General features: G+C 45.9%; 54 protein-coding genes (2 of these 54 running past the window's edge). 30 read left to right on the top strand and 24 right to left on the bottom strand.

What is annotated here, in order from left to right; all coding sequences use genetic code 11:
- The 14 genes from ACIGBN_RS09220 to ACIGBN_RS09155 form a co-directional block, all read left to right on the top strand.
- Positions 1-465 carry the 3' portion of an acyl-CoA dehydrogenase C-terminal domain-containing protein gene (locus tag ACIGBN_RS09220; protein ID WP_396664999.1) on the top strand. It extends 1,341 nt beyond the left edge of the window, so 465 of the gene's 1,806 nt are visible here — the last part of the coding sequence; its start codon lies off the left edge, out of view; the stop codon is at positions 463-465.
- A 94-nt stretch (positions 466-559) separates the two neighbouring features.
- Complete coding sequence (locus ACIGBN_RS09215; RefSeq protein WP_133001405.1) at positions 560-874, top strand: SCP2 sterol-binding domain-containing protein; 315 nt, start codon at positions 560-562, stop codon at positions 872-874.
- A 108-nt stretch (positions 875-982) separates the two neighbouring features.
- A complete protein-coding gene (locus tag ACIGBN_RS09210) occupies positions 983-2,665 on the top strand; it encodes an AMP-binding protein (RefSeq protein WP_396664997.1) in 1,683 nt (560 codons plus the stop codon).
- Positions 2,666-2,680: 15 nt separating this feature from the next.
- Complete coding sequence (locus ACIGBN_RS09205; RefSeq protein WP_133001403.1) at positions 2,681-3,235, top strand: DUF2889 domain-containing protein; 555 nt, start codon at positions 2,681-2,683, stop codon at positions 3,233-3,235.
- A 3-nt stretch (positions 3,236-3,238) separates the two neighbouring features.
- Positions 3,239-3,994 (top strand): enoyl-CoA hydratase-related protein, encoded by a 756-nt coding sequence (locus tag ACIGBN_RS09200; RefSeq protein ID WP_133001402.1) that lies wholly within the window; start codon positions 3,239-3,241, stop codon positions 3,992-3,994.
- A gap of 321 nt (positions 3,995-4,315) precedes the next feature.
- Positions 4,316-5,068, top strand: coding sequence for an electron transfer flavoprotein subunit beta/FixA family protein (locus tag ACIGBN_RS09195; protein ID WP_133001401.1), 753 nt, complete (start codon positions 4,316-4,318; stop codon positions 5,066-5,068).
- A complete protein-coding gene (locus tag ACIGBN_RS09190) occupies positions 5,065-5,994 on the top strand; it encodes an electron transfer flavoprotein subunit alpha/FixB family protein (RefSeq protein WP_396664994.1) in 930 nt (309 codons plus the stop codon). The genes ACIGBN_RS09195 and ACIGBN_RS09190 overlap by 4 nt, the downstream gene beginning before the upstream one ends.
- Before the next feature lie 98 nt (positions 5,995-6,092).
- The gene (gene fadB / locus ACIGBN_RS09185; RefSeq protein ID WP_396664992.1) at positions 6,093-8,243 is read left to right on the top strand and encodes a fatty acid oxidation complex subunit alpha FadB; all 2,151 of its coding nucleotides are present in this window, start codon (positions 6,093-6,095) and stop codon (positions 8,241-8,243) included.
- A gap of 36 nt (positions 8,244-8,279) precedes the next feature.
- Positions 8,280-9,455, top strand: a complete 1,176-nt coding sequence (gene fadA / locus ACIGBN_RS09180; RefSeq protein ID WP_133001398.1) for an acetyl-CoA C-acyltransferase FadA — start codon at positions 8,280-8,282, stop codon at positions 9,453-9,455.
- A gap of 300 nt (positions 9,456-9,755) precedes the next feature.
- The gene (gene katG, locus ACIGBN_RS09175; RefSeq protein WP_396664989.1) at positions 9,756-11,972 is read left to right on the top strand and encodes a catalase/peroxidase HPI; all 2,217 of its coding nucleotides are present in this window, start codon (positions 9,756-9,758) and stop codon (positions 11,970-11,972) included.
- Positions 11,973-12,194: 222 nt separating this feature from the next.
- Positions 12,195-12,686, top strand: a complete 492-nt coding sequence (locus tag ACIGBN_RS09170; protein ID WP_396664987.1) for a DUF2127 domain-containing protein — start codon at positions 12,195-12,197, stop codon at positions 12,684-12,686.
- A 322-nt stretch (positions 12,687-13,008) separates the two neighbouring features.
- A complete protein-coding gene (gene hpxO, locus ACIGBN_RS09165) occupies positions 13,009-14,163 on the top strand; it encodes an FAD-dependent urate hydroxylase HpxO (RefSeq protein ID WP_396664985.1) in 1,155 nt (384 codons plus the stop codon).
- Positions 14,164-14,314: 151 nt separating this feature from the next.
- Positions 14,315-14,581 carry a DksA/TraR family C4-type zinc finger protein gene (locus ACIGBN_RS09160; RefSeq protein WP_133001394.1) on the top strand — a complete coding sequence of 89 codons (267 nt, stop codon included), beginning with the start codon at positions 14,315-14,317 and terminating at the stop codon, positions 14,579-14,581.
- Positions 14,582-14,826: 245 nt separating this feature from the next.
- On the top strand, positions 14,827-15,399 hold the full coding sequence (locus tag ACIGBN_RS09155) for a hypothetical protein (protein WP_396664983.1): 573 nt from the start codon (positions 14,827-14,829) through the stop codon (positions 15,397-15,399).
- A 13-nt stretch (positions 15,400-15,412) separates the two neighbouring features.
- On the opposite strand, the gene ACIGBN_RS09150 is transcribed toward ACIGBN_RS09155, so the two are convergent.
- Both ACIGBN_RS09150 and ACIGBN_RS09145 read right to left on the bottom strand, forming a co-directional pair.
- Complete coding sequence (locus ACIGBN_RS09150) at positions 15,413-16,888, bottom strand: glycoside hydrolase (protein ID WP_396664981.1); 1,476 nt, start codon at positions 16,886-16,888, stop codon at positions 15,413-15,415.
- A 92-nt stretch (positions 16,889-16,980) separates the two neighbouring features.
- On the bottom strand, positions 16,981-17,553 hold the full coding sequence (locus ACIGBN_RS09145; protein WP_396664979.1) for a hypothetical protein: 573 nt from the start codon (positions 17,551-17,553) through the stop codon (positions 16,981-16,983).
- 367 nt (positions 17,554-17,920) lie between these two features.
- On the opposite strand from ACIGBN_RS09145, the gene ACIGBN_RS09140 reads away from it, so the two are divergent.
- Positions 17,921-19,231: a DUF3422 domain-containing protein gene (locus ACIGBN_RS09140; protein WP_133002081.1), complete on the top strand. Its 1,311-nt coding sequence runs from the start codon at positions 17,921-17,923 to the stop codon at positions 19,229-19,231.
- Positions 19,232-19,309: 78 nt separating this feature from the next.
- Positions 19,310-19,669, top strand: coding sequence for a hypothetical protein (locus ACIGBN_RS09135; RefSeq protein ID WP_396664977.1), 360 nt, complete (start codon positions 19,310-19,312; stop codon positions 19,667-19,669).
- A gap of 164 nt (positions 19,670-19,833) precedes the next feature.
- Here the strand turns inward: ACIGBN_RS09135 and ACIGBN_RS09130 are convergent, their stop codons facing one another.
- Positions 19,834-21,165 carry a YdgA family protein gene (locus tag ACIGBN_RS09130; protein WP_396664975.1) on the bottom strand — a complete coding sequence of 444 codons (1,332 nt, stop codon included), beginning with the start codon at positions 21,163-21,165 and terminating at the stop codon, positions 19,834-19,836.
- Positions 21,166-21,468: 303 nt separating this feature from the next.
- On the opposite strand from ACIGBN_RS09130, the gene ACIGBN_RS09125 reads away from it, so the two are divergent.
- Genes ACIGBN_RS09125 through ACIGBN_RS09115 form a run of 3 tightly spaced genes read left to right on the top strand, consistent with a single transcriptional unit; the run spans position 21,469 to position 24,584 of the window.
- A complete protein-coding gene (locus ACIGBN_RS09125) occupies positions 21,469-22,206 on the top strand; it encodes a glycosyltransferase family 2 protein (RefSeq protein WP_133001389.1) in 738 nt (245 codons plus the stop codon).
- Between the two features lie 3 nt (positions 22,207-22,209).
- A complete protein-coding gene (locus tag ACIGBN_RS09120; RefSeq protein WP_396664973.1) occupies positions 22,210-22,881 on the top strand; it encodes a TVP38/TMEM64 family protein in 672 nt (223 codons plus the stop codon).
- Positions 22,878-24,584 carry an ArnT family glycosyltransferase gene (locus tag ACIGBN_RS09115; protein ID WP_396664971.1) on the top strand — a complete coding sequence of 569 codons (1,707 nt, stop codon included), beginning with the start codon at positions 22,878-22,880 and terminating at the stop codon, positions 24,582-24,584. Before ACIGBN_RS09120 ends, ACIGBN_RS09115 begins: the two co-directional genes overlap by 4 nt.
- 88 nt (positions 24,585-24,672) lie before the next feature.
- On the opposite strand, the gene trpA is transcribed toward ACIGBN_RS09115, so the two are convergent.
- From trpA to ACIGBN_RS09100, 3 genes are all read right to left on the bottom strand, one after another.
- The gene (gene trpA / locus ACIGBN_RS09110) at positions 24,673-25,482 is read right to left on the bottom strand and encodes a tryptophan synthase subunit alpha (RefSeq protein ID WP_396664969.1); all 810 of its coding nucleotides are present in this window, start codon (positions 25,480-25,482) and stop codon (positions 24,673-24,675) included.
- Positions 25,479-26,738 carry a tryptophan synthase subunit beta gene (gene trpB / locus ACIGBN_RS09105; RefSeq protein ID WP_133001385.1) on the bottom strand — a complete coding sequence of 420 codons (1,260 nt, stop codon included), beginning with the start codon at positions 26,736-26,738 and terminating at the stop codon, positions 25,479-25,481. The genes trpA and trpB overlap by 4 nt, the downstream gene beginning before the upstream one ends.
- A 245-nt stretch (positions 26,739-26,983) precedes the next feature.
- The gene (locus ACIGBN_RS09100; protein WP_396664967.1) at positions 26,984-27,109 is read right to left on the bottom strand and encodes a hypothetical protein; all 126 of its coding nucleotides are present in this window, start codon (positions 27,107-27,109) and stop codon (positions 26,984-26,986) included.
- 249 nt (positions 27,110-27,358) lie between these two features.
- On the opposite strand from ACIGBN_RS09100, the gene ACIGBN_RS09095 reads away from it, so the two are divergent.
- Positions 27,359-27,907 carry a hypothetical protein gene (locus ACIGBN_RS09095; protein ID WP_396664965.1) on the top strand — a complete coding sequence of 183 codons (549 nt, stop codon included), beginning with the start codon at positions 27,359-27,361 and terminating at the stop codon, positions 27,905-27,907.
- Positions 27,908-28,359: 452 nt separating this feature from the next.
- Here ACIGBN_RS09095 and ACIGBN_RS09090 read toward each other — a convergent pair whose 3' ends face one another.
- From ACIGBN_RS09090 to msrA, 4 genes are all read right to left on the bottom strand, one after another.
- Positions 28,360-30,036 (bottom strand): DUF4105 domain-containing protein, encoded by a 1,677-nt coding sequence (locus ACIGBN_RS09090; protein ID WP_396664963.1) that lies wholly within the window; start codon positions 30,034-30,036, stop codon positions 28,360-28,362.
- A gap of 4 nt (positions 30,037-30,040) precedes the next feature.
- Positions 30,041-30,406 carry a PEGA domain-containing protein gene (locus ACIGBN_RS09085; protein WP_341567262.1) on the bottom strand — a complete coding sequence of 122 codons (366 nt, stop codon included), beginning with the start codon at positions 30,404-30,406 and terminating at the stop codon, positions 30,041-30,043.
- A gap of 495 nt (positions 30,407-30,901) precedes the next feature.
- Positions 30,902-31,279 carry a carboxymuconolactone decarboxylase family protein gene (locus ACIGBN_RS09080; protein ID WP_396665160.1) on the bottom strand — a complete coding sequence of 126 codons (378 nt, stop codon included), beginning with the start codon at positions 31,277-31,279 and terminating at the stop codon, positions 30,902-30,904.
- Positions 31,280-31,350: 71 nt separating this feature from the next.
- Positions 31,351-31,977: a peptide-methionine (S)-S-oxide reductase MsrA gene (gene msrA, locus ACIGBN_RS09075; RefSeq protein WP_396664961.1), complete on the bottom strand. Its 627-nt coding sequence runs from the start codon at positions 31,975-31,977 to the stop codon at positions 31,351-31,353.
- A gap of 340 nt (positions 31,978-32,317) precedes the next feature.
- Between msrA and ACIGBN_RS09070 the strand changes: the two genes are divergently transcribed.
- The 3 genes from ACIGBN_RS09070 (at position 32,318) to ACIGBN_RS09060 (ending at position 34,272) form a co-directional block, all read left to right on the top strand.
- On the top strand, positions 32,318-32,710 hold the full coding sequence (locus tag ACIGBN_RS09070; protein ID WP_396664959.1) for a VOC family protein: 393 nt from the start codon (positions 32,318-32,320) through the stop codon (positions 32,708-32,710).
- The gene (locus ACIGBN_RS09065) at positions 32,707-33,480 is read left to right on the top strand and encodes an oxidoreductase (protein WP_133001378.1); all 774 of its coding nucleotides are present in this window, start codon (positions 32,707-32,709) and stop codon (positions 33,478-33,480) included. The genes ACIGBN_RS09070 and ACIGBN_RS09065 overlap by 4 nt, the downstream gene beginning before the upstream one ends.
- A gap of 192 nt (positions 33,481-33,672) precedes the next feature.
- A complete protein-coding gene (locus ACIGBN_RS09060) occupies positions 33,673-34,272 on the top strand; it encodes a TetR/AcrR family transcriptional regulator (RefSeq protein WP_396664957.1) in 600 nt (199 codons plus the stop codon).
- A 68-nt stretch (positions 34,273-34,340) separates the two neighbouring features.
- On the opposite strand, the gene ACIGBN_RS09055 is transcribed toward ACIGBN_RS09060, so the two are convergent.
- A complete protein-coding gene (locus tag ACIGBN_RS09055; protein WP_396664955.1) occupies positions 34,341-35,588 on the bottom strand; it encodes a multidrug effflux MFS transporter in 1,248 nt (415 codons plus the stop codon).
- 249 nt (positions 35,589-35,837) lie between these two features.
- Here ACIGBN_RS09055 and ACIGBN_RS09050 point away from each other — a divergent pair, with 249 nt between their 5' ends.
- A complete protein-coding gene (locus tag ACIGBN_RS09050; protein ID WP_133001375.1) occupies positions 35,838-36,341 on the top strand; it encodes a hypothetical protein in 504 nt (167 codons plus the stop codon).
- Between the two features lie 266 nt (positions 36,342-36,607).
- Here the strand turns inward: ACIGBN_RS09050 and hemG are convergent, their stop codons facing one another.
- The 7 genes from hemG to dbpA all read right to left on the bottom strand — a co-directional run bounded on the left by hemG (position 36,608) and on the right by dbpA (position 44,575).
- Entirely contained in the window at positions 36,608-37,144 is a 537-nt protein-coding gene (hemG, locus tag ACIGBN_RS09045) for a menaquinone-dependent protoporphyrinogen IX dehydrogenase (RefSeq protein WP_396664953.1), read from the bottom strand.
- Between the two features lie 3 nt (positions 37,145-37,147).
- On the bottom strand, positions 37,148-37,291 hold the full coding sequence (locus tag ACIGBN_RS09040) for a hypothetical protein (RefSeq protein WP_396664951.1): 144 nt from the start codon (positions 37,289-37,291) through the stop codon (positions 37,148-37,150).
- 21 nt (positions 37,292-37,312) lie between these two features.
- Positions 37,313-38,614, bottom strand: a complete 1,302-nt coding sequence (gene guaD, locus ACIGBN_RS09035) for a guanine deaminase (RefSeq protein WP_396664949.1) — start codon at positions 38,612-38,614, stop codon at positions 37,313-37,315.
- A 10-nt stretch (positions 38,615-38,624) separates the two neighbouring features.
- Positions 38,625-41,006, bottom strand: a complete 2,382-nt coding sequence (gene xdhB, locus ACIGBN_RS09030) for a xanthine dehydrogenase molybdopterin binding subunit (protein WP_396664948.1) — start codon at positions 41,004-41,006, stop codon at positions 38,625-38,627.
- Positions 40,999-42,441: a xanthine dehydrogenase small subunit gene (gene xdhA, locus ACIGBN_RS09025; RefSeq protein ID WP_396664946.1), complete on the bottom strand. Its 1,443-nt coding sequence runs from the start codon at positions 42,439-42,441 to the stop codon at positions 40,999-41,001. The genes xdhB and xdhA overlap by 8 nt, the downstream gene beginning before the upstream one ends.
- 355 nt (positions 42,442-42,796) lie before the next feature.
- Positions 42,797-43,168, bottom strand: a complete 372-nt coding sequence (locus ACIGBN_RS09020; RefSeq protein WP_133001371.1) for a hypothetical protein — start codon at positions 43,166-43,168, stop codon at positions 42,797-42,799.
- Between the two features lie 24 nt (positions 43,169-43,192).
- On the bottom strand, positions 43,193-44,575 hold the full coding sequence (dbpA, locus tag ACIGBN_RS09015) for an ATP-dependent RNA helicase DbpA (RefSeq protein WP_133001370.1): 1,383 nt from the start codon (positions 44,573-44,575) through the stop codon (positions 43,193-43,195).
- Between the two features lie 156 nt (positions 44,576-44,731).
- On the opposite strand from dbpA, the gene ACIGBN_RS09010 reads away from it, so the two are divergent.
- Positions 44,732-47,143: an EAL domain-containing protein gene (locus ACIGBN_RS09010; protein WP_396664943.1), complete on the top strand. Its 2,412-nt coding sequence runs from the start codon at positions 44,732-44,734 to the stop codon at positions 47,141-47,143.
- Positions 47,144-47,199: 56 nt separating this feature from the next.
- Here ACIGBN_RS09010 and ACIGBN_RS09005 read toward each other — a convergent pair whose 3' ends face one another.
- The 6 genes from ACIGBN_RS09005 to ACIGBN_RS08980 all read right to left on the bottom strand — a co-directional run bounded on the left by ACIGBN_RS09005 (position 47,200) and on the right by ACIGBN_RS08980 (position 53,734).
- Complete coding sequence (locus tag ACIGBN_RS09005) at positions 47,200-48,120, bottom strand: LysR family transcriptional regulator (RefSeq protein WP_133001368.1); 921 nt, start codon at positions 48,118-48,120, stop codon at positions 47,200-47,202.
- Between the two features lie 28 nt (positions 48,121-48,148).
- Positions 48,149-49,159 carry an ABC transporter ATP-binding protein gene (locus tag ACIGBN_RS09000; RefSeq protein WP_396664940.1) on the bottom strand — a complete coding sequence of 337 codons (1,011 nt, stop codon included), beginning with the start codon at positions 49,157-49,159 and terminating at the stop codon, positions 48,149-48,151.
- The gene (locus tag ACIGBN_RS08995; RefSeq protein ID WP_396664936.1) at positions 49,160-50,161 is read right to left on the bottom strand and encodes an ABC transporter ATP-binding protein; all 1,002 of its coding nucleotides are present in this window, start codon (positions 50,159-50,161) and stop codon (positions 49,160-49,162) included.
- Position 50,162: 1 nt separating this feature from the next.
- Positions 50,163-51,101, bottom strand: coding sequence for an ABC transporter permease (locus ACIGBN_RS08990; RefSeq protein WP_133001365.1), 939 nt, complete (start codon positions 51,099-51,101; stop codon positions 50,163-50,165).
- Complete coding sequence (locus ACIGBN_RS08985; RefSeq protein ID WP_133001364.1) at positions 51,098-52,078, bottom strand: ABC transporter permease; 981 nt, start codon at positions 52,076-52,078, stop codon at positions 51,098-51,100. Before ACIGBN_RS08985 ends, ACIGBN_RS08990 begins: the two co-directional genes overlap by 4 nt.
- Positions 52,079-52,156: 78 nt before the next feature.
- Positions 52,157-53,734: an ABC transporter substrate-binding protein gene (locus ACIGBN_RS08980; protein WP_396664933.1), complete on the bottom strand. Its 1,578-nt coding sequence runs from the start codon at positions 53,732-53,734 to the stop codon at positions 52,157-52,159.
- Between the two features lie 197 nt (positions 53,735-53,931).
- Between ACIGBN_RS08980 and ACIGBN_RS08975 the strand changes: the two genes are divergently transcribed.
- From ACIGBN_RS08975 to ACIGBN_RS08955, 5 genes are all read left to right on the top strand, one after another.
- Positions 53,932-54,531 carry an ACP phosphodiesterase gene (locus ACIGBN_RS08975; RefSeq protein WP_133001362.1) on the top strand — a complete coding sequence of 200 codons (600 nt, stop codon included), beginning with the start codon at positions 53,932-53,934 and terminating at the stop codon, positions 54,529-54,531.
- A gap of 273 nt (positions 54,532-54,804) precedes the next feature.
- Positions 54,805-55,800: a ribosome biogenesis GTPase YlqF gene (gene ylqF / locus ACIGBN_RS08970; RefSeq protein ID WP_396664931.1), complete on the top strand. Its 996-nt coding sequence runs from the start codon at positions 54,805-54,807 to the stop codon at positions 55,798-55,800.
- A gap of 11 nt (positions 55,801-55,811) precedes the next feature.
- A complete protein-coding gene (locus ACIGBN_RS08965; protein ID WP_133001360.1) occupies positions 55,812-56,192 on the top strand; it encodes a YacL family protein in 381 nt (126 codons plus the stop codon).
- 68 nt (positions 56,193-56,260) lie between these two features.
- Complete coding sequence (locus ACIGBN_RS08960; protein ID WP_133001359.1) at positions 56,261-56,863, top strand: hypothetical protein; 603 nt, start codon at positions 56,261-56,263, stop codon at positions 56,861-56,863.
- 193 nt (positions 56,864-57,056) lie between these two features.
- Positions 57,057-57,671 carry the start of a fatty acid cis/trans isomerase gene (locus tag ACIGBN_RS08955; protein WP_133001358.1) on the top strand. Its footprint extends 1,734 nt past the window's final position, so the window shows 615 of its 2,349 coding nt (coding positions 1-615); the start codon lies at positions 57,057-57,059; its stop codon lies beyond the right edge, outside the window.

The following is a 57,671-nucleotide window of genomic DNA, read 5'->3' as shown; positions in this document are numbered from 1 at the left end:
TTGGATTTATTGGGTCGAAAAGTGCTGATGACCCAAGGGGCGACACTTCGCCGATTCACTAAAATTATTCACAAATTCTGCAAAGAGCACAAAGGCGACAAACGCTTCAAATCGTATATTTCCGCGCTAGACAAGGTCAATAGTGAGTGGGGCGATCTCACCATGAAAATTGGCATGAAAGCGATGCGTAATAAAGACGAAGTGGGGGCGGCATCGGTGGATTATTTGATGTTCTCTGGTTATGTCGTATTGGCGTATTTCTGGGCTCGTATGGCGATCACGGCGCAAACCAAATTAGACCAAGGTTCGGATGAAGTGGGTTTCTATACAGCGAAGCTGCAAACAGCGACCTTCTACTACGAGCGTTTATTGCCACGTACTCGAGCGCATGCCGAAGCCATGTTGTCTGGAGCGGATAACTTGTTGTCCATGGATGAAGATAACTTTCTCTTCCTGAACGCTTAAGCTAAACCTAATTAAAGACTAAAGCGCGTTCATTTTATCTAAGGTGAGCGCTCAACAAACGAATAAAAACAGACTAGACTAAGAGGGTGACATAATGAGTGAAGTTAAAGCTGTATTTGATGATATGGTAAGCCGCTTTGATGCTGATCAAGCAGACGGAATGGACGCTGTTTTTCAGTTTAATATGGAAGAAGGCACAAGTTATTATTTAGCCATCGATGATGGTGAATGCGCGTTAGGGGAAGGGGATCATGATGACCCTACTGTTACGCTAGAAATGGATTTAGATACGCTAAAAAGCGTGATGACAGGTGAATTAGACGGCATGGCTGCTTTTATGCAGGGCAAGATTCGTGCTGATGGGGACATAATGTTGGCCACTAAGCTGACGCAAATATTCCCTCAGTAGTAGTCTAAATTAGCGCTTCGAATAGTGATAACCCGAGAGCATATTCTGCGCTCGGGTATTTTAGATGATGCTTAATTCTCCTAACAAAAAAAATAACTGGAGTAATCAATGCAGACCGAAAATGTCTCTACTAGCTACAAAGAACCTGGAAGCTATATCCCAGAGTCTCTTAACCCCCACCATTACACGTCTTTATTAGATGTGTTGAATGCTTCTTGTCAAAAGTTCGGCAATAAACCTGCGTTTACGAGTGTTGGCTGTACGATTTCTTACGCCGATTTAGCGCAAAAATCTGACCAGTTTGCCGCGTATTTACAACATCATACCGACTTAAAACCGGGTGATCGTATTGCCGTGCAATTGCCGAATGTCGTGCAATACCCAGTGGTGGTATTTGGCGCCATGAAAGCGGGCATGATTGTGGTGAATACCAACCCACTTTATTCTCCGAAAGAGCTTGAGCATCAGTTTAATGATGCAGAGGTGAAAGCGCTGGTGGTGTTCGCCAACATGGCCAGCCATGTGGAAAAAATTCTTCATAAAACCTCCATCAAACATCTGATCATTACGCAGATTGCTGATTTTCACAGCGCGCCTAAGCGTATCTTGATTAACTCAGTTGTTAAGTACGTGAAAAAAATGGTGCCTGCGTATCACTTGCCAAACGCCATCACGTTAAATCAGGCGTTAGAAAAAGGCATGGGCAAAACGGTGACACCAGTGGAAACGCACGCTGGCGACATCGCCGTCTTACAGTACACAGGGGGAACAACCGGCGTCGCGAAAGGGGCGATGCTGACGCATGCTAACCTGTTGTCAAACATGCATCAGCTGAGTTTCAGGCTGCAGGATGTGCTAGAAGAGGGCCAAGAAACCTTTATTGCGCCTCTGCCTCTGTATCATATTTACGCCTTTTTGATTCATGGTTTGACCATGATCGAAGCGGGTGGCCATTCTGTATTGATCCCGAATCCAAGAGACATTCCAGGCTTTATTAAAGAACTTAAAAAGTGGAAGTTTACCGGTTTTGTGGGGTTGAACACCTTGTTTGTTGGGCTCTGCAATAAGCCAGAGTTTGCTGCGTTGGATTTTTCTGGGCTGAAAATCACCTGTTCTGGCGGTATGCCATTGACGCACTCGGCGGCAAATCACTGGAAAGAGATTACGGGTTGCACCGTTGTCGAGGGGTACGGTTTAACAGAGACATCGCCCGTTGTGTCATTTAACCCATGCGGACAAGAGCGTATTGGCACCATAGGGCTACCGGTCGATGAAACCGACATTAAGATACAAGATGAAGATGGCAATGTGGTTGCGCAAGGTGAGGCTGGCATGTTGTGTGTTCGAGGCCCACAAGTGATGAAAGGCTACTGGTTGCGTCCAGAGGCCACGGCTGAAGTCATGACGCCAGACGGTTTCTTGATGACCGGCGACATTGCGATAGAGCATCCTGATGGCTATTTGCAGATTGTTGATCGCGCGAAAGACATGATCATAGTGTCTGGTTTTAACGTCTACCCAACGGAAGTGGAAGAGTGCTTATCGAGTCATCCTGATATTCTAGAATCCGCCGCCATTGGTGTGCCAGATGATAAAACAGGTGAGGCAGTGAAAGCCTTTATTACCTTGAAAGGCGGCCTGACCTCGTTGGATATGCCGGAGCTACGAGCGTATTGCAAAGAAAATTTGGCGGCTTATAAAGTGCCAAAATACATTGAAATCCGTCAGGAGTTGCCGAAAACGAACGTCGGGAAAGTATTGCGTCGAGCGTTGCGTGATGAAAAAGCTTAACGGAAGGAGCGCACTATGTCGCAGCCTAAACGTGAGCGAATGCATCGACGTAACATAATATCAGAAGGGTATTTACGAGAAGACGGGCTGTGGGACATCGAAGCCCGTATGATCGACCTGAAAACATACGATGTGTATCGAGAGTTTGATGGCAGCCGAGTTCCACAAGGCTCGCCATTTCATGATATTAGCGTCAAGCTGACCCTAGATGATCAGTTTCTTATCCATGCGATAGAGGTGGATATGTCGGCGTTCCCTTTTCCTTCTTGCGGTGGCGCAGAGCCGAGCTTTGATCAAATAAAAGGCACGCGCATTGGCCCTGGCTGGAATCGCTGGTTAAAGAAAACCTTTGCCGGCAAGGTGGGTTGCACGCATGTTTTGGAGCTGTTGCCGGTGGCGGCCACCACAGCGTTTCAAACCATGTGGCAGCCATTAGCCAAAAAATACCCAGCTGCCGTGCCCAAGGCGTTAATCGGCTTAGTCAATACCTGCCATGGTTGGTCAGAAGATGGCCCTATGGTGCAAAAGCTAGTTGAAGAGCAAATTATTCAACTGCCTGATAAGGAGTAATCGGTGAGCGAATTTGTTAGAGAAAGTGTCGAATCAGGCGTGCAAATATTGTGTCTTAATCGACCTCACAAAAAAAACGCCGTGACCATCGATATGTATCAGGCGCTATCCGATGCATTGCATAAAGCAGAAGCGGACCCGTCCATTAAAGTGACTTTGATTCATGGCGAAGGCGCGGATTTCTCTTCGGGTAATGACATCAATGAGTTTGTGCAAATAGCCCAGACGCCAGAAAAAATGTCCCCAGTGATGGCTTTTTTACAAACGCTAACCATTTATAAAAAACCATTAATCGCTGGAGTAGAAGGGCGAGCCGTCGGTGTGGGTGCCACCATGTTGCTGCATTGCGACATGGTACTGGCCGCAAGAGACAGCCGTTTTCAGTTTCCTTTTGTGCAACTAGGGCTGGTGCCTGAAGCGGCATCGAGTCATTTATTGCCATTGCTGATAGGGCACCAAAAAGCGTTTGAAAAACTGATTTTGGGCGAAGTCTTTGGCAGTGAAGAAGCCTTAGACATGGGCATGTTAAACCATCTTTGTGAGTCTGGTGAGGCATTTGATATGGCGTTGGCTTATGCCAACAAAATTGCTGCATTACCGGTTGAGGCCGTGACCTTAAGCAAAGACTTATTAAAGTATCGCGCACAAGATGACATACAAATGGCGTTGATGCGTGAAGGGCGTATATTCAAAGATAGGCTAGCGTCAGCAGAGGCTCGGCAGGCTTTTATGGCGTTTCTTTCTCGGGGTAAAACCTAATTATTAGGTGCCTTTTGTAATGAGTAAGCCTTATCCAAGTGGATAGGGCTTTTTTGTTTGTGCTTGGTTTTCTGTCTATGCGCTTTAAAGATTGTGTCAGATACGTTCAAGAATTAACCATTTTTCTTTTGGGTGGTTTTTTTTGTTAGTTAACTGAGGCTTTTTTGTTATTGATGAAAATCGCCCGCAAACTAGTATTAGGGTATCAGCAATCAAGTGACGTACCGCGTGTGTTCATCCATGTAGGTAAACAGAATCAAACAAGTCATTAGAATCAGTTGAACTTAAATGACAGAGCTTAATGATAAATGTGAGGGACTTATGAAAATTTTAGTATCCGTTAAACGGGTCATTGACTACAACGTTAAAGTTCGCGTCAAAGCCGATCAGTCATCGGTTGATTTAACCAATGTCAAAATGTCCATGAACCCTTTCTGTGAAATCGCTGTAGAAGAAGCGATTCGATTAAAAGAAAAAGGCGTAGCGGATGAAATCGTCGTTGTGACGGTAGGCTCTAAAGCATGCCAAGAAACATTGCGTACCGCACTGGCGTTAGGCGCAGATCGCGCCATTCAAGTAGAAGCAGAAGATGGGCTGGATTCTTTGTCGGTTGCTAAATTGTTAGCGGCGGTGGCGAAAGAAGAAAGCGCCGATCTTATTATCATGGGCAAGCAGTCCATTGATTCAGACAATAACCAAACGGGTCAAATGGTTGCCGCTTTGTTGGATTATCCGCAAGCGACCTTTGCCTCTGAAGTGGTTATTGAAAATGGTGAAGCGCAAGTGACTCGTGAAACAGACGGTGGCTTACAAACTTTGTCGGTGACTTTGCCTGCGGTTATTACCACGGATCTACGTTTGAATGAGCCACGTTTCGCGTCTTTGCCAAATATTATGAAAGCGAAGAGAAAGCCATTGGATGTGAAAACAGTCAGTGATCTGGGCGTGACCGTAGGGTGCAATGTGAGTGTGGTTTCGGTAACCGCGCCACCAGAGCGTGCAGCAGGTATCAAAGTAGGTTCAGTAGCAGAATTGGTCGAAAAACTTAAAAACGAAGCGAAGGTGATCTCATGAGCGTTTTAGTCTTAGCGGAACATGATAACAAGTCTTTAAAGCCAGCGACGTTAAACACTGTGATGGCGGCGACGCAAATTGATGCGGATGTGCATCTGCTGATCGCAGGCTTTGAATGCCAAACCGTGGTTGAGCAAGCCTCGAAAGTAGCAGGCGTGACCAAAGTATTGGTCGCCGACAACGCGGCTTATGAGCATCAACTAGCAGAGAATATATCAAAATTGCTAGTCGAAATGGCTGGGGATTACAGCCATATAGCAGCGCCAGCAACCACCACGGGCAAGAACACCATGCCTCGTGTTGCCGCATTGTTGGATGTTTCTCAATTGTCTGATGTGATCAAGGTTGTGTCAGCAGATACCTTTGTACGTCCTATTTACGCAGGCAATGCCATCGCTACCGTGACCTCGACCGATACGATCAAAGTATTGACCGTGCGCATTACTGGTTTTGATGCAGTAGCCTCAGAAGGAGGAAACGCAGAGCGCCAAGTGCTTTCACAGGTTATTGCGGCTGATAAGAGTCGTTTTGTGAGTGAGCAATTGGCAGAGTCCGATCGACCTGAATTGACATCAGCAAGCGTTGTTGTTTCTGGTGGCCGAGGCATGGGCAATGGCGATAATTTCAAGATTCTTGAAGGCGTAGCCGACAAGCTGGGCGCTGCGATTGGTGCGTCACGCGCCGCAGTAGACGCAGGGTTCGTACCGAATGATTTGCAAGTTGGGCAAACGGGTAAGACGGTTGCGCCGGATTTGTACATCGCCGTAGGCATTTCTGGGGCGATTCAGCATTTGGCGGGCATGAAAGGTTCTAAGGTCATTGTCGCCATCAATAAAGACGAAGAGGCGCCAATTTTTCAAGTGGCAGACTATGGCTTGGTAGCGGATTTGTTCGATGCCATCCCTGAACTTGAAAAAAGTCTTTAATAGCTTGGCATAAAGCCAAGGAACAGATTCTTAATACTGGTTTGCAGTGGCGTTCAAAGGGCGCGCTGCAATCACAATAAAAACAAATGGAGACCAGCATGATATTCGAAGGGCAAGCCGTAAAAGTCGCAATGGACGACGCTGGGGTGGCAACTGTCACACTGGATTTGGTGGGCGAATCGGTCAATAAATTCAACAGTGTCACCTTGAATGAATTGGCTGAGGCCGTTTCTATTCTTAAGCACACTGATGATTTGCAAGGGGTAATCTTTGCCAGCGCAAAAGACGTTTTTGTGGTGGGCGCAGACATTACCGAATTTACTTCTTGGTTCAAACTAGAAGACGAAGAGTTAACCGACAAACTGCGTCACGCGCACAGTATTTTTAACGACATATCACACCTATGTTGCCCAACCGTAGCGGCGATTAATGGCATCGCATTGGGTGGTGGCATGGAGTTGTGTTTGGCGTGTGATTACCGAGTCATGGCAGAGACCGCTAAAATTGGTTTGCCAGAAACTCAGCTGGGTATTTACCCAGGTTGGGGCGGCACGGTTCGTCTTCCTCGTTTGATCGGGGCGGATAATGCGTGTGAATGGATTTGTGGTGGCGCGCAAAAACGCAGTGCTGATGCCTTAAAAGATGGCGCAGTAGATGCGGTTGTTGCCGCAGATAAAGTACAAGAATCAGCACGACACCTGATCCAGCAAGTGCTGGATGGTAAGTTGAATTACCGTTGTCGCCGTGATGAATTGCGCGCGCCAATGCAATTCTCTCCTATCGAAAAAATGATGGTGTTTGAATCGGTTCGTGGTGTGGTTGGTGCTAAAGCCGGTAAACATTACCCAGCGCCAATGGCGGCCATCAAAACCATCGAAAAAGGCATTAGCCAAGAGATGGAAAAAGCCCTTGAAACAGAGATTAAAGGCTTTGTTAAATTGGCCAAAGGCCCAGTGGCAGAATCTTTGGTTAACTTGTTCTTGAGCGACCAAGCGATTAAGAAAAGTGCTGCCAAGTATGCGAAAAACGCAACGCCAGTGAAGCAAGCCGCAGTATTGGGTGCGGGTATCATGGGGGGCGGTGTCGCGTATCAATCCGCGTCTAAAGGCACACCTATCATTATGAAAGACATTCGACCAGAAGCGTTAGAGCTTGGGTTGAGTGAAGCCAATAAACTCTTTAATGGGCAAATTGAACGTGGTCGTTTGACTGCCGCTAAAGCGCTTAAAGCAATGAATGGCATTACGCCTGCGTTGAGTTATGGCGAATTTGCGCATGTTGATCTTGTTGTTGAAGCCGTCGTAGAAAACGTCAATGTCAAAAAATCGGTATTAGCAGAAACAGAAAAATACCTTGCTGACGATGCGATTCTGGCCTCTAACACCTCAACCATTTCGATTACCGAATTGGCGAAGGATCTAAAACGCCCAGAAAACTTCTGTGGTATGCACTTCTTTAACCCTGTTCACCGTATGCCTCTGGTTGAAGTAATTCGCGGTGAAAAATCCAGTGACGAAGCGATTGCCAAAACCGTTGCTTACGCACAAGCCATGGGCAAAACGCCTATCGTGGTAAATGATTGCCCAGGTTTCTTGGTCAACCGTGTGTTGTTCCCTTATTTCGCGGGCTTCTCTTTGATGATGAAAGAAGGCGCCGATTTCCAACTCGTGGATAAAACCATGGAACGTTTTGGCTGGCCAATGGGGCCTGCTTATTTGTTGGATGTGGTTGGGGTTGATACGGCGTTTCATGCGGATCAAGTGATGGCAGAAGGCTTCCCTGATCGAATGAAGCACGAGGGTATTAATGCGGTCGATTGCTTGTTTAAACTAGAACGTTTTGGACAGAAAAATGGCAAAGGTTTTTATGCCTATGAGCCAGACCGTAAAGGCAAGCCGAAGAAAATCTTTGATGCCGACATTATTGAGATTTTAGCGCCAACGGTAGCGTCTCATACAGAGCTATCAGAAGAGGATATTATCGCTCGAATGATGATTCCATTGTGTATTGAAACGGCGCGTTGCTTGGAAGAAAACATAGTGGCGTCTGCGGCGGAAGCTGACATGGGATTGATCTACGGTATTGGTTTCCCTCCATACCTTGGTGGTGCCTTGCACTATCTAGACCAAATGGGACTGCAGGCATTTTGTGAGCTTGCAGACAAATACAGCCACTTAGGTAAGTTGTACGAGCCCACCGCGAGAATGCGTGAAATGGCAACCAACAACGAAACTTATTACGGCAATTAATTACCCTAGGTCAGAATAGGATAGAGGAGAATATCGATGAAATTGAATCCAAATGATGTCGTAATTATCGACGCAGTTCGTTCACCAATGGGTAAAACGAAAAATGGTGTGTTTCGCAATGTGCGCGCAGAAAACTTATCTGCCGAATTGGTCAAAGCCTTGTTTAAGCGAAACCCAGATGTAGACCCTAAAGACGTAGAAGATCTAATTTGGGGGTGCGTTAACCAAACCCTAGAACAAGGTTTTAACATGGCGCGTGCGGTATCGTTATTGGCTGGATTGCCGATCACAACGGCTGCGCAAACGGTAAACCGTTTATGTGGTTCGTCGATGTCGGCGATTCACACCGCGTCCCAAGCCATTATGACAGGTCAAGGTGATGTGTTCGTTGTGGGCGGCGTTGAGCACATGGGGCATGTGAACATGATGCACGGGGTCGATGTGAACCCTGCGTTGTCAAAACACATGGCTAAAGCCTCCATGATGATGGGTGTAACGGCAGAAATGCTGGGCAAAATGCACGGTGTAAGCCGAGAAGCACAAGACGCGTTCGCCGTGCGCTCTCATCGCTTAGCACATGAAGCCACCTTACAAGGTCGCTTTGACAATGAGCTGGTGGCCATTGAAGGGCACGATGCACTGGGCAATAAAATCCTAGTGGAAGTGGACGAAGTGATTCGCCCAGAAACCTCCATGGAATCGCTGGCCGGCTTGAAACCTGTGTTTATGCCTAAAGTTGGCACAGTAACGGCGGGTACGTCTTCGGCGTTATCCGATGGCGCGTCAGCCATGCTGATGATGTCAGCGAAGAAAGCCGAAGAGCTTGGGCTAACACCGATTGCCCGTGTGCGTAGTATGGCGGTAGCGGGTTGTGATCCAGCGATCATGGGTTATGGGCCTGTGCCGGCGACTAAGAAAGCGCTTAAACGTGCTGGTTTGACGATTGACGATATTGATATTGTTGAGTTGAACGAAGCCTTTGCCGCGCAATCTATTCCTGTTCTGAAAGACTTGAAACTGATTGATCTGGTTGATCAGAAAGTGAATTTGAATGGTGGTGCGATTGCCCTTGGTCATCCTCTAGGTTGTTCAGGAACGCGTATTTCTACTACCTTGCTGAACGTCATGCGTGACAAAGATGCCACGCTCGGGCTTGCGACCATGTGTATTGGCATGGGTCAGGGTATTGCCACAGTGTTTGAACGTATCTAGCTTTTTTGTAGAGTGCCCCCGCGCTCTAGGATTCTCTTTTTTTAGCCTCGCTTTTGCGGGGCTTTTTTTTGGACTGAACCTCGCCTTTTCACAATTTGTGATAGGCACTGATAGAGTGATTGGCTATGCTGGGAGAGCAGTTTTGAAAAGGCGTAAATTAGATGGCTATCGCTCTATTAGTTTTAATTTATTAGATGTGAAAAACAAATAGGGATATAACTATGGGTAAGAGATGCCAAACGTGATGATTAAACACGATCACACGAAAGAATATTAAAGAAAGCAAAGCAGGAGAGCAGTATGTCTAACGAAGGTAAGTGTCCATTTGGTCACACAGCACCGGTTTCTAATCAATCAGCGGGCCGTGGTACATCCAATAAAGATTGGTGGCCTAATCAATTAAATATCAACATTCTTCACCAGCATTCAGCGAAATCCAATCCAATGGGTGATGATTTTGATTACCCAAAAGCATTCAATAGTCTTGATTTAGCGGCCCTTAAAAAAGATTTAACCGATCTAATGACAGATTCTCAAGATTGGTGGCCAGCCGATTACGGCCATTATGGTCCTCAATTTATCCGTATGGCATGGCACAGTGCGGGTACTTACCGAACAGCCGATGGCCGTGGCGGCGCAACGTCTGGTTCACAGCGTTTTGCTCCTTTAAACAGCTGGCCTGACAATGTTAACATCGATAAATCGCGTCGTTTGCTTTGGCCAATTAAGCAAAAATACGGCAGCAAAATTTCGTGGGCCGATTTGTTGATCCTAGCAGGTAACGTTGCTCTAGAATCGATGGGCTTTAAAACATTGGGCTTTGCCGGTGGTCGTGTTGATGTATGGCAGCCAGAAGAAGACATTTACTGGGGCGCAGAAACAGAGTGGCTAGAAGAAAGCGGCGGTAAAGACAGTCGTTACTCTGGCGAACGTGAACTAGAAAATCCGCTTGCCGCAGTGCAAATGGGCTTGATCTACGTTAACCCTGAAGGCCCAGATGGCAAACCTGACCCATTAGCGTCAGCGTTGGATATTCGTGACACCTTTGGCCGTATGGCGATGAACGACGAAGAAACCGTTGCTTTGATTGCTGGTGGTCACACCTTTGGTAAAGCACACGGTGCTGGCGATGCCGCGCAAGTTGGACCAGACCCAGAAGCCGCTGACATTACTCAGCAAGGTCTAGGTTGGGCAAATAGCCAAGGCACAGGCAACGGCGCCGATACCATTAGTAGTGGTCTTGAAGGCGCATGGACGAAAAACCCAATCAAATGGGACAACGGCTTCTTTGAAAACTTGTTTGACTACGAGTGGGAACTGACCAAAAGCCCTGCAGGCGCTTGGCAATGGTCGCCAAAAGGGACCGCTGGCTCAAACAGCGTGCCAGACGCTCACGATGCAACAAAACGTCACGCACCAATGATGTTTACGTCTGACATGGCGTTGCGTTTAGACCCGATCTACGGGCCGATATCGAGACGTTTTTACGAGAACCCAGATCAATTAGCGGATGCTTTTGCTCGCGCTTGGTTCAAATTAACTCACCGCGACATGGGGCCTGTGTCTCGTTACTTGGGCGAAGAAGTGCCTTCTGAAGAGTTGATTTGGCAAGACCCGATTCCGGCTGTTACGCATGAATTGGTGAATGAGCAAGATGTGGCGGACTTGAAAGCGACGGTATTAGCGTCCGGTCTAACGGTTTCTCAACTTGTGTCTACCGCATGGGCATCGGCTTCTACTTACCGTGGTTCTGATATGCGCGGTGGGGCAAATGGCGCTCGAATTCGCTTAGCACCACAAAAAGATTGGGCAGTAAATGAGCCTAAGCAACTGGCTAGTGTATTAAGCGTACTAGAAACCATCCGCGCTGAGTTTAATGCGGAGCAGGCTGACGGTAAGCAAATTTCCTTGGCCGATTTGATTGTGTTAGCGGGCAGTGCCGCGGTTGAGAAAGCGGCAAAAGACGCAGGCAAAGATGTGATCGTGCCTTTCACTCCAGGTCGTGCTGATGCTTCTCAAGAGCAAACCGATGTTGAATCTTTTGATGTGCTTGAGCCAGAAGCAGACGGTTTCCGTAACTACAAAAAAGGCCAGTACACGGTATCAGCAGAAGAAATGTTGGTTGATAAAGCGCAATTATTGACCCTTTCCGCACCAGAAATGACGGTGTTGCTTGGTGGTATGCGTGCCTTGGATGCCAATTTTGAGCAGTCAAAACACGGTGTCTTTACCGATCGCCCTGGTGTGTTAACCAATGACTTCTTTGTGAAATTATTGGATATGGACATCAAATGGTTTGCTCAATCAGATGACCAAGAAGTGTTTGACGGTCGTGATCGTAGAACCGGCAAGATTAAGGCAACGGCAACACGCGTCGACTTAGTATTTGGCTCAAACTCGCAACTAAGAGCCCTTGCAGAAGTGTACGCAAGTTCAGATGCACAGGATCGTTTCGTCAATGAGTTCATTGCAGCTTGGACGAAGGTGATGGAGTTGGATCGTTTCGATCTAGCGTAACCAACATACGTAACTCCTCAAAACCCCGCTTTTAGACCTGAAAGCGGGGTTTTCTTTTTAATTCCTCTTTATTGACTTTATAGCCCCTTCCTCTGTCATCCTTTATGCCAATAATACCATTGACTCGTTAAACTGAATGGTTTGTCTACGAGTGTGTCTATGTGGGTGTGCAGGCAAAATTGCGTACTTCGTGGGTTGATCCTGTCTAAAAATGAGTCTGTTATGAATGTTTCTGGTTTGGGTGTCATTGCTGTATTGGAAGCCTGTAAAGGGGTGTTGGCTTTATTGGTCGCGGTCGGTGTGCACGCATTGGCAGGGGTGGACCTTCATCAAGAAGCGTTAAATGTATTTGCTTACCTGCACCTTGCTGCGAGCAATCATTATGTTGAGATGTCATTGCACAGCATTGATAAAATCACCAACTCTGGATTAACCATGGTGACGACCATCGCACTAGGCTATGCCTTGATTCGTTTTATCGAATCTTATGGTTTGTGGCATCAGATGCGCTGGACAGAATGGTTTGCTTTCTTGAGCGGGGCTGTGTATTTGCCGTTTGAAATTTACGAAGTGGTAAACGACCAAAATGCGATCACAATTGGTGTGTTAGTCATTAACCTTGTTGTCGTCAGCTATATGTATTACGTGTTAAAAAGCGGCTCAGGTAAGCACGCACCACAAGAGAGCGCATCTCGGGTATCTCATTCTCTTTAACCCTAATTTGGGTCATTTCTATTGCGCCGACTCAGGCGCGTTTACTCTGTTCCTGCATTGCTAGCGCCCTGTGCTCAGAAAACGGCATGGGCTTTCTTGTGTGTCACAAGCGAGTGACTAGACGCGCTTAAATTGAGTGAATTTGTGTCACCAAAAGGCGAATCATTGCCTCTTATATCTTTGCGTGTTTTCAGGTATCTTGAAAAAGACAGAGAAACATATGTTTCTTTTATGTGTATATGAAATTTTTGTGTCTTTCTTGCGATTCATGGAATGAATCGTGCTACACCAACTTACCGTGTAACAAAGAGGATATCGAACCATGAAAGCATTGATTATAGGGGCGGGGATTGGTGGCATGGCAGCCGCAGCCGCTTTAAGACAGCAAGGTATTGAGTGTGATGTCTTTGAAGCCGTGAAAGAAATTAAGCCAGTAGGGGCCGCTATTTCTGTTTGGTCTAATGGGGTGAAATGCATGAACCATCTTGGTATGGGACACATCATGGATGAGCTCGGTGGTCCGATGCGAAATATGGCGTATCAAGACGGTAAGACAGGTCAGGTGATGACGCAATTTAGCCTTAAACCTTTAATTGATGAGGTGGGTGAGCGACCTTGTCCTGTGTCGCGAGCTGGGTTGCAGTCGATGATGGTAGACAGTTGGGGGCGAGACAGCGTCCAATTTGATAAGCGCATCGAACGAGTCGAAGAGACGGAACAAGGGGTGAGTGCCTATTTTACCGACGGCACTGTGGCTCATGGGGATTTTATGATCGCGGCCGACGGCGCGCGTTCCGTAGTGCGCGGCTATGTGCTTGGTATGGAGCTTGAGCGTCGTTATGCAGGCTATGTGAATTGGAATGGCTTGGTGGCGGCCGATGCATTAATTGCCCCACTCGATCAATGGACAACCTTTGTCGGCGAAGGCAAGCGGGTGTCTGTGATGCCGATTTCAGAGCAGCGCTTTTATTTCTTTTTTGATGTGCCATTGCCTGTCGGCTTAGAGGAAAACAGAGCGACCCTAAAAGACGATTTGAAAGGGTATTTTGCCGGCTGGGCAGACCCTGTACAAAGGCTTATCGACGCTTTGGACCCAGAGACAACCAATCGAATTGAAATTCATGATGTAGAGCCATTTGATACCTTTGTAAAAGGACGAGTGGCTTTATTGGGCGATTCAGCCCATTCCACCACGCCAGATATTGGTCAGGGCGGCTGTTCTGCGATGGAAGACGCGGTTGTGCTTGGAATGTCGTTTGCGGACACGCAAGACATAGAATCTGCCTTACAAGCTTACCAATCGAAACGCCATGAGCGAGCAAAAGATTTAGTACTGAAAGCGCGTAAACGTTGCGATGTAACCCATGGGAAAAACATGAAAGTGACGCAGGCGTGGTACGACGAGCTAAAACAAGAGCAAGGCGATAATATCATGGCAGGATTAAAAGAAACCATTATTGGTGGGCCGTTAGGCTAGCATCGAAGAAGGTTATCATGCCCATCTAAGCCGTTTGCTAACCAGAATGCTTATTAGAGACATCACCATTGAATTCTGCTTTAAATGGGTGTTTGATGAGAGTGGGATGCAGCGCACTTGGTAAGCAGTGCACGAGAGCTTGGAGGGGATGATGGCCAGTGGATGGGCGCAAGATGGCGCCGTACAAGAACAAATTGATGCGACGGTCGATTCGGCCGTTGAGCAGGCCAAACGTCGACTTCCAAAGGGCGAGAGCCTTACCCATTGTGAAGAGTGCGATGCGCCTATTCCTGAGCGTCGTCGGCAAGCCATTCCTGGTGTGCACTTATGCATACATTGTCAGAGCGAGCTCGAAAAAAGCGACAAAGGGGCGGCGTTATACAATCGCAGTGGCAGTAAGGACAGCCAACTAAGGTAATGTCATGGGGTGTTATTATCGACAAAACAGTGCCTCGCTGTTTTTTTAACGTCCTGTTTTGCCTAAAAAAGATCCGTTGTTGAGTCGCATCACTTGGATTTAGTACAAAATAGAGGCGCTTTTTACTCACTAAAGGCAATCTAATGCATTGATGAGCGTAAAGATGCATCTAGTTCTTATTTACTACGTTTAATTTCTCTCTATTTTTTGTATGCTATGCGCTAAGTTTGGGCGATAGGGTAAGTATGAATTTTCGTTGTGTCATCATCTCGCTGTGTTTTATAACAGGTGCTGCTTGGGGGGCATCTAATTGTGAGTCGGAAAAGAGCAATCAGGCATTTAACGCGTGCTTGATTAAATCGTTAACATCCGATTTTCTACCTCCGAAGGCAGACAATGGTCAATGGGTTTACAGCCTGCATCCGAATACAGAAAAGCAGAAGCGTTCCACTTTCATCGCGACGTTACTTTCTTCTTCTAAAATACATTATCTTGATAATCCAGTGGCACTGACGGTGCGTTGTGATGATGCAAGAACAGAATTAGAGATTCACTGGGATGGCATCACCATCAAAGAAGGGCGAGTCAATATTACGTACCATTTTGATGACGAACTTCCACAGCCAGCTCAATGGCCTTTATCATTGGCTCAGCAATCGGTTTATGTGTCGAACCCGGGTAGCTTTATTCAAACATTGGCAACCAAGCGGGCTTTTCGTGTCCAGATCTCTTCGCAAGACGCGCCCACTGTCAGTGCGACCTTCTATTTGAAAGGGCTGAAAAATCTACTGCCTCATATGAAAGGTGTGTGTTTTTAATTTACGCGTGTCTTTATATCGAAAAACACCAAAAATTGATGCTATACGGGCTGACTAAATTTAACTTCGAGAGTGTTGGAAAGTCTTTGAGCTTCACTTTCCCGGCGTTAAATTTTGGTTTACTGCCATTGATGCGAATTTTCTTCGCCGTCAGCGAATCCGCCGTCATTTCAAAACGTTTCTTCTTGACTCCGAACCCTTGGCATTGAATACGCTTAGGGTAGGGCGTCATATTAATAATCAGTAAGGTGCATTTGCCTGCTTTTTTGGCGCTGTGGCAATAAACCAAGACCTCTGGGTCATTGCTATTGACGGCAAACACCGTATCTCCCATGAGTTTTTTCCATAGCCAGCTCAACCAATAATCTGGATTGGGTTTCATGCTTTCTTTATTGATTAACGCATAATCGCCGCCGATCAAGCTTTGTCTTACCATCACTTGTTGCCCTAAGCGCGCACCACGCCCTAACTGATCGGCCCACCAAAACGATGACGCAAAGCGATCGGATAAATGACGCTCGCCGCCGCATTGAGCCGAGCCGGTTTCCCCCGTCCAAATTTGAGCTTGGGGTTGAAAGCGGTCGCGGTATCTTGTCAGCTGAGATAAGTACTTCTCATAATCCAAAAACGACTTATAAGAGAGTAAGTTCTTGAGTGTTGCTGGGCGAGTTTTGACCGGCGAGCGGCTGCTTTGAAAGGGGTAATAATGCCAATCGACAATGTCTAATGGCTCTTTGATCGACGCCAAAAAAGTGGCTGTCAGATTACTAATGGGGCGGATTGTTTCGCCGATTCTTGGCCAGAAAGCACTGCCAGGGCCGGCTATTTTGCTGTCTGGGCTGTGGGTTCTTATGGTGCGAATAAAGCGGTCATAATCCTTGGCTAAGTTTTTCGCCAAGGGTTGCGAGCTAAGGCCATGAAACGCCCAATAGGCATTGAGTTCATTGCCGAGTTCACAAACCGCAATTTTTTGCTGGTGGTCGTTACTGTATTTGAGCAATGTTTGTATTTCATCCGGCTGCCAATGACCGTGTAATGACTGACGAAAAAGCCCGTATTTAAACGTAAACATCAGCGCTAATTGATGGCGTTGGCAAAAAAGGTGCAGCGCGTCCCACATGGCGTGGCTTAGTACTAGGGCATCGGGCTGCTCAGGTGGCGCGTTAAAATAATGAAGTTTGTCTGCTTCAGAGCCGCCAATACGCAAATAGGCTGGGCCTAAGTTTTTCACCAATTTATTGAATTTGCTTTGTTGTAAATCCAATGGCGTGGCTTTTTGAGTGCCTAGGCCTTTGCTGCTTTTTTGACTGCCGTCCCACCATAAACCACCGGCTAGTACGGAAATATCAATGGAAAACGACAAGTAGTTGGGGTCGATCGTATGTGGCGACTGGGCTGTGTTTAAGCTAACGGTGACCTGTCTTGGATTGCGAGTAAGTTTGGGTTTGTAGAAACGAAATCGAGTGCGATCTGAGGTCATCAAGGTCATGTTCTCCTGCTGTTACCTGCCTTAGCATGCAAGAAAAAGATGACACTTATATTATGGCGCGTAGTGGTGGAACGAACCGCGTTAAGAGATCATTAGAACAATGAGCAGGTTATAGACGCTTTATTGCGAGAGGTCGCGCATACTTGTTGATAGGCATTAGGGTCTTGAAGTAACTGATAATGGGCATCAGAGTCGCGACACATGGCAACGAATTGATCGTACACGTTGTCATAACGTTGTTGGCGGAAAAACAGATTTTGTGGCGAGTGGTCGTCTCTTTTTTCGAGATTACTCTCGAGACGGTCTTCGGCTCGGTCAGCCAGCTCTGTTAATCTGTTGTAGTGAATGCGCACCTCATGACAATAAGCGCTGTTTGGGTTGATCTTCTGACATTCGACCAGTTCAGATTCCAGTTCACCGAGTTGTCTATTGTAAGCTCTGAGGTTGGCTTTGGCGCCATTATTCAGACCTCTTGAGGTGTCGCGAGCGAAGTCCGCTTCATCGATTTTTTGCTTGAGTCGATTTAAATAGTTTTCTTGTTTTAAGCAGGCTTTGCCAAAGGTGACTAAATCCATCGCGTGAACCTGACTGCTCACAAAAGCTAACCAGCAGATGAATGCCGTATTAACGAGTTTTTCTGTCTGGTTAGAAAAATGACGCATCATAACGTATTTATATCCTACTCAAAGTAGCGCTAAGTCTATCTTAATATGGTTCATCTTTTATACCGTCATTTACAGGTATAAGACATATTGTCAAACATTCCCCGTAAACCTTTTATCAAACAGACGCTGGTGTTTTAGAATTTCGCCGATTGGCTGTTGATGAAATTAAGACAACGCCAGCAAATAGTTGAGTGATTTAAATTTAACAGCGTAAAAAATCATTTAAATTCAAATAACATTCCCTCATCGCGCTTCTGCGGTTGCAATTTATTGCTTTTCATCGAATGATTTACCTACCCCGAAAATACACTGTCTGGATGATAATGTGAATACAGAATCAAACGCCTATGGGCTGTCTATACATCCTATGCGAGAAGAGCTTTACGCCGAATTACACTCTCGGCCTTTTCAGGTACTGTCTAGCCCCGCCCGCATCAGTTATTTGGCGGTTATGCTTAGCCCTGACCATAAACAAAAAGAGTTTGAACATTTTTGTTGTCTCTATGAAAATTTCCAACAACAACCGCCGAGCCAAGAGGGCGTCTGTTATGAAGTGGATTTTGGCTCATTGCGTGTGCGTCGTGAAAAGCACTTAGAGTTCACCTCTTATATGTTTATTAACACCAAGACGAATGAACAAGTGAGCCCTTTTGATAGCAATGCTTTGTCGGCTTTACCTCAAGGTTGGTTGGCGGCGTTACCTGGGACGATTATTGCCGCCTTTCACATTGCCATTGAAGATGCTCGCACACAGCCAGAGCCTGATTTGCTGTCGGTAAAAAGTGGCTTTGAAAGCATGCGTTTAGTGGGAAGTCGTCCACAAAATGGTGACGCGCAAGTCTGGACAACGTTTCAGTTACACAGCGATGGCTGTGGCCGTTTTTTGATATACAACAAGAACATGAGTGATAGCCAGCTGGGTCGTATGGTGCAGCGTGTGGTGGAGATTGAAACCTATCGCTTAATGGCGCTATTGGGCTTGCCGATCGCCCGTAAATACAACTCGCAATTGGCGAAAATGGACGAACAACTCGCCACCACTACCGCGCGTTTGGCGGATTCTACTGAGCAGCTGGATGAGCAAGCCCTGTTGGCTGAGTTGATTGATATGGCCGCGTGGGTCGAAGCTGCCAGAGCGCAAACAACCTTCCGCTTTAGCGCCACCAATGCTTACCATGATTTGGTGCTTAAACGGTTAACGGAACTCAAAGAAGACGAAGTGTCGGGGCATTTGACCATCACTGAATTTATGACAAGACGCCTGACGCCAGCGGTACGAACCTGTAAAGCCACAGGGGATCATTTGGAAAACTTGTCACGTCGTATTGACCGTGTTTCGGACATGATGCGAACGCGAGTTGAAATGTCGATACAGTCACAGAACCAACACCTTCTTGCGTCTATGGATAGGCGTTCTAAAATCCAATTGGCGATGCAGCATACGGTCGAAGGTTTGTCGGTTGCCGCGATCAGTTATTATTCGGTTGGTTTGCTTAAATTTATCATCGAAGCTGTCTATGACAAGGGCGTGCATTTTGATAAAAGCCTTGTTATTGGCTTATCTGTGCCGCTTGTTGTTGGCGGTGTCTGGTTTACGACGCGTAAAATACACAAGCGTTTTTTATTGTTAGCCAAAGCACGAGAAGAGCAAGAAAAGCGTTCAGAAAGCAAAAAATAATCTGACTCGTTATGCCTTTTGAAAAGCTCGAGTGACGGTAGAAAGCACACTAAAGAGACCCACTAAGGTTGCTTGCTTATGTATGTGTTGCTGTTTTGTTTGGTCGTCGATATTGGGATTTACCTGTTCAGCCATCCGCCTTTGTTGGTGACCTCTATCATCAGAGGCTTGTTTGGTGTCACTGGCATGATCGCCTTTAGCGCAGGTATTTGGTGGGTACTCACCTTACTGGGCATTGGGGCTATGATTCGTCTAAAAACAAAAATAGGCGGTGCCATTGTCGTGACAGTGTCTGTGAGCTTGTGGATGCTGAATATTTTAAGCCCGCTTGGGTCGATGACGCTGGCGCTTGAATACCCTAATCTTATTTGGGGGATGCTAGAGCTATTTTATGTGCTGATGTTAGTGGCAATAGAATTGATGATATTCAAACGTTAGTGCCGGCGGATTAAATGCCATGCTGGCAAGAGGCTATTTAACATAGACCGCAAAACACTAAGAACAAGATGAATAAAAATACCGCTCAAATTGAGCGGTATTTTTGTTTTCAACGCGGTGTCTGTGTTTCTAATAAACGCAGGGAAGGCGAAACGCCAATGATTCTACATAAGAGGAAAGGCAAGATCGTAGATTTTACCTTGGCCTTTTTCTGCATGAAACTGCGTTGAATAGTTATTGTTTTCTAGCTTGATAATACCCTGCTGAACAAGGCTATCGATCAAGATGTCTGATTGCTGTTTCACTTCTGGCGCATTCAGAGGAGCGTACATTTTTTTCGCAACATAGTGTTGAACCGCACTGTGTAACAAGGTTTGGTCCATCTTCACATTGGCATTAACAATCGCGTTATACAGCCAAAATCTTGGGTCGTTCATTTCCGCGATAGAAGGGTTTTTAATGTCTGCTAAGTGGCTGGCTAAGTTCGCTGTAAATTTGCCGTCCTTTGTTTCGCCGCTGAACTCCACAATATTAAATTCAGGTTTGCCTGCCAGTAGGGTGTCCAAATGCTGTTGCAAAAAGGCAAATTGCTGATTGGGTGTTAAGCTGACCGATTCTTTGATGAGCTGACCGTAATCCAGAAACACTTGGTTGTCTAAATTGTTTAGCTCGGTAACAAGGTTAAGATCGTTGGCTTGAAACCCATCGACGTCTATTTTCTTAATGGCGTAGCCAATTTGCATGCTGCCTAGCTGGGTGCTGTCATCGAGTTTGGTTTTTAAGGTAACCGCAAGCTTGTCAAATTCACCCTGTGGTACTGTGGTGATTTGCTCTATGTTAAGACCCATGTTGCCATTGTAGAAGCCTTCGCTACGAATGGTTGCCCAATCGGCATCAAGATCTAGGTTCAAGGTGACGTTTTGCAAGGTGGTGGTGGTTTGTTCGCTGGCTGTTGCGGCTTTAAAACCGCCGTTATAAATGAGCTTGTCGTTGGCGAGTTTGCCATGACCGCTATATTCACTAACCGACAGTGTTTGCGCCTTGTTGCTAAAGGCTGGGATGTAATCTGCAAACTGTAAATCACCAAATACGTTGCTGATCAGAGATAACGTATAAAGCGGCGAGTCGGCGCCCCAGTTTAGATAATGGCGTTGTTCATCGCCTTTTAATTTAACGTCAGTGCTGAATAAGCCAATCACACCTTGTGGGGCGAACAGAAGAGGGCCGAACTGGGTGTCTAGTTCGAATTCAGCGCTCAATTTTTTACCTTGAAGAGTCGGGGCTATCGTCGTTGTATCAATATTCACCAAGACTTTGCTTGTTGATCCAAACCAGCTTGACTCAGTTGACTCAATTTTTGCACTGTAGCCTGCTTCACTGTTGATGTTGTCGATAAAGTCAGTGAGTTTGGTTTGGTATTCGTTGGCAATGAATTTGGGCGCAATAAGGCACGCTGCAACAAGAGTGAGTGCAGATACTCCGAGTATTTTTTTCACAGGAACTTCCTTTTCATGGATACAGTATTAAATTGCCAGCATCATACAAGGAAAGTTGGGGTCAGTGAAACGGTGAAGCGTCGATTAGTCAGTGAAAATACCGTCAAATCAGCGAGTCGTTAAGCAAATAAGTGTGTTTCGCAATAAAAATTCAACATTGTCACTAAGAAGTCACAATTCTAGGCTATATGTGTGCAATATTTTTTCTATTATTCGACATTTTTTTCGCGTTATATGTGGAATCATTGCCCGTTAGAATTCTAGGCCTAATTGTGGCAATCAATTAAAGTAATTGGAGTGTATATGGTACCTTTTTTATCTGTTGTTCTGCCTGCGAAAAATGAACAGGGCAACATTGGGGTATTGATTAGAGAGATTCATGCGAGTTTATCGCCGGAGTACGCTTTTGAAGTCGTGTTAACGGACGACGGTAGCGACGATAATACGGCGCAAGTGGCTATTAATACGGCCAATGAAATTGGTTGCCAGTTACAAGTTGTCTACCACGCTAAGAGCTGTGGGCAAAGTACGGCCTTGTCTTCCGGTGTGCGCCATGCCAAAGGCGAGTGGATCATCACCTCTGACGCCGACGGTCAGAATGACCCTATTGATTACCCAAAGCTGATTAGCGAAGCCGAAAAGCTCACCAGTCAGCATTTTTGTGTGGCAGGCTACCGTAAAAAACGCCTAGATACCGCTTGGGTGCGTTTTCAGTCTCGTGTCGCGAATAAGATCCGCCAAAGCTTGTTAGACGATGGTGTGCCAGACTCTGGTTGCGGTCTTAAATTGTTCCCTAAAGCAACGTTTTTGACATTGCCTTATTTTGATCACATGCACCGCTTCTTACCGGCTTTGATTAAACGCATTGATGGCGACATTGTGGTTTGCCAAGTTAATCATCGTGACCGTAACGCGGGTGTGTCGAATTACAATGCATGGAATCGTGCTTGGGTCGGTATTGTCGATATCATTGGTGTGATCTGGTTGAAGAAGCGAGCCAAACACCCAACCGTTGCGAATGTGTATTCTAATCAGGACTAATGAATGAAGTGGGTCAAACTGGCTTTAGTCTGTGTATTTGCAGTTTTGCTCTTTTCCGGCGTACTGAATCCTATTCTGGCGCATATATCTGACAAAAACTGGTTGTCTGGCTATTTGACAGACAAGGGTTATGTTGGCTATTCGTTGATTGTTTTGGCGTCGTTTGCTTTGGTCGCCGCAGGAGGGCCAAAACAAGTGGTCGCCTTCGTGTTTGGCTATGTATATGGGCCCATTGTTGGCACGATAGTGACCTTGCTGGTTTGCTTGGTGGCTGCGTTGGCAAACTACATGGTCGCAAGAGTCTTGTTAACCCATACCTTGGCGCGCTTTTTTCCGTTACGAATGAATAAATTTAACCAGTTTGCCAGCCGAGCGCCATTCATGAAGATACTCATGCTGCGCTTGCTTCCTGTTGGCAGCAATCTAGTCACCAATATATTGTCAGGCAGTGTTTGCGTGCCGTTGTGGGCGTTCATAACCGCCAGTGTCATTGGTTATTTACCACAAACGCTGATTTTTGCTTTGGTGGGTCATGGCATAAACGGAGCGGATCACGCGATGATTTATATCAGCATTGGCTTGTCGTTATTAAGTTTTATCCTGACAGCATTAATTTACCGAGATCATCTCAAATACAAACTCTCTACTTTACAGGTTGAAGGCAAGGCATCATGACGGTACCGAAAATGTTCGACAATGACGATTACTCAAAAACACTTTGGCTATTGTTATTGATCGCGGCTGTGATTATTTTGGCAGGCATTGGGTTGCGTGACCCTTGGCCAGCCGACGAACCTCGATTTGTAGAAGTCGCCAAAGAAATGGTGAACTCAGGCAATTGGTTTTTCCCTATGCGAGGCGGGGAGTTGTACCCAGATAAGCCGCCTGTTTTCATGTGGTCTATCGCCGCGCTTTACTGGCTGACTGGCAATTTATCTACCACCTTTTTGATTCCCAATGCCTTGGCCAGCTTATTGTCTGTTTTCTGCGTGTTTGATATCGCAGCGAAACTTTGGAATGTTAAAACCGCACGTAACGCTGTGTTGTTTTTACTGATTGCACCGCAGTTTATTATCCAAGCAAAAAGCGCTCAGATCGACGCCATGGTCGCTTGCTGGATTACGGTGGCCATGTATGGCTTATTGCGACATTTCTTTTATAAAGCAAGCTTGGCTTGGTACTTGGTCAGTTGGGCGTTTATGGGCTTAGGGATTATTACCAAGGGCGTGGGCTTTTTGCCATTGCTGTTACTGATCCCAATACTGATGTTGCATTTCACTGGTAAACACCGCTTTAGTAAGGAGCAGGTGAACTGGCGTTTGTTGCTCGGCCCGATTGCGATGTTGTTGGTGCTGGCTGCATGGTTATTGCCAATGTTACACATCGCCGACACAAGCAATAACCCTGACTTCACCGCTTATCGAGACAACATCTTGTTTAAGCAAACAGGCGAACGTTATGCCAACTCTTGGGGGCATATTAACCCTTGGTATTACTTTATTCTGAGCGTGATTCCGGCGTTCTGGTTTCCTATGTATGCCTTCTTGTTTAGCAAGCCTTTTTGGCGCGACTTGAAAGCGTCTCCTATCATGATCAGTCTGTTGGCTTGGGTTGTGTTGGTGGTTTTGTTCTTTAGTATTAGCCCTGGTAAACGCGGTCTTTATATTTTGCCTGCCTTGCCCATGATGGCTTTGCTCATGGGCGCACACATTACCAATGTGGGCATTCGACCTTGGTTTAGACGCGTGCTGGTCGCTGGCACCATAGTGTTTGGCTTAGTGTTTTTTGTTGCGGCTGGGTTGTGCTTTAGTCACTCTCATGTGGTGGCCAAAGAGCTGGGCGATGACACCACAAAATTTGCTTGGTTGTTTCTCGTCACTGGATTGATCTGGTTAGGTATTTTGGTCTGGAAGTGGAAGTCGATGGACTTGTACTCATTTGGCGCGGCTTTTGCCATTACATGGGTGCTTTATAGTACTTGGGGCTACACCTTATTAAACCCGATCAGAACGCCTGCAAAAGGCATTATGGACACAGTCCAGCAAGACATTGGCCCTGCGGGTGAGCTTGGCTTAACACGCTTCAAAGAGCAGTTTTTGCTGTTTAGTGATATTCCGTTGACGCACTTCAGTTATTTAACCGCGCCGCAAGAACAAGATAGAAATGCCTGGTTATGGATGAGTGAGAAACCAAATCGCTTTATCCTCTCGATACAAGACAATTCCATGACGTGTTTTGATACCAGCAAAGCGACACAGCTAGGCAAAGCCCATGGTCGCCATTGGATACTGTTGGGTGAGAACGCCATGGCAGCAAGCTGTAAGGCGCCAGACACCATCAAGCGCTATCACTTGCCAATGAAGAGAACCTATCAATAACAACCTGTTGTTTTATCAACACTAAAAAAACCGTTTGTACGCTGAGTACAAACGGTTTTTTATTGGTTTGAAAGGTCAGCGACGAATCTTAGTGTGTTGGAAACAGATCACGAAGCAGAGCAATACCGGCGTCTTGTCCGCCTTGGTTGTACGCGTCTAACAGGGCAGAGCCTAAAATCGCCACATCGGCTTTGCCAATAAGGTCTTCAATTTGGCGGCGTTCACGAAGGCCAAAACCAACGCCCATCGGTGCGTTAGCATGGGCTTTAATGTGTGCCAAATATTCGTCCATCGGGGTCAGGTTGCTGGTGCCTTCATGGCTCGAATGACCGGTTACACCTGAGCGCGCCACACAATACAGAAAGCCAGACGCTTTACTGGCGAGCATTTCGAGACGATCGCTCGGCGTGACAGGGGTCACTAACCAAATGGGATCGATGTTATTGGCTTTACAGGCGGCAATGTAGTCGGTTGATTGCTCAATCGGCAAATCCGGTAAGATTAACCCCAATATGTTCTCTTCGGCCGCACGTTTCGCCAGCTTGTCTAACCCAAAGCGATACATAGGGTTGAGGTAGCTCATCAGCACAATACGGCTCTCTGGAAAGCCTTTTGCCAGCTCGCCAAGTTGCGTTAAACAGGTGTCTACGTCGAGCGTTTGTTCTAATGCTTTATGGCAAGCCGCGACGATACTTGGGCCATCGGCCACTGGGTCAGAAAACGGAAATTGCACTTCAATAAAATCCACGCCTTCTTCCATCAAGCGAGCCATCCAGTCGAGACTTTCTTGCACACTCGGATACCCATAAACCACATGAGTCATCGACAAAATCGGCTTTTTTTGACCCGCTTGTTGGGCACTCTTTTTTTCGTGAATAAAAGCGGCTAACTGGCTCATGCGTTTTGCTCCTTGTTGTCGGTTGTCACAGGGTAAGTGGCCAGATAGTCGTTCAAGAACTGCGGAAACGCCTCGTCCTGAACGGCTTTTGCGACATTAAAAATATCTTTATCGCCACGACCGGAAAGGTTGATCACGATGCGCGATGTCTTAGGTAAATTGGGCGCGTCTTTAAAAGCACCCGCTAAGGCATGAGACGATTCCAGCGCAGGAATAATGCCTTCTTTTTTCAGTAGCAAAGTACAGGCCGCAATGACGTCATCGTCCATGGCATAGGTCATTTGGATACGACCCGTTTCAGCAAGGTGGGCAATGATGGGCGACACACCAACGTAATCTAAACCCGCGGCGATAGAATGAGTTTCTTGTAATTGCCCCGCTTGGTCTTGTAGGAACATGGTCGCAAAACCTTGTGCTATGCCCGGCTGGCCTAGGTTGTGAGAGAGGCGAATAGAGTGCTCGCCTAGCGCCAGACCTTTACCGCCAGCTTCTACGCCGACCATGGCAACGTCTTTTTCATCAAGGAAAGGCAAAAACAACCCACAAGCATTGGAGCCTCCGCCGACGCAGGCATAGAGGCGGTCGGGGAATTGCCCAAATTGTGCGACGCTTTGCTCACGCACTTCGTCGCCAATGACCGATTGGAAAAACGCCACCATTTCTGGGAAGGGCGCACAACCACAAGAGGTACCGATAAGGTAATGGCTGTCTTCGTGGCTAGAGGACCAGTCACGCAACGCTTCATCTAACGCGTCTCGTAAGGTTTGAGCGCCGGTGGTAACAGGCACCACTGTGGCACCTAATTGCTTCATCCAAAACACATTCGGGTATTGGCGTTCTATGTCTTTGGCGCCCATGTAAATAGTGCATTCAAGGCCTAAACGCGCTGCCACAAGCGCCGTGGCAATGCCGTGTTGGCCTGCGCCTGTTTCAGCGATTACGCGTTTTTTGCCCATGCGTTTGACCAATAAACCTTGGCCTATCACATTGTTCATCTTGTGGGCGCCGCTGTGGTTTAGGTCTTCGCGCTTAAGGTAAATCTGTGCGCCACCGAAGTGCTCTGTTAGATTCGCACAAAAAGTGAGTGGCGTAGGGCGGCCGGAAAACTGCTGCCATTGTTTGTGCAGCTCAGCAAGAAAAGCAGGGTCGTTTTTAGCGTCTTCGAAAGCGTGCAATATTTGCTGCTGACTCGAATAAAGGATCTCAGGAATGTAGCTTCCGCCGTACTGCCCGTAGAAACCGTTCTCGCTTTTCATGGTGTTCTCCATTTAATTATTTAACTATACCGTTTAGTTAATATAATGGAGGTTAACGGTTCACGTCAAGGTGGTTTCGTTAAATTACAAAAGGCTTATCACTCTCGTGAACGACACCTCCGCTCCCGCGCAGGGGAGAAGGATCGCTTTAGCGAGTATTTATCAGGACAGGCATGTTTAAATCCCAGTTATGGCGGGTGTTAGCGCTGTTGTTGATGGGGGTAGATTGGTCAGGACAGGCATGGTTAACGGTCGCTCTCATGAACATTAACCAGGACAGGCATGTTTAAATCCCAGTGTTGGCGGGCGTTGGGGCTGTTGTTGATGGAGGCAGATTGGTTAGGGCAGGCATTGTTAACGGTCGCTCTCATGAACAACACCTCCGCTCCCCGCGCAGGCGCGAAGAATCGCTCTGGCGTTATTCGTGAGAGCTTATGTTTTTTGCGGAGTAACTTACGGTAAAAAGAATTATAGCCGCTTCTGCAATTAACTTCTTCTATACACAGCGTTGCTGTGTTGCACTTATTATCTTAATTTAGGTTTATAAGAGGAAGCTTTTTTATTGTAAGATTTAAATTAATTGAATATCATTATCAATTAAACTTTACTAAGGAAGTGATATGAGTTTTGTAAGGATTTTGTTTGTTTTTTTGTCGGCTTTATACCTTTCCGGTTGTTCTTCAAATGCTAAAGTGGAAAATATGGCATATCAAGGTGCCGAAAAAGTATATGTAGAAGAGTTGAAAGATAATATTGAAGTGACCTCTGTTGCAGGAGGAAAAGAGAGCAATTCACTGTGGACATCACAAATTAGTAGTGAAGCCTTTTCAATTGCTTTAGAAAAAAGTCTAATTGATCAGAATTTGTTCTCTAAAAATGGTGACTATGAGCTTTCGGTAAATTTTATTAAAATCGATCAGCCTGTGTTTGGTATGGATTTTGAGGTTAAAACATACATCCAGTATAGGTTAAAAAACACTATAACTAACCATACAGTTTTCAATGAGACTGTTTTTGCTCCATATACTGCTGTTTTTGGTGATGCTCTTGTTGCTGCTGATCGATTGCGTTTGGCAAATGAAGGATCGGCAAATAAAAATATTGAAATGTTTTTAGAAGAACTATCTGATTTGAAAATACGCCCAAATCAAATCTCATTAAGAAATTAACAAGTTAGAAAATGGATTTTTTAATCTAAAAAATCAAATGTAGAGAACCTATAGTGTAGAATAATTTTATTCATTAATGCGAAATGGTTGGTCTATTGTGTTAGAGTGATTTACTAAGAGAGGCCTGATAGGCCTCTTTTTTTGATTATAAAAAATACTCTCATATTTTAGGTTGTCAAAAGAGGTGTAATGCTAACAAGCTGACAGAAATACATTCTCAAAAGCTCCTCTAGTTAAGTAGGTATGTATACCTTATACTGTTGTTCTATATTTTAATTAATAAATTACCTTCAAAATTTTTTAGATCAAGCTGGATTTGCTCTTAATTTTTCAAAGAATCTGTTTTTTAGATAGATTCTATCTTATTAAATATAATTAATATGAATGTTTGCTTATCACGAGGAGTGTTTTTAGTGAAATTTATTGGTCAATATAGATTTTTATTTTTAGACTTAAAAGTAGTAAGATAACCCTATTTGGTGTTCTGTTTTTAAGTTTTCATTTTTCGATATCTTATATTCATAACCAATGCTTTCGCTTCCTCTCTTGTAAATACTTAGAGAGTTTTCCTTTAGGTTTTTTGTTTTATAATTAATCACAATGGATCTATTTTTAAAGAAAACTCCAGAATAGATTGGAAAGGTTAAAGAGGATTTTGATTCTATGCTTGGTAAAGTATAGAATGTCAGATTGGACAAGGAGTACGATACTCCGATGCCAAAGCTAAAAAGTGATTTTAATCTATTCTTTTCATCTCGTTCAGCTCCTAACTTTAATCTCCAAGAAGGAGTCTTTGTTACAAAGTCAATCGGAGTTAATGCTTTAATATTTAAAAGATATACAGACTCCACTTGCGTGGTCTCATTTTTTTTTAAAAAATCAATAGTGCCCACTGAAAGTTCAGAAAATGTAAACTTTTTCGTGCGCTGTTCTAATTGATTGAAATCAATAGCAGAAAGTTTCAAATTTAAAGAGTTTTTTGATTTTTTAATTTTTATTGATGAGTTTTTTAAATTATCATGATTTTTTTCTGTTTTTTTATCGTAAGGTATTGAACGTAACAATGAATAATCTTCTCCGTATGTCTCTAAAGCATTTTCATATCCAGGATTGATATTCCCATAACTTTTAAAGCTTAATCTTGAGGCCAGTGCTGCAACTTTTCCAGACTTTTGGTTTTTTTCTGTGTTGAACTTAGTGTTTGAAAATATATCTTTAGCTATTTTTTTCTCACTCCTTTTTAGCTCTTCAAATTGAATGTTAAATTCATGATGTAATGAATCAATTTTAAATTCGACTGCTTCTCGGTCTAAATTTTGTATTTTCAATTCTAATAAGGAAGGGGTGATAATCATAGGTTTTTTTTTAAAACAATTACATGAATAGTTTAATGCTTCATAAAGATAGGTAGAACAGTTCTGGTAAAAAAAGTTATAGCTAAGATTTTCAGATGATTTGTTTTTAAAGTATTGTATTAATTTTTCTCTGTTGAAAAGGTGGTCAGATAAATTAATGAATTTTAATTTTCGTGATTCCTTGTGACCGTAATAATCAATTATTTGATGAAGTGGAGTTATATTTATTTTTGCTTCTATATGGGAAAAGCCACCTTTTGTTATTTGTTCAACTGCAGTTAGGTTGTCTGTAGGTGCTGAAATTGATACGACGGGAGAAAAATAAAAATCATCTTTATCTAAAAATAAAAGAAGTGAATGTCCAAAATATGACATTGGTGATTTTAGACTTTCTTCGGCAACTATTAAATAGACTTCTTTGTTCTTTAATGCTGATTCTATATCTATATTGCTATTATTATTTTTTTTACATTTGTCTATTTTTTTTGAGAAGTCTTTGCTAAATAAATAAGGGTTTTTTTTCTTTAAGAGGTTGTCGGAGAATACAGTTTTTGGGTTGCAGCCAGATAAAATTATTTGATTTTTTAGGCTGTTATACCCTAGGCCTTTTTTTTCTTTTATTTGATGTATTAGAGAGGATGTATTTTTTAAAATAAATTCAGTTGTTTTTGGGGTGAATGTAAGGTCGTTTGCCGCTGCGCTTGGGTTAGGTATTAAGGCGACCAATATAAAAATCCCGATGAAAATGTCTTTATATTGGTCTTTTTTAAGCATTATTTTATTCTTTTATAGGCATTTCTACATAAATAGCATTTGGTGCATATTCATATACTGCACCAGTAATGAAATCAGTGGTAGATAGATCCCAGAAGATATTAATCAAAGCGACAGGGTCAAATTTCTTTGTTATGTCTCTTGTAACTGTTTCGTAACCTTTTTTCTTGAACATAACTGTTTGGGCTTTATTCTTTTTAAATGAAACGCTGACAGGAGTCTTACCTATTAACGCACCATCAACATAGACATTTACGCCCTCAACATTAGAGGTGAAGGTCAATGTCTGATTTGTACCAGAGATAATTGATGCACAGCCAGATAAAAGTATAGTTACACAGGCAAGTGTCGTAAGAATGATTTTTTTCATATTAATTCCGTTTAAAGTTTAAGCAATAAGATTTTAAGGTCCTTATTCTACACGAAAACTCCTTATTTGTAAGCTTTTGTAAGTTTTTTGTTTAGTTTAAGTTGTGCTTTTTTATGACAGAGTGGTTAATGGCTGTTTTTTAGTAGGCTCAATGATAGGTCTTGCTGGCGGCGTCGCCCCAGAGGCTTTCTATTTTATTATCGCGGCCACAGCTGCTGTGGTAAAAGCGGTAACGGAAAGTATTTATCAGGACAGGCATGGTTAACGGTCGCTCTCATGAACAACACCTCCGCTCCCCGCGAAGAATCGCTCTGGCGTTATTCGTGAGAGCTTATGTTTTTTATCAGGGTCATTAACTAGGACAGGTAGGTTTAAATATTCGTAGAAGGGACCCCGAAACGTAGCGGCAATTTAGCGAAATATGGGTGAGGTCCAAGCTTAAATCGCCGCATAGTTTTGTGTCTCAGTGAGCTTGCGAGCGACTTGATGCGCTTGTTATGCCCCGTGTTCGTTGAGGACTTCTTTAAATGCAAACATGCCATTAAGTGCTGCTGGAAAGCCTGCATAAACAGACATTTGTAGGATTATTTCTTTGACCTCTTCTTCAGAGCAGCCGACATTAAGGGCTGCTTTAAGGTGGACTTTGAGCTGAGGCTGACAGTTACCAAGCGCGGTTAGTGCTGCTACCGTAGCGATTTCTCTCGATTTAAGGTCTAAGCCATTACGTGAATAGATGTCACCAAATGGATACTCTATTGTAAAACGAGCTAGATCAGGACAAATATCCTCCAAGCTATCAATAACCTTCTGTCTGCTCAGCAGAGCGGAATAAAGCTCAGGAATACAAATCGTTTGAATGGAAGGTACAAACATTGCCAACAGGACAGGCACCTTTAAATCCCTTTAATGTCGGTGCCTGAGGCGTTTTTTATTAAGCTTGGCTTTTAGTGGTAAGCCTTGCTAGCGACGTCGCCCCAGAGGCTTTCTATTTTGTTATCGCGGCCACAGCTGCTGCGGTAGAAGCGGTAGCGGTATGAGTTCTTTTTGTAATAATCCTGATGGTAATCTTCCGCTAAGTAGAAGGTTTTGGCAGGTAGGATTTCGGTGACTATTTTGGCGCTAAAGGGTTTGTTTGCTTCTACTTTTGCTAATGAAGCATCGAAAACGGCTTTTTGTTTTTCGTTTTGATAAAACATGGCCGTTTTGTAGGGAGCGCCTTTGTCACAAAATTGACCGTTAGGATCGGTTGGGTCGATGGTTTTCCAATAGTAGTCTGAGAGGGTGGCAAGGGAGACTTGAGTGTCGTCGTATTTGATTATAACGGCTTCAAAATGGCCTGTGTGTTTGCCTGATACTTGGCTGTAGGTTGGGTTTTTGGTGTGGCCGCCAATGTAGCCGGACTCTACGTCTAATACGCCTGGTACTTTTTCAAAGTCAGATTCGACACACCAAAAGCAGCCACCGGCGACTATCATGGTTTGTGTGTCAGCAGTGGCGGCGGTCATGTAAAAAGAAGCGCTGGCGAGAATTCCAAGCCCGATGGTTGTTTTAAGTCGTTTGGTCATGAACATAATAGGGGCCTTTTTCGTTTTAAGGTGATTGTCTCTTTTGCGTTCATAGTTTGACGTAGCAGACAGCCAATTTATTACACACAGCGCCAAGAAAAAGCGCGCCTCAAGATTCTCTAATTTAATTAGTAAGTGATTCAATCTTTACGCTGTGTTAAGTCCATGAACCGCACGATATCATGGCGCTCTTGGTTACGAACATCAGAGGTCGTTAGCCATACTGTTTGAATGTTTATCATGTTGTGATGTCTCGCCATTTTCCTTTCAAACAAAACCTTCATGCACGCCTCTTTCTAGTCTTTAGCGCACCGTGCCTAGCCATAATATACGTCAGGAGTTATTCATGAACATTCGATTTGACCATCTTTCATTAAGCGCTAAACAGCCAGAAGTGATGAGAGACTTTTTGGTTGAGTTGCTGGATTTGCACGTCGGTGATCGTCCTGGTCTGAATTTTAATGGCTATTTTTTATTTGCGGGCGACAAAGACGTTATTCATATCTTTGGCCAGTCAATGAGTCGTGGTAAAGAGGCGGCTCACGCATTTCATCGCGAACAAAACGTAGTGCATCATGTGTGTTTTTTCAGTGATGACTACTCTGAAACCATGGCGCGTATTGATCGTATGGGGCTGGATTATTCTATTTCGTCTGTCCCTAACTCTCCTGTTAAGCAGATTTTTGTACGTGCTCCTGAAAACCTTATTCTTGAAATAAAAGGCATTCCTACTCTATGAACCATACTCACCAAGAACGTTTTTTTGTCGCGGCTTATGAATCAGGCCGTACTTCTCACCGCTTGCCTCTTTGGGGGAGTGTGCATGAGAATCCTTTGGGCTTGTCGGATCAGCCAAGCAGTAATATTGAACGCCATGACATAGCAGGCGTTCCCGGTGCGTTTCAACTATTAAATGTACTTAGCCAAGAAGAGTGTTTGTCTTTTATTGAGGCAACAGAGGCCATGGGTTACACAGAAGACGCCGCTGTGTCTCTTGGTCGCAATGTTCGCCATAACATGAATCTTAATTGGGTGGTTGATGACGCCACAGAGCGAAAAATCTGGGGGCGAATCGGCTCGTTTTTTGCCAGTGAAGCCTCTCAATTAGGCAAAGCGGCATTGGGGCTTAATCAGCGCTGTCGTTTTTACCGTTATCAGGCGGGGGATTTTTTTAGTACGCATACGGATGGGGCTTGGCCTGGCAGTAAAATCATCAATGGTCGACCTGAGGTAGACGCTTTTGGGGATCGTTACAGTTTATACACGTGTTTGATCTTTTTAAGTGAAGACTTTGAGGGCGGAGAAACGCAGTTTCTAGTAGACCAAATGAACCCAGATAGACCAGCGAGAAAAGTAAAAGACGCTCAAGCGGTCAATGTTCGTACGCCAGCAGGCGGTCTATTGCTCTTCCCTCATGGGAGCCATCCGTTGCATTGTTTGCATGGCTCAGAGCTTATCACGCAAGGTGTAAAATACATTGTTCGCAGCGATGTGTTGTTTGAACTGTAAGAGAAAGGTAGGGCGCAATGGGCTTCTAGTACTCTGCTGTAAAGCATTGATAATCTAGGCTGGCTGGTGTTTTTATGGTGTCTTTTCTGGCATTTTTCTTAGTGAATATGTGCCCTAATCCTGAAAATGAAACTATTTTTGAATCAATGGGTTAGAATACTTCGTAAGACAAAGTCAGATTAGGAGAAGGGTGTGGCACGAGGAAGACCCAGCAAAAAAGGCGTGATTATTGAGGCGGCGGCAGAGCTGTTCACATTGAAGGGCTACCAAGGCACGAGCATTGACCAAGTTGTCATCACGGCGGCAGTGTCAAAACCCACGGTATACAGCAACTTTCCGACTAAACTGGTGCTCTGGGAATCGGTGCTTGAGTCCTTGATTGAGCAAGCCGATGCTGAAATGAATGAGACGTTAGTGACGCAGAAAACCTTTGCTCAAGCGTATCTTGAGCAGGGCGCCCTAGACCATAGCGGGATTATTGCGGGTTGGATTGCCCTGTGGAAGGCTTGGTCAAATAGTGCTAAACGCTTGGCGGTGTATCGTATTTTATTGGGTGAACAGCATAAAATGGCCGCGACGACGGTGGCGCTTTTTGCTCAGTTTGAAGCGGTATTGGAGCGTGTGTTGTTGGCTTGGTTAGACGCCTATAAAGTGCCTACTGAAAACTTTTTTGTGCTCAAAGCGGTCAGTAAAGAAGCGCTGTTAACACCAAGTTTGTTAAATCAAACGGCTTTACCTGTCGATGTGCTAGAGCGTCAATTAAGCCTGATTATCCATAAAAAAGCCGAGTAGCTATCCATAAAAAAGCTATGGGTCTCACCATTACTCGGCTTATTGCTCAGAGCGGTACTGGCTTAAGATTAGATTGAGCCAGCTTCAACCGCAGTGTCTTCGTCTTCTTCTATTCTGCCTTTTTCGGCCCAATACATGATGCCCAGTGCGATGCCGCCAAACAGGGTAAAACCACTGGCGATGGGGATGAGTGTGTTGTCGTACATTTGCCCAATAATGGTGCCGATGAGCATCGACATAATCGACGAAACCGACCCGATCACCGCAGAGGCAATGCCCGCAACATGCCCCATTGGCTCCATGGCTAAGGCGTTAATATTGCCAAACAGTAAGCCAAAGCAGAAGAAAAACACCGCAGCATAGAGTAAAAACATCCATAGGGTGATGGTGACAAAGGCGTGCAAGGTTAAAAAGATAGCCGACGCGATTACGACGCTGTAAATGCCACGAAAGGCGATGTGTTTGGCGCCATACTTTTCGACGATGCGCGAGTTAATCAAGGATGAAATGCCAAGTACAACCGCCAATAAGCCAAAGTAGAGAGAAAACAAGGTGCCGGTTTTAAACTGCACTTGGAAAATCTGTTGAGCGGAATTTAAATAACCGATAAAACTGCCAAAAAAGAGACCCATGCAGACGGTGTAACTGGCGGTAATACGGTTGGTCAGTACTTCTTTAAAGCCTTCATAAAAGCCTTTTCTCGTGAAGGGGATTCTGTTTTCTTTGGGTAGGGTTTCTTTTAAGCGAAATAGAATCCAAGCGATTAAAATAACCGCATACACCAAGTACATTTCAAAAATGCCACGCCAATCATCAAGCAGTAGAATGGCTTGTCCTAGGGTCGGAGCAATGGCGGGGACCAGCATAAAGATCATCATCACCAATGACATAATTCGCGCCATTTGCGAGCCGTGATACAAATCTCGAACGAGAGAAATGGCGGAAATATAAGGTCCAGCCACGCCTAATCCCTGAATAAAACGTCCAACCATCAAGGTTTCTAAGTCGTTGGCTTGGTAGCAAATAACCGTGCCCACCAAGTAAAGAGCAAAGCCACCAAACAGCACAGGGCGACGTCCTAGAGAGTCTGACAAGGGCCCGCAAATCAGTTGGCCAATGGCCATGCCTAAAAACAGCATACTAATCAGTAGTTGTGGCTGATTGGCCGAGGTGGCGTTTAGGTCCTTTCCTATAATGCCAAGCGCTGGCAATAGTGCGTCGATTGAAATAGCGACAATAGACATTAGTAGAGCGACAAGAATGGTAAACTCTTTTGATGACATGCCTGACGCCGCACTGTTTTGATGATTTTCCATAATGTATCCAAGTAGATGGCCATAAAGAGATTCCGCGAGAAAGCGGGCGCGATATTATAACCTAATATTACGCTCAGGCAGGAGCTTGTTATTAGGCATCGTAGGATTAAATGGGCTTGGGGTATTTTAGTGGTGCGCTCGGGATTTTCATGAAGTAATCTAATACTTAATAGATAGGGGCTGTTATGCCGCTTCTATTGAGGAAAGTATCAAGAGCAAACTCTCCATGTCGTATAAAAGGGAGGATTTATGTCTCACAGCGAAGAAGAAAAAATCGCCTTAGAGCATCAAGCGGCCAAGTTGTTTATGCGTTGGTATGAGCGCAATACCGGCAAAAGAATTCGTCATATTTGGCATAATAATCCCATTCGTCCCGACGTGTCTTGTCTGTTAGAGGGAGAGCCTTTGGATCTGGAAATTGCGCATTTGTACGGCGATGAGCCAGAAGCCATGGCCATTTTAGGACGCGATTTGACCGACAAAACCCGCGCCGCGCTTCATAAGCTTGAAAGCGAACCCGCAGACAGTCGGCTGTTACAAGCACTGAATCGAATTCTAGAAAACAAGTCCGGTAAAAAATACAAATCAAAACGGGTGTGGTTGGTGATCCGCAATGCGCATCCGGCGTGGAGCAAAGAAGGGATTAAGGCGTTAGAGCACTTGATTACCATGCCTGAGCCCCATGCCTTTGAGAAAGTCTGGATAGTGGGGGACATGGCGGGTGAAACCGGCATAGTGCGGCTCTACCCTTAACGTTTGAGAGTGGCTTTATTTAGCGGCTTTCAAGAGAAATACAATAGGCTCAAAAGAAATAAGACGTCATCAATCTGCGCGGTCGATGACGCCTAGCATGACGGTTACTTTTTATTTTTGTTCTTTTTTATCTGCAGCACGGCAATCGTTAAAGCAAGGCCAAGACAAAGCAGAACAAAAATAGCAAAAGAAAGAGGCGCGTAGTTCATGGTAAAGGGTCCTATTTGAGATCTTGCTATTGTAGCAGAAGGCGCCGCTGTGGAAAATTATAGCTGATGAATGCGTTGCGCAAAGGCGTCTACCGACGGCCAATCTGTGTAATCGATTGAGCTATCAAGTGCGGTGGGTCCCTTCGTCATCCACATGATGATACGAATCATTTGTCGATCAAAAAAACGGTATTTTTGATAATCTACTTTCCCCGCAAAAACCCCTTTTAGTTGAGGTTGCCAATCACACTGAGTGAGTAATTTCTGCAGGTAAGGATTGCTGTCTGGGGTGTTCTTTTCGGCTTTTCGAGCCACCAAATTGACGCTGAAAAAAGCGCTGGGTTTGTCGTTTAATAAGCGTTTATATTGACGAATAAACTGTTCGACATTGGGCCTGTGTTTGCCGTAGCGAATACTGGCCCCTAGGATGATTTTGTCAAATTGCAGTGGATTTGGGAGAGCCGCGTCATCAAGGGAATGCAAGGTAATGGCGTAGTTCGCGTTGAGTTGCTCAGCAAGTCGCAAGCAAATGGCATGCGTGTGCCCATCGACACTGGAATACAGCATCAATATTTTGCCCATAGAATGGCTCATGACTTAGCTTCCTCGCTCATCTTTTCCTTTTATTCTTAGCTGTTCTGCTTTGTATTTTTTGAGGATGACGAGTCCTGCAATAACCGCAAGGCCAACAAAAAAAATAGCGAAGCCGCCTAGGGCGATGGTAACGAGTGGGCTGGTCATTGTCTGTTTCCCTTTTTTGGATCAGCGCTGGTGAACACACTGTCCTGCTGAATACGTTGCTTTAATCGCTCGGTCGTCGCCTAAGGTCATAAAGACAAAGAGGCTTTCTTCGATGCTTTTCGAAAGGGCTAAGCGAGAAGAAATAAGCGGAGTGGCTTTCTTGTCCAGAATGACAAAGTCCGCCTCGGTGCCCACCATAAGGTTACCAATTTTCTCTTCTAAACGTAATGCTTTTGCACCACCTAGGGTCGCAAGATACAGCGATTTGATAGGGCTTAGGTTTTCATTTTGCAACTGAATGACCTTGTAGGCTTCATTCAATGTTTGCAGCATTGAGAAGCTGGTGCCGCCGCCCACATCGGTTCCCATACCAACATGGATGTTATGTTCTTCTGCTTTGCCAAGTTTGAATAAGCCACTGCCAATGAAAAGGTTAGAGGTTGGGCAAAAAGCAATCGCTGAGCCGGTTTCGTGCAGGCGATGATATTCGCTGTCACACAAGTGAATACCATGGGCAAAGACTGAGCGTTCACTGAGTAATTGGTGGTGATCGTATACGTCTAAATAGTGTTTACTCTCAGGAAACAAATCCTGAACCCAAGCGCACTCGTCTTTGTTTTCTGACAGGTGAGTGTGCATGTAAACATCGTCGTATTCGTTGAGTAGTTGGCCAGCAAGCGATAGCTGCTCGTCTGAGCTGGTTGGCGCGAAACGAGGCGTGATCGCATAGTGCAAACGGCCTTTGTTGTGCCAAGCCTCGATCAATTCTTTGCTTTCTTGGTAGCTGGTTTCTGGGGTGTCGGTTAAATACTCTGGCGCATTGCGGTCCATCATGACTTTGCCACAAATCATGCGTAGGTTATGAACTTCGCTGGCTTCAAAAAACGCCTCCACAGAGACTTTATGTACAGTGCCAAATACCAAGGCGGTGGTGGTGCCGTTACGCAATAATTCTTGCAAAAAGCGATCTGCGACCTCGCGGGCATGAGCTTTGTCGTGGAATTTGCCTTCTTCTGGAAAGGTGTAAGTGTTTAGCCAAGTGAGTAATTGTTCGCCGTAAGAGCCGATCATGTCGGTTTGCGGATAATGAATGTGCGTGTCGATAAATCCTGGGGTAATCAAACCCTCTGGATGATGTTCTATCAGAGTATCTGCAGGCAAGGTCGCTAAGAGGTCTTTGGCGTGACCAATGGCGCTGATTTTATCGTTGTCGACAATCAGCAAACCGTCTTCAAAATATTCATAGGCGTGTTCTACACCGACGTCTTTAGGGTCCGCAATACAATGTATGATGGCGGCACGCCAGGCTTTTAGTTGACTCATGGTGTCTCTCTTACGGGTTGTTCGTTTGTTTTCGGTTCGATTGCTTTCGAATGGATTCTATGGCCATCAGCACTCGTTCTGGTGTGGCTGGCGCGTCTATGTCTGGGTGGAAGCGATACTCGCCCACGGATGCAACTGCGTCTTTAATAGCACACCAAGCGGCAATGCCTAACATAAAGGGCGGTTCGCCTACGGCTTTTGAATGGTAAACCGTGTCTTCAGGGTTTTTACGGCTTTCTACCAAGGTGACTCGTAAATCATTCGGCATATCGCTAATGGCAGGGATTTTATAACTTGCTGGGCCGCTTGTCATGAGACGACCTTGATCATTCCAGACTAATTCTTCGCTGGTTAGCCAGCCCATACCTTGAATAAAACCTCCTTCAATTTGCCCGATGTCGATGGCAGGGTTTAAGGTGGCGCCCACATCATGAAGAATGTCGGTGCGGGTAAAGTGGTATTCACCAGTAAAGCTATCGACGATGACTTCACAACAGGCCAGACCGTAAGCAAAGTAATAAAACGGACGGCCACTGGCGGTGGCACGATCGTAGTGGATTTTGGGGGTTTTGTAGAAACCTGTGCTCGATAAAGAAATCTGATTTAGATAAGCCAATTCAATCAGGGATTCAAACGAGAGGAAAGTGTCGCGGACTTTAACCTGACCATTATTGAATTCAATGTCTTCTGGCGAAACGCGATAATGGCTTGCCAAAAAGTCGATCAAACGCTGCTTGATGGTTAAGGCGGCGTTTTGGGCTGCTTTGCCGTTTAAATCCGTACCGGAAGACGCCGCGGTTGGCGATGTATTCGGTACTTTTTCTGTGTTGGTGGCGGTGATTTGGATTTTGTCGGTTTCTACTTGAAACACTTGAGCGACGATTTGTTGAACCTTGGTGTTCAGACCTTGGCCCATTTCGGTGCCGCCATGGTTCAAATGAATCGTGCCATCGGTATAAATGTGTATCAAGGCGCCGGCTTGATTCAAAAAAGAATTGGTAAACGAAATACCAAATTTTACTGGAGTGAGTGCCAAGCCTTTTTTAAGAATCGGGCTGCTGGCATTGAAGGCTTTAATGGCGTCGCGGCGCGCGTAATAATCGCAGCTGGCGATTAACTCTTCGGTGATCTCCGGCAGAATATTGTGCTCAACCGTTTGGTGGTACGGAGTCATATTGCGCTCGTTGGTGCCGTAATAATTCAAGCGGCGAATGTCCAATGGGTCTTTGCCTAATTGACGGGCAATGGCATCGAGAATGTCTTCTGTCGGCACCATGCCTTGTGGGCCGCCAAAGCCACGATAAGCGGTGTTTGACGCTGTGTTGGTTTTGCAACGATAACCCGTAATGGTGGCGTGCTCGAAGAAATACGCGTTATCCGCGTGAAACATGGCGCGATCGACAATGGAGCCGGATAAATCCGGCGAATAGCCACAGTTGCCAGCGAGTTCCATGTTCAGCGCCGACACGCGTCCGTTGGCATCGTAACCAACGTCGTAGCGTGCATAAAACGGGTGACGTTTGCCGGTGATCGACATGTCTTCCATGCGCGGTAGGCGCATTTTTGTTGGGCGTCCGGTTAGGTGAGCAAACACCGCACACAAGCACGCGATCGGGGCGGCTTGAGTTTCTTTGCCACCAAAGCCGCCGCCCATTCTGCGCATGTCCACTAAGACTTTGTTCATGCTGATGCCAAGCACGCTGGCCACCAGTTTTTGTACTTCGGTCGGGTTTTGCGTGCTGGAATAGACAATCATGCCGCCGTCTTCAGCAGGCATCACAGAGGCCACTTGGGTTTCGAGGTAGAAGTGCTCTTGACCGCCAATATAGAGTTCACCCTGCAGGCGCAGAGGGGCTTTTTCGAGCGCGGTCGCGCTGTCGCCAATGACCAGCTGGTGGCTGTCTTGAACGAAGTGCTGTTTTTCTAGTGCCTCTTTAACATCAAGAATGGGCGTCAGGGGTTGGTAGTCTATCTTGACGGCTTTAGCGGCCTGCAAGGCGGCTTCGTGGCTGGTGGCGGCAATCGCAACAATCGGCTGGCCGTAATATTCAACCAGCCCATCGGCAAGCAAGGGGTCGCCTTTTAGTACTGGGCCAACGTCCAGTTCACCTGGCACATCTTGCGCGCTAATAATACGCACCACGCCTGGCATGGTTAAGCAGGCGCTGGTGTCTATATTAAGGATCTTGGCGTGAGCGTATTCGCTGGTATGCACATACACGTGGAGCTGATTAGGAAACTCTAATTTGTCGTCTATGTATTGCGCTTCGCCACTGACATGCTTGTCGCCACTTTCGTGTTTAATGCCGCGGCCCACCCCGGTTTTAAGGTTGGCTTTGAATAAACGTTCTAATTCTGCTTGGCTGAGCTCTGGGGCGGAATGATTAGACATGGGCCGTTACTCGCGTTATCAGGTGGTCTGGGTTAGACGTGGTCTCGATGAAGTATTTGCGCAATAGATTTTGTGCCACCAATTGGCGGTATTCTTTCGAGGCCCTAAAGTCACTCAATGGAGTGAAGTCACGCGCGAGGGCAGCGCACGCGGTTTCTATGGTGCTTTGTGACCATGCTTGTCCGACGAGGGCTTGCTCACAATGGCTGGCGCGTTTTGGGATCGCCGCCATACCACCAAACGCAAGCCTGGCGGTGGTGACTTTGCCGGCATGGATTGTTATGTTCATGGCCGCGCAAACGGCTGAAATGTCGTCGTCTATGCGCTTTGATACCTTATAAGCTTTGAATGTCGCGTGGGTTGGTTTTGGCACCAAAATTTTCTCAATAAACTCGCTCGATTGACGTACGGTTTTTTTGTAGTCCAAAAAGTAATCTTCAATCGCAATAAGGCGCGTGCTGTCGCCTTGTCTTAGTTGCACTTGAGCGTCGAGCGCGATCAGCAAAGGGGGAGAATCGCCAATGGGAGAGGCGTTTGCAATGTTGCCGCCAAAGGTGCCTTGGTTGCGGATTTGTAAGGAGGCAAAGCGGTGCAGCAACGCACCAAAATCAGGGTAATACTGAGCGAGTACGGCGTAACAGTCCGTGAGAGGCGTGGCAGCACCAATCTCTATCATGGTGTCTGTTTCTGTCACTTGCTTCATCTCTGTGACATTACCAAGGTAGATGACCTTATCGAGCGCGCGGTGGAACTGGGTGACTTCTAGGGCCAAATCGGTGCCGCCAGCTAATAAATGCGCATCTGGGTGTTGTTGATAAAGCTGCGCCAGTTCTTGGCTGTTGGTTGGCAAATAAGCTCGACGATTTTTACCTTGTAACTCTGTGTTGCTGATCGGTTTGATGGCGTCCAATCTTGATATGGTGTCGGCTTCTTGGGCGTCGAACTGATCCGCCTGTTTGTTTTCGCAACTCTGTTTTGCCGCGTCGTAAATAGGGCGATAGCCAGTACATCGGCACAAATTACCCGCTAACGCTTCACTGGTTTGTGCTGGATCATACTGTTCTGCGTTTTTCTGCAGAGCAAAAAGCGACATAACAAAGCCTGGGGTGCAGTAACCGCATTGAGAACCGTGGCAATCGGCCATGGCTTGTTGGGTGCTGTGTAAGGTTTGCTGGTGTTTTAGGTCTTCCACTGTGATGAGTTGTTTACCATGAAGGGCAGAAACAAAGGTTAAGCACGAATTCACACTGCGATAGCGTAAGCTGCCTGCCACAACCTCAGCCAACACCACACTACAGGCACCACAATCACCGGAAGCACAGCCTTCTTTGGTGCCGGTTTTGGTGAGCGTATTGCGCAGGTAATTTAATACCGTCAAATTTGGGTCTAGGTTGTCTTCTTGACGAAGCTCTTGATTCAGTAAAAATTGAATCACGGTTGTCTCTCCTGAAAGCAGTCTGCTTTTTTGCGATGCTGGTGACGAATGTAATCAGCCCATTACATCGTATTTACCGCGTTCCAGTTCGCGCTCTTTAGTGCTTATTTAAACTGTAGAACATGGGCATCATATTGGTATTTTGGGCAGGATCTGCCACGATAATTTGACGCTATAAGCAAAACCTTGACCGATCGGTTATGTTTTGTCAAACCTTTGTCTGGATTTTATGGCGTGTGCTTAAATAGTGGGCGGTCTGTTTATTTTGGTGCGTTCTTTGACGGTGTGGTTTGTGTCGCGCGGTGTGTTTCTGAGGGCTTATTTCTGGGCGTAATCGCGGCTAGATGAATCTGAGTTAGGGGGAGGCTTTGCTGCTTGCTCTAGACACAAAGAGTGCGCCCGTCACCACCAACAATACGCCAACGCCATCGGCGAAAAAATCTGCCCATTCACCATAACGATTAACGCTAGGTTGAATTAACTCAATGGCGCCGCCCCATAGAAAAATAAAAAGCGCCATGACAAAGAAGCGTTTTCGAGGCCCAAACACACACAACAATGACCACCCTGCAAACCCCAAAACATGATGAAGCTTGTCTGACCCCGCGACAGCAGGAAGCTGCTCCATCGGGGTGAGGGTGGTGTAGCTGATGAGTAACCAGCCGCCGACAAAGCCAAGTAATTGAGCGATTGACGATTGCCAAAATGGCGGCGCATGTTTCATCATGGTGCGTGTCGTTTCTCTAACCTATTAGCGCAAAATGCGTGCGCGAATGTGTCGGCCTTTGATTTTTTTGTCTTCTAGCTCTTTGACGACGCGTTTGGCTTCTTTGCCATCTACAGAGACATAAGCTTGATAGTCAAAAATATCGATTTTGCCCACTTGGGATTTGTCTAAACCAATGCCCGCGGTTAACGCACCCAAAATATCGCCTGGACGAAGTTTATTTTTACGGCCAGCATCAAAGGCGATCGTCGCTTTATTAGGAACAAGACGATAAGACGGGTCCAGTGCATCCAACTCGACGTAATTGGCTGTAATTCCGAAGCGAGTTTCTATGTCTCGGATCTTATAGTCATCTTTTGAGGTGACAAGGTTAACGGCGATACCAGAAGCACCAGCACGACCAGTTCGGCCAATACGGTGAGTGTGGACGTCAGTGTCGCGGGTGGTGTCATAGTTAACGACGAGGTCGACTTCTTTTACGTCAATGCCTCGAGCGGCCACATCGGTCGCGACCAAGACACAGCTGCTTTGGTTACTAAAACGCACTAAGACTTGATCGCGTTGCTTTTGTTCTAAATCACCGTGGATCGCTTGAGCGGCTACCTTGTGCTCACTTAACCAATCCGCTACATTTTGACATTCAATTTTAGTGTTACAGAAGACGATCACTTGGCGTGGGTCGAAGTGCTGCAATGTGGCTAATAAGGTTTCACATTTCGCCGCGTTTTCGCTGCGGATAAAAAATTGTTCGATATTAGGCTTGAGGTCTTCTTGAACTTCGATTTGGATCGAAATAGGCTTGTTCTGAAATTCACTGCTCAGTGCTTCAATTGTGTCGCCATAAGTGGCTGAGAACAATAATGTTTGTCGATTGCTTGGGGTCAGCTCAACCACTTCACGAATACTGTCAACAAAGCCCATGTCTAGCATACGATCGGCTTCATCTAACACCAAGGTGCTCAAGGCATTGAGTTTTAGTGTGCCTTTGCGCAAGTGCTCCATTAAGCGACCTGGTGTGCCAACCACAATGTGGGCGCCGTGTTCTAGTGAGCCAATTTGTGGCCCAAAGGGCATGCCGCCACACAAACTCAATACCTTGATGTTTTCTAAAAAGCGCGCCACTTTACGGATTTCTTTGGAAACCTGGTCTGCAAGTTCACGGGTTGGGCACATGACGAGCGCTTGTACGCCAAAGTAACGAGGGTTGATTTTAAGCAAAAGGCCGATCGCAAAAGCCAGCGTTTTTCCGCTCCCCGTTTGTGCTTGAGCGAGAATATCTTTGCCATTAATCATGGCAGGAAGACTTTGCTCTTGTATGGGAGTAAATGCCGTAAACCCCATGTCTGTTAACAGAGAGGTAAGTTTTGTTGGCAAGGCAATGTCTGAAGAGAGAGAAAACTGGGTCACGAAAGGCCTGTATATATCAAAATAAATAAGCCCTAAGAATAACAGAAAAGCGTTTTTGTTGTTGGTTTTTGTAAATAATGGGGTGTTTCATTCGTGCATTTTAAGTAAAGTTACCGATAATATAAAAAGATACCGTTTTAATAGGGAACACGCTTTTTGAATGAACCTGTAAATCACCGAGATAGTTGGTTAGTCGCTTCGACAAGACGCCATGTAAAACATGCGTATCTTATCGTTTTCTCGATTGTTTTCTTTTGCGGTATCACAACCTGCTTGGCTTTGTATCATGAAGAAAAGCAACACATCTTGTCCGACGAACAAATCGCAGGCGATGAGTTTGTTGCGCTATTAAAAGATGCGCTAGAAAATTACGGCAAAGAAGTGACGTCTTTTTCTGTCATGGTGCAATCCATCAATGAGGCGCTCACCTACGATATTTTTCAGCGTGCGAGTAAGCAATACGAATCCACTGAAAAAAACCAATCCTTACGGGTCTATTTTGCCAAATATGTCCCCCATGACCATCTGAATGCTTATCTAAAGCAACAGCGCAGCTTAATGGGGCAAATGGACTTTAATATCACCCCAAGAGGAGCGCGCGAAGGCTATTTGCCTCTGACCTATGGTTATCCCTTTACGAGTAACCCAGGCTTTGACTTATTAGAGCCTAGCTATGTAAACCATCAGGTAATTCAACGTATTAGAAGCGCTAAATCCTTAGTTATGTCGCAGATAATGTCGATAGCCTCAGGTTCTGAATCGGTGAAACCGGATAAGTTTGTATTAAGGCGCTCTATTTATCTTCCCCTAGATAACCTAAAGGGTAGAGTGACCGACGAGTTGGGTTTTTATGGCGTTATTGGGGTTATTTTTGATGTGAAAGGCCTCAAGCAGCAGCTAGAAAGTCACAGTGAGCGAGGTTTTTCTTATCGTATTTCTGATGTGAGCGATGACCCTGAACACCCAGTTTGGTTTGCCGACTCAAGCCATGGAAGAGATTTCGACCCGAACCATGAAATCTATTGGTCGAAAGGCGTTTACAACACCCATGTTATTGATTTTGCAGGGCGCAGTTGGCGTGTCGACACACGTTACAGTTCCAGCTTCCCGAGCTTGGTTAACTGGGGGCTGATTATCGTGGCCTTTGTGATATTCAGCTTATTGGCCGTATTGCTCAGTTGGTACGTGAAATTACTCGCCAACGCCTACAATCAGGCCTTGCGTTTGGCCAGTGACCACATAGAAATTGATGAATTAACGGGGCTGTTTAGTCGCTACAAAATCCAAACAGAGCTTAATACGCTGATTCGCCGATGCCGTTTGAAAGATCAGAAATTGGCGTCTTTCTTCATGGATCTCGATTATTTTAAAACCATTAATGACGCCTTTGGTCATGAGACTGGCGACAAGCTGTTGATTAAGGTGGCCCAGCGTTTACGCTCTGTTCTTCCTGATGAGGCCGTTATTGGCCGTTTGGGTGGGGATGAGTTTTTAGTGCTGTTGGTATTGAGAGAGCATGAAAAGAACGCCTATTTAGAAGGCCTGTGTCGAGAAGTCATTCTGCAGGTCAGCCAAAGTTACTTTATTGATGGGCGGACACTCAACATAGGTTGCTCCATTGGGGTTGCCTTGTACCCAGATTATGGTCTAGATGCCGAGACATTGGTGAAGAACGCCGACATGGCAATGTATGAAGCCAAAACGGCGGGACGTGCCACTTATTATTTTTACGACGCTCAGATGGGCGCGCGTTTGTCGCGCAATGTGCGCATTGAAACGCGTTTACGTCAGGCCTTGCAAGACGATGTGTTGGAGCTGCAATTTCAACCTAAAGTGGACCTAAATACACAAAAATGTGTTGGTTTAGAAGCCTTGCTGCGTTGGGAAGACAGCGAATTGGGTTGGGTTTCTCCTGCTGAATTTGTGCCGGTTGCAGAGCAAACTGGGATTATCTTGCTGTTGGGCGAGTGGGTTTTTGAACAAGCCTGCAAGCACATAGTAGTGTGGCGAGAAGAGGGCATTCAAGTGCCTCCGATTGCGGTCAATTGTTCTGCTGCACAATTAAAACGACCGAATTTCTTAGCGCACTTATTGGGCTTGTTGGACAAATACAAAATCGATCCGAGCTTGTTAGAGCTTGAGGTGACCGAGTCGATTTTGATTGAAGACGCAGAAAGCTGTGCAGAGCTCTTAAGGCAAGTCAGTCAGCTGGGTATGAAATTGGCGATTGACGATTTTGGAACCGGTTATTCAAGCTTAAGTTACCTAAAAGATTTGCCATTCCATTACGTGAAAATCGATCAGGTCTTTATTCGAGACATTATGGAAGACCCTGATCATGATGCGTTGACCAGAGCCATTATCAATCTAAGTCATGATTTAAACCTCAAGGTCATCGCCGAAGGCATTACCCGAACGGATCAATTAGAGCGGCTAAAAAGTTACGGTTGCGATATTGGTCAAGGGTATTTGTTTAGCGCAGCATTGGGGGCAAGTTCGATGGTAAACGACCCTATGATAGTCGCATTGCGCGAGCAGCAAGAAGACGATGGCACGTTAGAGAATTAGCGTGTCGTAGACGCAACCTAACCCGTGCACGATCAGAATGACCTAACCGGCAAAGGTTAGGTCATTTTTTCTTTTAGGCTGTTCCAGAGCTGATTTAGGTTGGGGCTCTGGTTTAATCGAGACCGATAAAGTCGTATTTCTAAGGGAATGTGCCAGTTTTCTTCGCCCGCCAGCGCCACCTTGCCATAGCTTAATGTGTCCAACAGCAACCTTTTCGGCACCCATCCTAGGCCGTAACCTTCTTTTATCATGGCTTTCACACTGATTGAATGGTAGTTCTCGTTCAGTGTTTGCAGCTGTGGCACTTCGCGTTGACGCTGTAAATGGTGGCTGATAATGGGCTGTAGGAATGAGTTTTCATAATAGCCAATATAAGGAAGCGGTTTACGTTTCATGCCTGGTAGCGCGTATTTAGGTTCGCCATTTTCATCGGTTGCACTGCAAGGGATGAGGGTTTCTTCGCCAATGACGAGGTAGTCATACTGATCGTCGTCCAGTGCGCGTATGAAATTAATCGCAGGGTGCCAATAGCACAGCATGAGGTCACACTGTTGATTGACCAAGGCGTTGACAAAGTCGATGCCGAGCCAAGAACTCGACTTCATATTGACGTCCATTTCCATGCCAATGCTTGCGCAGAAAGGTTCGATGGCTTCTTTGTAAAAGCTGAGAAACAAGGTTTGTGTTGAAATAAAGCGTATTTGAGACTCTTCTTGTTTGCGAATTTCTTGGCAGCGCTCTTTTGTGTCTCTTAATTGTCTGGTAATGAGTTCTGCGCTTTGCAGAAACACTTCGCCTGCTGGCGTCAGCGATAACGGCAAGGTGTTACGGTCAATGAGCGTGACGCGCATTTCTTCTTCGAGCAGTTTAATGCGTCGGCTAAACGTTGGTTGGGTCACATTTTGCTCATCGGCCGCACGCGAAAAGTGCCGCGTTTTTGCGAGGGCGATAAAATCTTCAAGCCACCTTATTTCCATGAAGCCCCCCTAGGTAATCGTCCGTATTTCATAAACGACCCTCATCCACTGCGTGACAAGCCACCGAACTGTTGTCTGGCTGGCGAATCATTTCAGGTGACTCTTTGTAGCAACGCGGATTCGCGTAAGGGCAGCGCGCTTGAAAAACACAGCCAATGGGTTTGTCCATTTGGGTGGGTACTTCACCCATCAAACGAATCGGCTGTGTGGTGTTGTTGTCCAGACGCGGAATCGCTGAGAGCAAAGCCTTTGTATAAGGGTGTTTAGGGGCGCTAAAAAGTGTGCTGGTACTGGCTAATTCGCAAACGCGTCCTAAGTACATCACCGCAACACGAGTGGCAAAATGCTCTACCACAGCAAGGTCATGGGTGATGAATAAGTAGGTGAGGTTACGTTCCTCTTGTTTGTCCATCATCAGGTTCAGCACTTGTGCCTGAACCGACACATCCAGTGCGGATAAGGGTTCATCGGCAATAATAAAATCTGGTTCGACGGAGAGCGCACGGGCAAGGCTAATGCGCTGGCGTTGACCACCAGAAAACTCATTCGGGTAGTTGTCCATGCTAGAAGGGGAAATACCGACGGATTCTAGTAACGCATGGATTTTCTCATCCACTTGGCTCGCGGATAGTTGAGGGTTGTGGAAGGAGATTGGCTCGCTCAGTGTTTGATAGACGGTCATTCTTGGGTTGAGCGACGCGTATGGGTTCTGAAAAACCATTTGCATACGACGTCGAAACAACATGCGCTGGCGATCGTTAAGGTGATCGATGCGTTGATCTTGATAATGCACTTCGCCACTGCTGGCAGGCGTTAACCCCATGAGTACGCGCGCTAAGGTGGATTTGCCGCAGCCTGTCTCCCCCACAACACACAATGTCTCACCTTGGTTAATGGTCAAATTCACCCCGTTTAAGGCGTGGACGCTGTCTTTTTTGCGTCGAATCTTGCCGCGGTCAATTTGCCACTGGTCAAACCAACTATTATTGGTGGTGAAGGACTTTTCAAGGTGGCTTATTTGGATCAAAGGAGTAGGCATTTAGCGGCTCTCCTCATCGTCATCGAGGTGGGCGTCATTGATCATGTCTTCTACCATAAAACAGGCCACGGTCGAGACGCCGCTGTGAATGAAACTGGGCTGTTGTTGGCGGCATTGCTCTGTGGCATACGGGCAGCGCGGATGAAACGCACAACCTGAAGGCCGCTCATTAAGCGGTGGCATGCTGCCCTGAATTTGATTAAGACGCTGACCTGGTAAAGCCATTTGCGGCAACGCATTCAGCAAGCCTTGGGTGTACGGGTGCTGCGGATCATTGATGATTTCCAGAGTAGGACCTTCTTCTACGACGCGGCCGGCGTACATGACAATGGTGCGTTCTGCAACGCGAGAAACAACCCCTAAGTCGTGGCTAATCAGCAGTAGCGCCATGCTGTTGTTGCGGCAAATATCCAGCAACAACTGAATGATCTCAGCTTGAATGGTCACGTCCAGCGCGGTAGTGGGTTCGTCGGCAATAATAATGTCTGGGTTGAGCAGTAAAACGGTGGCGATAATAACCCGTTGACGCATGCCGCCTGATAATTCATGGGGGTATTGATTAAAACGTTTTTCTGGCGACGCAATCTGCACGCTGTGGAGTTTTTCGATGGCGATGTTTTTTGCGTCTTTGAAAGAAATGCGAGTGTGACTGCGGATGGCTTCAACCAATTGTACGCCAATGGTCAGCACTGGGTTGAGTGTCATCATGGGGTCTTGGAAAATCATCGCGATGCGCTTGCCTCGCACTTCTTGCAGCTGCGGTAAAGACATCGTAGTGATCTCTTTGTTTTGCAGCTTAATAGAGCCTGATTTTATATAGCCTGGTTTATCGACTAGATTAACAATTGAGAAACCTAAAATGGATTTCCCCGCCCCCGATTCGCCGACAATCGCAATGCGTTCGCCACGGTTAAGGGTAAAGCTAACATCGATCAAGGCGGCCAAGTCTTGGCCCTTAAGATGAAAGTTTACATGCAGGTTGCTGACGCTCAACAGATTCATACTAGTCTTTGTAAGTCCTTGGATTAAGGTGATCTCGTAACCAATCACCGAGCATATTCATGACCAAAATGAGGATGATGAGGGTGACGCTTGGAATGACACAAATCCACCATGAGCCTGAGAACATATAGCTGAACCCCACCGAAATGAGCGCGCCTAATGATGGATCGTTCGCCGGCATGCCCAACCCTAAGAAAGAAAGCGCCGCCTCTGCCACAATGGCGTTGGAAATTTGTACTGTAAAAATCACCAGCACTGGGGTGAGCGTATTGGGCAGAATGTGTTTAAACATAATGCGTTTTGGACTAATGCCCATGATACGGGCGGCATCGACGTATTCTTTTTGTTTTTCGGCCAATACCGAGGCGCGAATGGTGCGCGCAAATAAAGGCCATTCGGCTAACCCAATCACCAAAATTAGCATCAGCATGGCGAGTTGTTGGTACATGGCCATACCAAAAAGTGCTTGGAAGATGGCTAAGAAAACAATCGCGACCATCATGGTGGAGAAGGACAATTGAATGTCGGCGGCGCGCATCAGAAAATTGTCGGTACGGCCACCAAGGTAACCAGAGATTAAGCCAATGCAAATGCCTAGCGTTGCCTGAATCAAGACGGCACACACGCCTATGGTTAGAGACAATCGGGTGCCGTATAAAATCACCGACAGCATGTCGCGGCCTTGGGCGTCGGTACCGAGCAAAAAGCGACTGTCACCACTGATCCAACGAGGCGCGATTTCAGCGTTTGCCAAATCCATGAAGTTGGGGTTGTTGATATTGTAGGGCGCAAGCAGAGGGGCAAAGATCGCGACAAAACAATAAAAGACAAAAATAGCCAGTGAGAGTGTGGCCAGTTTGTCGCCAATGAAACCTGTCCAGATGTGACTCCAGCGACTGTTTGGCGTAGGGGGGATAATGTCTTTCTTAAAATATTTCATAGGCCGTGGTTTGCCAGTTTTACAGTGGGGTTCACTAATCCATAGATCAAATCGACGAACGTATTGGTGATCACAAAAATACCGCCTACGACGATCAAATAAGCGGCAATGAGCGGCGTATCCACGCGACTGACGGCGTCCATAAAGAGAAAGCCCATGCCGGGCCATTGGAAAATAGATTCGGTCAAAATGGTGTAAGCGACGAGCGTCCCAGCCTGAATACCGCCAACGGTAATGACAGGCAGCATGGTGTTTTTTAGCGCGTGAATAAAGTAAATACGGCGCGTAGGTAAGCCTTTAGACCAGGCAAAACGAATGTAGTCCGATTGCAGCACTTCCATCATTTCGGCGCGGATTAAGCGTACGAAAATCGGCATTAAGGCGAAGGCGAGCGTGATGCTTGGCAAAATAAGATGGCGTAGTCCGTCTTTTGAAAACAACCCGCTGTCCCATAAGCCAAATACATTGGTGGTTTGACCGCGCCCAAAGCTGGGGGCTAGGTGTAGCTTGATAGAAAACACATAAACCAAAAATATGGCGACGATAAAAATGGGGATGGAAAGCCCCATGGTACTCAGTGCCACAACCAGTCTAGAGACAATGTTTCTGGGTTTAATGGCCGCCAAAATACCACAAGGCGTGGCAATGCCGATCACTATAATAATGGCGCAAAAAGCCAGTTCGACGGTGGCTGGGAGCTTTTTAAAAATGACATCCAACACGGGCTCTTTATAATAATAAGAGGTGCCTAGGTCGCCGTGAATGGCTTTTTTAGCAAAGCGCCAATATTGCACCACTATGCTGTCGTTGAGTCCTAACTCTTGTCTAAGTTGAGCGCGTTCTGTTGGAGACACCGTCATCGACATGTGTTGCTGGACAGGGTCGCCCAGTTTGTTCTGAATCGCAAAGCTGATTGCGCTGATGATGATCATCACAAAAATGGCTTGGACTAAACGGCGGAGAAGAAAAACAAGCATTAGTCCTGCGCCACTCCCTCAAAACAAAAGTGAGTCAAAAACGGTGCTTGGGCATAATATAGGTGGTTTTCGCGGAGACTATTTTTCATCAATGACAAGGTCTCCAAGGAAAGGGTAATTTTGATCATTCACAATGCTTTCGATGTGTAAGTTGTTTTTAGCGGCCCAGGTGTTGTACTGCCAATAGAGTGGCACAATCGCGGCATCATTATGCAGCTTGATTTCCACTTGCTGCATGATTCGAGCGCGCTTTTCTGGGTTCATTTCACGGTTTGCGAGTTTAATGTCTTCATTAATGCTTGGCGCGCAATATTCGCTGGCATTATAAGCGCCCAGGCCGGATTTGGCATCTTGGCAAGCAATAATAAATTCAAATAAGTTGTTGGAGTCTTCGGTGTCCGATTGCCAGCCTAGCATCATAATGTCGGCGGCCCTTTCATCATACTGCTGAAAATATTGGGCTTTGGGCAAAGTTTTTAGGTCGACTGTAATGTGTATGCGACCCAGCATGGCGGCGATGGCTTGGGCCACTTTGTCGTCGTTCATGTAGCGATTGTTGGGGGCCATCATGCTGACACGAAAGCCTTTTTCATATCCTGCCTGCTTCATTAGCTCAAGCGCTTTGGGCAAATTGTATTCGGGTTTTATGCTGTCTACATGGCCGAGGAACTTGCTTGCGCTGAGTTGGCCTGCGGGGATCGCGTAGCCGCGGAGTATTTTTTCGACGATAAGCTGTTGGTTGATGGCCAAGTTGATTGCGCGGCGAACTCTGACATCGCGAAATTCTGAGCGACGTTTCTCATTTAGGTGCAGTAACAGAATGCGCCCAGTTGGTAGGGTGATGATTTTTATGCCTTTGCTGTTTTTGGTGCGCTCGATGTCAATCGGAGACACCGGAAAAATAAAGTCTACATCGCCAGAAAGAAGGGCGGCCAATCGTGTAGAGTCTGTTTTGATGGGGGTAAGAATAATCTTATCAACATTGCCTTTTGATTTTGTATCCCAATAATCTTTATTACGAGTGAGCACCATGCGTACGCCGGGTTCGCGCTCTTGGACGATAAAAGGACCTGTGCCTGATACGCGCTGAGAGGCAAATGAATTACCAAATTTAATGATTTCATCGCGGCCTTGGTAAAACACCTTATCCATTGGAAAAACATAGGTCATGATGTTGAGTAACAAAGGGTTGGTGTTCGTGGAGCGAATGTCGACTGTGTATTTATTGATGACGACGACCGAGCTGATGGAGTCAAACATGGCGCGAAAGTCTGGAGAGCGTTTTAGTCGTCGAATGGTGTAAGCAACGTCTTCGGCAGTAAACACATTGCCGGTTTGAAAATGCACGTGTTTACGCAAGAAAAAGCGTGTGGTGGTGGGGGTGATTTGTTTCCAGTGGGTGGCTAAACGAGGTTCGATTTGCCCGTTTTGTTTCCAGCGTACTAATGGATCAAAGACCATGTGCGAAAACTGCAATGTGCCTTCAGATAATTGTTCATGGGGGTCGAGCGACACGGGATCGGCATCAAACGCCATTTTAAGTGTCACCGCCGAGACCGTCTGACACGTTAATAATGTGGTGATGGAAAGCAAAAAAGCACGAGCAAAAAAACGACAGTGATTGAGTTTTAGGTGATGTAGTGCGCTGATAAACATGCTTTTGTCTCTATTACAACCAACAAAAAAGAGCAAGAGATCATATAATCCTGCCTAGATAAATGGGTCAGGTTTATAAAAGTTGACCATTCGATTGGATACTATAATTACAAAATATTGCGTAAAAATATAGCAAGGATCTAAATCGGTCGTTTTTAATCAAAAACACTTTTTTTTACTGAATTTAAGGTCTGTACATGAATTACTTTGCACACCTGCATATTGCGTATGAAACCAATACCTCTTGGGCAGGTAATTTACTGGGTGATTTTCCTGTGGTGGTGAGTGAATTACCCGCCGATTTGCATTCCGGTTGGCAGTTGCACCAAAAAGTCGATGTGATGGTGGATGAACACGACGCCAGTGTGGCGTTTCGCTCTATGTCGCGAGCCGGTCGTCGGCGCTTTTCAGGCATAGTTCAAGATATTGTGATGGACTATTGGCTGATCCAAAATTGGTCGAGGTTCTCGCCGCTGCCGCTGGATACTTTTTGCCAAACGGCGGTGCAAGGGTTGCTGAGTGATGTAAACCGCTGTCCGGCTCGTTTGCAGAAAATGATTTATTCGTTGCAACAGCACAATTGGTTGGCGGAGTTGGGAACAAGGCAAGGGGTTGAAAATGCCCTGCATTCGATTATGCGCCGTTGGCGTCATGGGGCGCACTTACAGCCTTTTTTAGACGAATTGCCTACCGTGATACAACAGGGTGAAGCGGTCTTTTTAGCGCTCTACCCAGATCTTTTAAGCTTTGTTGATCAGGAAGTAAAAAAGGCCGAGGTGGTGGGCCACCTCGGCTAATTTGGACTAATGTCCGATCGAGAGATCACCCTCAGAAACAGCGAACCATGGTCAGGGTAGTATGGCTCAGTGTTGAGGACCTAGTGATTGTAGTTGAGTGCCAATTTAGCGTTGTGACGCAGGTCATGAAAAAGAGCGGCCGTGGTTTTTTAAGGCAACCTATTTTCAAATCTCGCAATGGTTTAGTTGGGCGCTAATTTATGATTCTTCATTGCGAAGTTGTGGTAGACTGCGCAACCGCAAAATACATGGCGATTAGAGAGGTAATTAGGGGTGAGCGTTCAGTGGTATCCAGGACACATGAACAAGGCGCGTCGAGAAATCGAAGAAGTGATGACACAGGTCGATATTGTCATCGAAGTATTGGATGCGCGCATTCCAGATTCTAGTCAGAACCCAATGTTGAATACATTGCGTGGCGTTGTGCCGGTTCTGCGCTTATTGAATAAAAAAGACTTAGCCGACCGTGATCGACTGGCGTTATGGCTGGATCATTGGCGTGGCAGTGAAACCGTGATGGCGCATCCTTTTTCTACTCAAGATAAAGCCGATGTGGCCAAAATCAGCCAATGGGTTAGCCAAATGGTGCCCCATAGAGGCACGGCAGAAAAACCGATTCGAGCGATGATTGCCGGTATTCCAAACGTCGGAAAATCCAGTTTAATGAACGCCTTGTTAGGTCGACGTGTGGCAAAAGTAGGCGATGAGCCTGCGGTGACAAAAGCCCAGCAAAAACTGAAAGTGACCAACGGATTTCAATTGTTGGACACACCAGGCATTTTGTGGCCAAAAATAGAAAACCCAGACGCCAGCTACCGTTTGGCGGTGACTGGCGCGGTGAGAGCCACGGCGATTAATTATGAAGACGTTGCTGTGGTGGGCTTGACGTTTTTTATCACCGATTACGCTGCAGCGTTACAAGCTCGCTACAAACTTAAAGAGCTGTCTACCGATCCTGTTGAAGTGCTGAAAGTGATTGGCTCGAAACGTGGTGCGTTACGCGCTGGTGGCAAGATTGATATGCACAAAGCCGCTGAAGTGTTCTTGAATGATGTTCGTACTGGCGCCATTGGTCCTTATGTTATGGAAACACCTGAGATGATTGCTCATGAAGAGCAGTTGGTCGAAGAAGCCAAAGCGAAAAAAGAAGCGGAAAGACAAGCCAGATTAGCGGCCGCGATTCCGCAGCGACAACAAGATAAAAATAGAAAATACCGTGACGAGCAGGCGAAACAAGCCCATGCTCAGTCGAATGATGAGAATAAGTGAGGTTCAAAGTCATGGATTATGAAATTGCCTTTGATCAGGAAGAAAGCCGCTATCGTATCTACGCTGATTATGAGTTCGCTGCTATTGCTGAGTGGGTTACCCAGTTTGTTATCGATAAAGAAAATATTCAGCGCGTCTTGTCAGCTGCACGATTGGCTGAATATGAAAAAGAAACGACGCAGTTTCAACATGGCCCGTTCGAAGTGATTATCAGCGAAGAGGGTGTGGTGGTTTCTCGTCAAGTGGACATGAGCGAGGCGGAAGAAGAAATTAAAGCCATGTTTGATTCGCAAGACAGTTTCTATCGACCATCTACCGACGGCATTAAAGCGGAATGTGGTCTAGAAGACCTGGTAGACATGGTTGAAAACTGGCATGAGGTGCTTCAATAGTTGTTCCTAGCGCTGGCTGGGTTTACACTAGCGCTAGATTTATTTTTTTACGTTTTTAGGGAGCCGATATGCTCGTCGAATTGGAAAAAGCCCGCAATCGAAATAATGTCGTTCGCATTTTTCGCGAAGAATTAGATGGTCCAGAAAGTTGGACTGATGGCTTTGTTGTGGACGCCAACGAAGAAATGGTTCTGCTCCAGTTAATTGATGACAGTGTGCACCTCAATGGTTACCAAATATTATTTTTGGAAGACATCAGCGATTTTGTGCATCCTGCCCCTTTTAACGATTTTCAAAAACGCGTACTTGCTCTTCGTGAAGAGCAGGTCGTTGATCCTGAAGTGGATTTAGAAGACCTTGCAGTATTGTTGATTGATATCAGCGAAGAATACGGCTTGGTGACATTGCACCGTGAAGAAGTTGAAGTAGACAGCTGTGAAATCGGTCGTGTTGTTCGTGCCGATGCTGTGACCTATGAGCTAGAAGAAATTGGTTCAGACGCGCGCTGGTTTGACGATACTTTTGAATATGACTTGTACGATATTACCCGCATCGAGTTTGGTGGGGCGTATGAAGAAGCCTTGATGTTGGCCAACGATGATATGGGTGATGATGCCTATGAATTGGCCGACGACTACGAAGAAGATGGTTTGCTTGTCGAAGAAGAGTAAGATTTCACGACAGAGTTAGAGAAACGCCCGTAATGGGCGTTTTTTTATGCCAAAAAAGCAATGGGCTTAATTGCTGCGTTGAATTGCCACATTCTCTTACCATTTCAAGGTAAAAATCATAGTAAAGAAATGGTAAATTCCCCTCCCACTACGCTATCTTATTAATATATCTAATCCCATCTAGGAAATTCTTATGCCAAGAGCATTGGTGGTTATTCTTTCAATACTGTTTGTAACGGGTTGTGCTGTGTTTGCTTCGCAGAACTTGGATCAAATGTACGGTGTTGAAAAAGTCTCTAATCGTGATGTCGATGTGTCTCAGAAAGACGCTGATTTTTATAATGAAAAAGTCCGTCCCATTTTGGATCATAGATGTGTCTCTTGTCATGCTTGTTACGATGCGCCTTGTCAGCTAAAGCTCACAGGCAAAGAAGGGATTGAGCGCGGCGGTTCGAAAGACCTTGTTTACGATGGCACGCGTTTATTAGCGGCAAAGCCTACACGACTGTACATTGATGCGCATTCCCCAGAGGAATGGCGTAAAAAAGGCTTTTACCCAGCGCTTAACGAGCGCGGACAAAGCCCAGCTGCAAACCTAAATGGCAGTTTGATTTATCAGGCCATTTCTTTGCGCAAGCAACAAGGCAACTTTAACCAGCCCGTATTATCCGATGATTACGATTTTTCTTTAGCCAGAAATCAGCAGTGCTCCACGATCGAAGAATACGGTGATTTCAAATTGAACTACCCGAAATGGGGGATGCCCTATGGGTTGCCGGCATTGAGTGCGGATGAGTTTGATATTTTA

The organism is Marinomonas sp. NPDC078689, assembly GCF_044542435.1.
GTDB lineage: Bacteria > Pseudomonadota > Gammaproteobacteria > Pseudomonadales > Marinomonadaceae > Marinomonas > Marinomonas arenicola.
The sequence above is the reverse complement of the archived record's forward strand: the minus strand, read 5'-3'. Positions and strand labels throughout refer to the sequence as shown.

What these genes read in the sequence shown, in the direction of transcription:
- trpB (WP_133001385.1), bottom strand. Translation starts at nt 26,738, where the DNA reads ATGAAAAGCGAGAACGGTTTCTACGGGCAGTACGGCGGAAGCTACATT.
- ACIGBN_RS09100 (WP_396664967.1), bottom strand. Translation starts at nt 27,109, where the DNA reads ATGAGAGCGACCGTTAACAATGCCTGCCCTAACCAATCTGCCTCCATC.
- ACIGBN_RS09160 (WP_133001394.1), top strand. Translation starts at nt 14,315, where the DNA reads ATGGCCAGTGGATGGGCGCAAGATGGCGCCGTACAAGAACAAATTGAT.
- ACIGBN_RS09150 (WP_396664981.1), bottom strand. Translation starts at nt 16,888, where the DNA reads ATGACCTTGATGACCTCAGATCGCACTCGATTTCGTTTCTACAAACCC.
- trpA (WP_396664969.1), bottom strand. Translation starts at nt 25,482, where the DNA reads ATGAGCCAGTTAGCCGCTTTTATTCACGAAAAAAAGAGTGCCCAACAA.
- fadB (WP_396664992.1), top strand. Translation starts at nt 6,093, where the DNA reads ATGATATTCGAAGGGCAAGCCGTAAAAGTCGCAATGGACGACGCTGGG.
- ACIGBN_RS09120 (WP_396664973.1), top strand. Translation starts at nt 22,210, where the DNA reads ATGAAGTGGGTCAAACTGGCTTTAGTCTGTGTATTTGCAGTTTTGCTC.
- ACIGBN_RS09000 (WP_396664940.1), bottom strand. Translation starts at nt 49,159, where the DNA reads ATGCCTACTCCTTTGATCCAAATAAGCCACCTTGAAAAGTCCTTCACC.
- ACIGBN_RS08975 (WP_133001362.1), top strand. Translation starts at nt 53,932, where the DNA reads ATGAATTACTTTGCACACCTGCATATTGCGTATGAAACCAATACCTCT.
- ACIGBN_RS09055 (WP_396664955.1), bottom strand. Translation starts at nt 35,588, where the DNA reads ATGGAAAATCATCAAAACAGTGCGGCGTCAGGCATGTCATCAAAAGAG.
- hpxO (WP_396664985.1), top strand. Translation starts at nt 13,009, where the DNA reads ATGAAAGCATTGATTATAGGGGCGGGGATTGGTGGCATGGCAGCCGCA.
- ACIGBN_RS09145 (WP_396664979.1), bottom strand. Translation starts at nt 17,553, where the DNA reads ATGATGCGTCATTTTTCTAACCAGACAGAAAAACTCGTTAATACGGCA.
- ACIGBN_RS09140 (WP_133002081.1), top strand. Translation starts at nt 17,921, where the DNA reads ATGCGAGAAGAGCTTTACGCCGAATTACACTCTCGGCCTTTTCAGGTA.
- ACIGBN_RS09040 (WP_396664951.1), bottom strand. Translation starts at nt 37,291, where the DNA reads ATGACCAGCCCACTCGTTACCATCGCCCTAGGCGGCTTCGCTATTTTT.
- guaD (WP_396664949.1), bottom strand. Translation starts at nt 38,614, where the DNA reads ATGAGTCAACTAAAAGCCTGGCGTGCCGCCATCATACATTGTATTGCG.
- ACIGBN_RS08985 (WP_133001364.1), bottom strand. Translation starts at nt 52,078, where the DNA reads ATGCTTGTTTTTCTTCTCCGCCGTTTAGTCCAAGCCATTTTTGTGATG.
- msrA (WP_396664961.1), bottom strand. Translation starts at nt 31,977, where the DNA reads ATGTTCATGACCAAACGACTTAAAACAACCATCGGGCTTGGAATTCTC.
- ACIGBN_RS09205 (WP_133001403.1), top strand. Translation starts at nt 2,681, where the DNA reads ATGTCGCAGCCTAAACGTGAGCGAATGCATCGACGTAACATAATATCA.
- ACIGBN_RS09050 (WP_133001375.1), top strand. Translation starts at nt 35,838, where the DNA reads ATGTCTCACAGCGAAGAAGAAAAAATCGCCTTAGAGCATCAAGCGGCC.
- ACIGBN_RS09005 (WP_133001368.1), bottom strand. Translation starts at nt 48,120, where the DNA reads ATGGAAATAAGGTGGCTTGAAGATTTTATCGCCCTCGCAAAAACGCGG.
- ACIGBN_RS09190 (WP_396664994.1), top strand. Translation starts at nt 5,065, where the DNA reads ATGAGCGTTTTAGTCTTAGCGGAACATGATAACAAGTCTTTAAAGCCA.
- ACIGBN_RS09085 (WP_341567262.1), bottom strand. Translation starts at nt 30,406, where the DNA reads ATGAAAAAAATCATTCTTACGACACTTGCCTGTGTAACTATACTTTTA.
- ACIGBN_RS09155 (WP_396664983.1), top strand. Translation starts at nt 14,827, where the DNA reads ATGAATTTTCGTTGTGTCATCATCTCGCTGTGTTTTATAACAGGTGCT.
- ACIGBN_RS09095 (WP_396664965.1), top strand. Translation starts at nt 27,359, where the DNA reads ATGAGTTTTGTAAGGATTTTGTTTGTTTTTTTGTCGGCTTTATACCTT.
- xdhB (WP_396664948.1), bottom strand. Translation starts at nt 41,006, where the DNA reads ATGTCTAATCATTCCGCCCCAGAGCTCAGCCAAGCAGAATTAGAACGT.
- ACIGBN_RS09135 (WP_396664977.1), top strand. Translation starts at nt 19,310, where the DNA reads ATGTATGTGTTGCTGTTTTGTTTGGTCGTCGATATTGGGATTTACCTG.
- ACIGBN_RS08995 (WP_396664936.1), bottom strand. Translation starts at nt 50,161, where the DNA reads ATGAATCTGTTGAGCGTCAGCAACCTGCATGTAAACTTTCATCTTAAG.
- ACIGBN_RS09115 (WP_396664971.1), top strand. Translation starts at nt 22,878, where the DNA reads ATGACGGTACCGAAAATGTTCGACAATGACGATTACTCAAAAACACTT.
- ACIGBN_RS09125 (WP_133001389.1), top strand. Translation starts at nt 21,469, where the DNA reads ATGGTACCTTTTTTATCTGTTGTTCTGCCTGCGAAAAATGAACAGGGC.
- ACIGBN_RS08980 (WP_396664933.1), bottom strand. Translation starts at nt 53,734, where the DNA reads ATGTTTATCAGCGCACTACATCACCTAAAACTCAATCACTGTCGTTTT.
- ACIGBN_RS09170 (WP_396664987.1), top strand. Translation starts at nt 12,195, where the DNA reads ATGAATGTTTCTGGTTTGGGTGTCATTGCTGTATTGGAAGCCTGTAAA.
- ACIGBN_RS09195 (WP_133001401.1), top strand. Translation starts at nt 4,316, where the DNA reads ATGAAAATTTTAGTATCCGTTAAACGGGTCATTGACTACAACGTTAAA.
- ACIGBN_RS08965 (WP_133001360.1), top strand. Translation starts at nt 55,812, where the DNA reads ATGGATTATGAAATTGCCTTTGATCAGGAAGAAAGCCGCTATCGTATC.
- ACIGBN_RS09210 (WP_396664997.1), top strand. Translation starts at nt 983, where the DNA reads ATGCAGACCGAAAATGTCTCTACTAGCTACAAAGAACCTGGAAGCTAT.
- ACIGBN_RS09065 (WP_133001378.1), top strand. Translation starts at nt 32,707, where the DNA reads ATGAACCATACTCACCAAGAACGTTTTTTTGTCGCGGCTTATGAATCA.
- ACIGBN_RS09215 (WP_133001405.1), top strand. Translation starts at nt 560, where the DNA reads ATGAGTGAAGTTAAAGCTGTATTTGATGATATGGTAAGCCGCTTTGAT.
- fadA (WP_133001398.1), top strand. Translation starts at nt 8,280, where the DNA reads ATGAAATTGAATCCAAATGATGTCGTAATTATCGACGCAGTTCGTTCA.
- katG (WP_396664989.1), top strand. Translation starts at nt 9,756, where the DNA reads ATGTCTAACGAAGGTAAGTGTCCATTTGGTCACACAGCACCGGTTTCT.
- ACIGBN_RS08990 (WP_133001365.1), bottom strand. Translation starts at nt 51,101, where the DNA reads ATGAAATATTTTAAGAAAGACATTATCCCCCCTACGCCAAACAGTCGC.
- ACIGBN_RS09080 (WP_396665160.1), bottom strand. Translation starts at nt 31,279, where the DNA reads ATGTTTGTACCTTCCATTCAAACGATTTGTATTCCTGAGCTTTATTCC.
- hemG (WP_396664953.1), bottom strand. Translation starts at nt 37,144, where the DNA reads ATGAGCCATTCTATGGGCAAAATATTGATGCTGTATTCCAGTGTCGAT.
- ACIGBN_RS08960 (WP_133001359.1), top strand. Translation starts at nt 56,261, where the DNA reads ATGCTCGTCGAATTGGAAAAAGCCCGCAATCGAAATAATGTCGTTCGC.
- ACIGBN_RS09020 (WP_133001371.1), bottom strand. Translation starts at nt 43,168, where the DNA reads ATGATGAAACATGCGCCGCCATTTTGGCAATCGTCAATCGCTCAATTA.
- ACIGBN_RS09070 (WP_396664959.1), top strand. Translation starts at nt 32,318, where the DNA reads ATGAACATTCGATTTGACCATCTTTCATTAAGCGCTAAACAGCCAGAA.
- ACIGBN_RS09090 (WP_396664963.1), bottom strand. Translation starts at nt 30,036, where the DNA reads ATGCTTAAAAAAGACCAATATAAAGACATTTTCATCGGGATTTTTATA.